The organism is Rhodanobacter sp. FW106-HT46G03, from assembly GCF_058789895.1.
In genome coordinates this window covers 109,147-166,817 of the sequence record NZ_JBYTCC010000002.1, presented here as the reverse complement: position 1 = coordinate 166,817, position 57,671 = coordinate 109,147, and the positions used below count along the sequence as shown (strand labels likewise).

The window sequence follows — 57,671 nt, the reverse complement described above, 5'->3', positions numbered from 1 at the left end:
ACGGAATGAGGACGGCGGCGTGGAGCGCATGTACGTGGTGCCGCTGGGTGAGGATGGTGAGCTGAAAGAGAGCGACCAGCTCTTGTTCCTCAACCGCATCGCTCTGGAGTATCCGATCATCGCCTTGGGGCCATGGAAGGTGCTGGGCAAGATCGAGCCCTTCGGTGAAGGGCGGATCACGTTTGCGGCCACGGACGTGGAGAGTGAGCTGCAGCAACTCGGTGCGTACCGCGAATCGGAGCCGTGTTGTGAGCACTGCAATACGAAGCGCCGTCGGAAGGACACCTTCGTGGTTCGCCACGCGGAGACGGGTGAAACCAGGCAGATCGGCAGTTCCTGCCTGGAGGACTTCACAGGCATCGACCCGTCGAAGGTCCTGTTCCTTGCGCAGATGTATGCCGCTTTCAAGGACATGGACGACGACTACGAGCACTTCCTGGGTGGCGTGGGCGGCGACCATCATGTGCGGCCCGTGGATTACCTGCGCGACGTGTTGTTCGTGAACGAATGGCAAGGCGGCTTCGTGTCCTCGAAGCGCGCCAAGGAAGAGCTGTTGAAGCCGACCTACGTGCTGGCCCGGGATCTGGAAGACACCTTGTACGGTGGTCGCCGGGATGACGCGCTGATCGAGCGTTACCGGAACAGCCGCGAACGCTTGCTGGCCAGCGCGCAGCGCGTCATCGACTGGTGGGCCCATTTCGAGCCGTCGTCGGAATTCGAGCGCACGGCTCAGCAGGTCGTGACGGCCGACTCCATGCCGAGCGAGAACAAATTTCTCGCCATCGCGGCGGCGAGCATCGCGGCGATGGATCGCGCGCTGGCCAAGGCCATGGCGCAGGATGCCCGCGCCGCGCATCCGTCCGAGCACGTGGGCGCGGCTGGGGAGAAACGCCACCAGCCCATGCGCGTGACGGGTCGCTTCGGGTTCGATTCGGCGTTTGGCTACCAGTATTTCGTGAAGTTCGTCGACGCTGATGGCAATGCTTATTCGTGGAAGACGGCGAACCCGCCGAGCGAGTTCAGCGATCCCGAGGCTAAGGCGAAATGGTTCGACGGCACCTTCAAGATCAAGGGCCACGACGAGTACCGCGGCGAAAACGTCACGACCATCACGCACGTGAAGTTCAGTGGCTGGACGGCGGCGCCGTCGCTTGGTGAGGGCGCCGCCGTGGTTGCAGGTGTTCCCGAAGCAGTGGATCGTCGGCTTGTCGTGGACGTCCCGACGATCACGCAGGCCTTCGACGACATGGGGTGGCGGCAGCAGGCCGAACTGCTGCTCCGCGAGGTCGCGCAGCAGCTGCGTGATCCACGCCACGATGTACTGGCGCCGGTTACGCTGCTTGATGCCAACGGCAATATGGTTGGGTCAGTGACTTTCCCGCAGACTTCGCCCGCGCCACCGGCCGACGGTCACTTGCAGATCGTGTTGGAGCCTGGCACACGCGATGCGTGGGTTGATGCCATCGAAGAGTCAGCTCGGTACGTGGCGACTTTCTCGCCGATGAGCGATCCCCGGGTCACGGTTTCACGTGATGGCTATTACCGCAACGTGGGCACCATGCGTTGGGAGTCGCTTCTGGCGTGCGAGTCTCATGACGCCTCGTCCGTGGAAGCCAACTTATATGTGCCTTGAAGTGCAAGGCGTGAGGTACATGAGGACAGGACGATGAATAAGAAGGCGGTTCGCCCGGTGATCGTCGCCGGCAAGATCTACGTTCGAGGTGCGGACGGTTTCCATGCCGCGTCGGCGACGGGTATTCCCGGCTCGTCGGGTTCGACGCACCAGCCCGATGGCTACTACGTGCGCATGCCCGAGGGCGTGCGGCTCCATGACATGGACGGAGCGCCGTTCGTGTTCATCAAGCGCGAACGCAACTCCGGCTTCATCGTGACGTGTCATGAGACCGCCGAGGGGATTCGGTACATGTTCGGCGCGTCTGAGCTGGATCTGCGAAAGCTGGGACTGGACCGCTCGGGGCCCATGGCTCAACGTTTGGAAACGGAACTCGCCGAGCGCATCCTGTGGGAAACCTCGCCAGAGGCGGGACAAACGGTCTACGAGCTGCACCAGAGGATGGTGGCGGCCGAAGCCGAGTACGAGCGTGTCTTGGATCGCGTCTACGGTGCCAAGCGCGAAGCGGAAACCCGTTACTTGAAGCATGCCGACCCTACGCTGGCGACGGCCTCGCAGGCTTTCAGCGAGGCCTGTCTTGCTTGGCAAACGGCCTGCCGATTCAGCCAGACACCGGCGCAGGTCCACGAGGCCCTTTCCGCCGTGCAGCCTTCCTCCGACGAGTCGCAAGCGATGTACCTGGTGGCTCGTTGGAATGTCACCGACACCGCTTCGTTCGCGACGAATGGTCCGCGCGACGAACTTGGCATGACGTTGGAGCGGTTGGCTGCCGACATCGAAGCGCGTGAAGCAGGCCCAACGATGTACGCGCCGATGACGATGGTGGATACCGATGGACAGCCGGTGGGCGCTGCTACCTTCACAACCAGCCCTCCAGCCGAGCCGAGTGATGGCAAGCCGTTGTTGATCGTTCCTGTGAGAGACTTCGTTTACGCGGCCATGGCCGTGGTGGACATCTACAACAAGCTCCAGTCGAGCATCGAAGACGTCCATCTTGATAACGCGGTGGACCATTCGCACATGGCGCACTTCTACTGGCGTGCCCTGCCGGCGTTGGAGCGGCAATGGCACCACACGATGGGTTCGCCCGAAAGCTCCCTGCAGGCGACGCATGACCGCGTGCGGGAGCGGTTGGTGGCGCTGGAACGAAAGAATCCGTATGCGCGCTTCATCCCAGCTTACGAAGGTATCGAGCGCGCCGCTGAATCGCTGGGCTTGCAGGCGCGTCTGCAGGGAGTGGGTGACTCGGCGCGCGTGGGCTATTTCAAGGATGGTCAGTGGACCGGCATCGAGACCGAGATCGCATGGGGAGGGAAAGCGCTGACGACGGTGAACGGGCGGCGCGCGCAAGGCACGGGCTACACGGCAGAAGGGGAGTGGCAGCGCGATCAGCTGGAGTGTGCGCTGAACCGTTTGCCGGAGGCCTTTGAGGCGCCTCCGTCGCGCGATGTGTACGCGGAAGCCGCCGACCTGTACGAGCCGAGTAGCCCCTGATGGCGACGAACCTGGTCATCATCGAGGCGCCGGGCAAGACCAAGAGCCTGGGCAGCTTGCTCTGGCAGGCAGGCATCCGCGATAACGAGGTGCTGGCCACGGTAGGCCACCTTGGCACGAACCCGGATAGCTTCACGCCGTTGGCGATCGACAGGAGCTACCGCGAGACCGCCTACCGGCTGAAGCCTGAGAAGGAAGCGTTGGCGGCGAAGATCGCCCGCGCCGCCAACGCTTCAGTGAACATCTATTTGGCGACGGACGATGACCAGGAGGGCGACGTCATCGCGCGTGATGTGTTGCGCTTCTGCATCGACGAGGGCGACAAGGGGAAGGTCAAGCGCGTGCGCCTGAAGGCGCTTGCGCCCTCGGAGATCCGCGAAGTCTTCCGGAAGGCCGAGCCCTTCGATGATCTTTCCGCGGCACGCGGCGACGCGCGCCGGATCATGGATCGCCTGATCGGCTCCCTGTCGAGCGAAATAGCGGCCGTCGGCCGCGTGCAGGGTTCGCTGCTTCTGCAGCTGGCACAGCAGTCCCCCGTGACGGGCGTCGCCACGTACCTGCTCCCGGCGGCGGACGACAGGGGGGACTTCATCGCTCGGGTGCCGCTCTACAGCGCCGACCCAGCCGTAGAGCCGATACGCTTCGACGACATCGTGGCCGAGGTGGGTCGTTCCGGTTTGGGCGTGATGGCCTCCCAGGCCATGAACTTCGATGACATCGTGCTGGCCACCAGCCTGACCTCCGGCGCAGAGATCCGGGATGTGTCCCGGGCGATGCAGAGCCTGTACGAGAAGGGGCAGATGACCTATCCCCGGTCTCGGGCGCACGCGATCACTCCCGAGGCCTCACGCCGCGTGCTGGCGGTGGCGCGGGCGAATGGCGCCGGATTCAACCCGGCGCTCTTTAAGGCCGTACGGGCGGTCGAGGGGGAACATGCCCACGAAGCGCCCAATCCCCTGATCCTGGACGTCCCGCTCAACGGCAGTCCCCTGGTGATGGATCTGGAGCAGCAGGTCTTGCTGGTGATCGCACGGCACCTGGTCGAGTGCGGGATACCTGCACAGGCCGAAGAGCCGCGCCTGATGGATCTGTCCAAGCTCCCGCCGGAGCTGGCCGCGCTGCCCTGGCACCGGGTTGTGCCGCTGGGCGAGCGGTTATGGGAAGCTCTGCCTGTCGAGGCCGGAGTAGAACGTTGGACGGCGGAGCAGAGCCTGCTCCATTTCATGAGCCGGAACGAACTGGGCAGGCCATCGACAGTTGTTGAGCATGTGGACAAGTTTTTGAGCAGGGGGCTTGTAACTGAAGGCTTTGAATTAACAGAGAAAGGTCAACAATGGAGCCATCATGTGGGCGAGCTTTTTGGGCATCGAAATATCTCGAAAATGATCGAGCATTACATCGACGACAACAAAAAGTCGCCATCATTGATGGTTGAGGATATGATTGAGCTGTGCGGCTTGAGCGCCGTCGGCTCGGCTGTGCAACAACAACAGGGGCTTGAAAATGACGACGAAACCAATGCGCTATCCCCCTATGACCTTGCTTGAGGTCAGCGACCAGGCCGGTGGCCGGAAGGTCGTGATGGTGTGCAAGGACGGTGTGACGTACTGGGATGTGCTGGATGCGGGTGAAGCCACGCCCATCGTGATTCATCCGGCGCTGGAGCCGAAGGAACTCGGCGATCTGGTTACGTACTGCCAGAACAACGGTCTGGTTCCGGCGCGCGACGCGCTGATCGCGTTCTTGCGTGAGCGTGGCGATGCACGTCTGGATTCGGACCCGCTCTTCGTGGTGCGCGCGCTGTGGTTCATCCGCTCTCGCGCCACGGGAGACAACCAGGTGCCCACGGAAGAAGTCATGCAGTGGGCGATTGAGCAGTCACTGCTCCAAGAGCGGAAGCTCGTGCAGAACCATCAGGTCATCGAACGGTACTGCGCAGCGACGCAGCAAGCATAAAGGTCGAAGCCATGGGCAAGATGCTCCTCATTGCGGAAAAACCCAGCGTGGCGAAAGAACTGGCCCACGCGTTGGGCGGGTTCCAGAAGAAGGAACACGGCTGGGAACGTGATGATGCGGTTATCTCGCATGCCCGTGGCCACCTGGTGAGCCTGCAGATGCCGCTGGCCGCCACCAGCGGCAAGAATCTGCAGCAGCTCCCAGTGGCCGGTGAGTTCGTCACCGAACTCATCGACTACGACGGCTCCATCGGCGTCTACCGCAACCTCGAAAAGCTGATGAAGCGTGGTGATATCAGCATGGTGGTCAACGCCTGCGATGCAGGGCGCGAGGGCGAGCTGATCTTTCGCCTGATTGTCGAGCATGCCAAGTGCGCCAAGCCGATGAAGCGCATGTGGATACAGTCCATGACGACGGATGGCCTCAAGGAGGCCTTCCGCGCGATGCGCCCGGCCGCCGAGTTCGACAGCCTCTCCGACGCCGCGCATGCGCGCTCGATCGCCGACTTCCTGGTCGGCATCAACGGGTCACGCGCGATCACCTACATGCGTGATGAGCAGTCCACGGCAGGGCGAGTACAGTCGCCGGTCGGCATGCTGATCTACGACCGCGAGATGGCCATTCGCCATTTCAAGCCGACGGACTACTGGGAGATCCACGCGACCTTCCAGGCCGAGGCGGGGCAGTACCTGGGCAAGTGGTTTGATCCCAGCAAGGCCAAGGCCAGGCCCGACGACGAATCGGTGGAAGCCGAGGATGCGGACAAGACCGAGAAGCAGGATGCCTCGTCGGGCCAGCGCATTTTCGATCGCGCGGTGGCCGAGGCCATCCTCGCGAAGTGCCGAGGCAGGCATCCGTCGTCGGTGACCGACACGGCCAAGCGCGCCAAGCGCGCGGCGCCGGATCTGTACCACCTGACCTCGCTGCAGCAGGACGCCAACCGCCGCTTCAAGTTGTCGGCGAAGAAGACGCTGGAAATTGCGCAGGCGCTCTACGACGAGCACAAGCTCACCACCTACCCGCGTACGGATGCGGACGCGCTGCCGGAGGATTACGCCGACACGGTGCGCGCGCTGATGAAGAACTTCGGCGGCACGCCGTACGCGGCCCACGGCCAGCGCGTGCTCGACAACGGGTGGGTGAATCCTTCGGACAAGGGGATCTTCAACAACGCGAAGATCTCCGACCACTTTGCGATCATCCCGACGGAGAAGAGCCCGGTGGGCGTCACCCTCTCCGACGACGAGCGCAAGGTCTATGACCTGATCGTGCGCCGCTTCATGGCGGCGTTCCATCCGGCCGCCGAATTCGACGTGACCACGCGCGTGAGTGTGGTCGAGGGCGAGAACTTCAAGTCCACGGGTCGTGTGCTGGTGAAGGAAGGCTGGCTGGTCGTGTACGGCCATGGGGTCGACAATTCGACGAAGGAGCCGCCGCTGGTCGCCGTAAAGCACGGCGAGGCGGTGAAGACGGTGGACGTGAAGGCCGTCACCTGCCAGACCTCGCCGCCGTCGCGCTACACCGAAGCGACGCTGCTCAAGGCGATGGAAAACGCCGGCAAGGACATCGACGACAAGGCGATGCGCGAGGCGATGAAGGGTCGCGGTCTAGGCACGCCTGCGACGCGTGCCGATACGATCGAAGGCTTGCTCTCCACGGGCTCGCGCGCCAGGCCGCGGGCGCCGTACGCCACCCGCGAGAAGAACTTCATTGTCCCCACGGACAAGCTGCTGCTGCTGATGGCCTTCATCCGTGAAGAGCAGCTGGAACTGCTGGCGTCGGCCGAAACCACGGGCGAGTGGGAATACAAGCTGGGCCTGGTGCAAAAGGGTGAGTTGTCGAGCAAGGTCTTCCTCGATGGCATCAAGGCCGAGGTGGCCAGCATGCTGGCCAAGATCCGCAGCAAGGCCAGCTCCATGCCTGCCGCGAATCGCACGCTGCTGCAGGCGCCGTGTCCGAAGTGCGGTCAGCCGTTGGCGGTGGGGCCGCGCACGGTCGACTGCCAAGCGGGGTGCGGCTTCAAGCTGTGGCGCGAGGTGTCCCACAAGGTGCTGTCGGATGCCGAGCTGGACACCTTGCTGAAGGAAGGTGCGATCACCAGGGTCGATGGACTGGTCAGCAGGGCGGGCAAGTCCTATTCGGCGGGCCTGACTTTCAACGGCGAGAAGATCGAGATGGTCTTCGAAGAGCGCATCGGAGGTGCCGACCGGCCGCTCGCTTCGGCGCTGCCGTCGCTGGACGCGCCGTGCCCCAAGTGCAAGGGTACGATCCGCATCCACGGCGGTGATCACCCCAAATTCGCGTGTGAGAAGGGCGATTTCACGCTCTGGCGCGTCATCGCACAGCGTGAACTCTCCGAAAGTGAGGCCGTCGCCCTGATCACGCGAGGCTCCATGCCTGCGGTGAGCGGCTTCATTTCTGGCAAGACCGGCAAACCCTTTGCCGCGGGCTTGCGCCTGTCCAGGGACAAGTCGAAAGTCGATTTCGACTTCGGGAAGTGACATGGGATCGGTCGCTGAAGCCTTTGTTCCGGGTGTATGGGCTGCTGACGTGATGCTCGCGGAATCCGACTGGGCCATGCGCGTGTGCGTGGGCTCGTTCGAAAGCGAGCGCCGCGCCGAGCAGGCCGCGAATAGGGCCATGCCCACGCTGGTACACGCGGGCGAGCAGCCAGGCGTGGTGGTGACGGTGGGCGGCCAGCGTCACATGCTGATCGCCGACCAGGTAGAGATCATGGTCCTCACCGCCGAGGCGCGTCAGCGCCTGGACGGTCGAAGGGCGAGCGAGGACGCCAGCGCCCGCCGCGCGCTGGCCGAGAGCGATTATGAGCCCGTATGGGACAACGACAAGGCGCTTGCGCTGTTGTTGGCCACACATGGGGAAGGTTACACGCCGCGCCAGATGGGTGTCGGCGTGCGTTGGATGCCGCTGGATCTGTCGCACGAGGACGAGCTGACAGAGATTGTGGCCACGGGGGAAGAACTGCCGGACTCGCTTCGCGAGGATCTGCTTCTTGAAGCCATTGCGGACGACGCGATAGCGCGGCACCGCATGAAGGATTAGGAGTCATACCGTGGCACGTGTGGATTACCGTCAGCGCCTGACCGACCAGCTGGTCAAGGCGATCGAGGAGCATGGTCAACTGCCCTGGAAACAGGGCTGGGACGGTGCAGCGCTTCGCCCCTTCAACCCCAAGAGCGGGGTGAAGTACAAGGGCGGCAACGTCATGAACCTCCTGCTGGCCCAGCTGGAGCGCGGGTCGAACGATCCGCGTTGGATGACGCTTGCCCAGGCCAACAAGGCGGGCTACGGCATCCGCAAGGGCGCCAAGGCCTCCTATGTCGAATACTGGGACTTCGGCCAGCCGCTGGTGATGCCCAAGCCCGACGATCCGTCCGGCGTGGCGGTGAACGTGGTTCCGGAGCCTGAAGGCGATGGCACGGTCGAGACGCCGGTTTCCCGGCCGCGTCCACGGGTGTTCTACGCACAGGTCTTCAATGGCGAGGATGTGGTGGGCTTGCCCGCGTTCGAGCGCAAGCTCACGTGGGAGCCCAACGAACTGGCCAAGCAGGTGCTGGAGGCGTCCGGCGCCGCCATCGAGCACCTGGCGCTGTCAAAGGGTTCACCGAGCTTGGCAGCGTCTGCGCATTTCACGCCATCGCGCGACATCATCACGCTACCACTACCGGAGCAGTTCAAAAGCGCCGCCGATTACTACGCGACGGCGCTCCATGAATTGGCGCACTGGACGGGCCATGCTTCGCGTCTCGGGCGCGATCTGACGGGAGCATTCGGCAGCGCCGAGTATGCGCAGGAAGAGTTGCGCGCGGAACTCGCGGCGATGTTCCTGTGTGCTGCGCTGGGCGTGGACGGTACCGTGCAGAACCACGCCAGCTACACGGCGTCGTGGCTGACCAAGCTCAAGGGCGACAAGCACGAGATCTTCCGCGCAGCCAAGGATGCGGAGAAGATCGTCGATTACCTCTTCGACCTGGTGCCGGAACTGCGCACACGGATCGATGCGTCGATCACGGCGAGCGTTTTGCCGGACTCGGCCGGGCGCAAGGTATTCGACTCGGGCGTCAGCAAGGAACTGCCCAACTTCATACCGGCCGACGCCAAGCCGGCCGTGGTGGCGGAGACGGCGGCCAAGCCCAAGGGCGTGGGCCGCAACGACCCGCGCTGGGCGCTCTTCGAGAAGGTGTTGCGGGAAGCCGCTGATCGCCAGTCGGTGCGTGGCGAAACGCTGGAGCATGCGCTCACGATGGTGGTGCAGAGCTTCACCGAGGCGATGGACAAAGCCGAAGAGCACGGCTTCGGCGCCGAGGACATGAGCAAGATGCTCGCCGATCGTATCGTGGTGGACATGCTCAACCTCGATCGCCGGAACAGCCAGTGGCTGGATTTCGTCGGCAAGGTGCACAGGGTGGGTGATGCCCACGTGGCACCGGAGGCGATCACGCTGGCCCTGAACGAGATGCATGGCAAGTACGTGGCGCTGCTGGACGAAAGCGCTCGCCAGAACTGGGCGGCGGACACCGCCAAACAGTCGATCGAGCAGTTGGTGTTCGGTGACAGCCTGCGCAAGATCAACCTCGACTACGTGCAGAAGCTCGTGCGCGAGTGCGAGGCGTCGCGCGTGTTCCTGGGCAGCGACGCCGATGACTTCGTGTTGTCGGTAGCCAGCGTCAACGAGGCATTGGGCGAGGACAACCTGCTCCTGCAGCCGTTGGAGGGTGACGAGGACCTGCTGGAAGACGCTGAAATCCCGGGTCCGTGAGCATGCAGTGCGGTGACGACATCATGACGCTCAGCGATCGCTGGGCGTTGATCGAGGTCCTGCTCGAATTGCGCATCAGCGTGGTGGTACACAGCGAGTGGCCGCGTCACGCCATGTTGGCCTGGTGCGCCAAGGAAGAGGCGGGGCAGATGGCTTTTACGGTGGGCACCCGTTGGGCCGAACTGGATGGGTACAGGGCGCCGTTACGCAGTCACCGGCCGTTCGAGGGAAGCATTCCGGTGCCGATCTTGATCAGCGACCTGCCGGTGCTGGCTGAGTCTTTCAGCGAGGGTTATCGCATGATGGTCAGCAGCTGGACCGACGCGCCGCCCGATGAACCGTCGGAACACCTGCTGCTGTCGGTGTTCCAAGCGGCCTCGTACCTGGGCCGTTCGGAACACGAGATCATGATGCTCATGAACGGTGGCGTGCTGGCGTGCCAGTGGTACGGCGGCGAACGCCGGGTGAGCTTCAAGGATCTGGAAATCTACCGTGCCCGCGATCTTCGTGATGAAGCGCTGGCCCTGGAAGCGCTGCTGGCCGTTGCTGAGCTGATCGAGCGGGAATCCGCTATCCGCGCAGCCTGACTTGCGGCGCTGTTTTTGACTATGTACTATAGTCCATAGTTCAATAAATCGGTAGTGGAGTGGTTCATGGCGAAGAAATCGGATGCTTCCGCGACTGCGATGGAGCCAATGCCCACCCTGGAAGCCTTCCGTGAGGCCATTCAGCACGTCCTCGTGAAGGAAGGTGCGCCGGAGTTGGTCGCGAAAGCGCTGCTGGAGTCCGAGGATCGCTACATCCGCAATATGCTCGACTGTTGGGGCGAGAATGGCCGAACATCCAGCTTGGTACTGGATGTGGCGGCGGAAATCGGGGTCCGTGAATCTGGCGACAAGTCGTCGAAGTGGGTTCTCGTCGAAGAGGACATGCTGGTGCTGGAAATCAGCGAGCAGATCGGTGAGTGCCTGGATGGACTCGTCGCGCTTGGCCTACACGGCGATACCCGGCACAAAGTCGCCAAGGTGATGATGGCGCGAGGCATCGAGAGCGTGTTCCCTCTCTTGGTAGCGAAAGGGCCGGTCAGGCTTCGGTGAGCGGCGCCTGGAGCCTCAGCCTGGCTTCCAGGGGAAGGTATCGCGTGGTTGCCAAGGGCGGCCCGCTCGGGCCATCAACGCCGCGAGCGCCCGAGCCGTAAAACGGCCGGAGTTGGCGCAGAGAATGGGGGCGCCGGGTAGCGGGAAGGTCAGCAGCAGGCCCTGATCGGTCCAAGACACCCGGGCATCCGACTGCCACAGGTAGTGCAAGCAGGCCACCGCGTCGTCCTGGTCCAGCATCTGAGTGAAGACCAGGTACGCGAAGTCGTCCAGCAGGATATCGCAGACACCCAATATGGCTTCACGGTGCGGTGAGGCGGCAAGCTGGGGAAGCCACGCCCACAGCGCCTCGCCGAAGTGCCAGACCGCATCAGCCCGCTCCGCGGCCTCAATCGCCTCCCAGAAGGCGTCGTCGAAGGCGTCGTCGGTCTGCGGATGTTCAATCACGGAGAAAGGGTGCCCGCGCGTGTGCAGGCAGATCTACGGCAAGCCGTGTCTTCTGCTTGCGCGTCCAGAAGCACCGCATATTCGGAAGCACCATGGCCGGGTTGCGTTCCGTGGCCAGCGCCGCTACCAGCTGACGATAGTCCTGCAGGAGGCCAAGGACTTCTCCGGGGCCACCCATCGACGCGACGAGGGCATCGAGGGCGTGCTGCGGGGTGGTAGTGGGGTCACCGGAGGCAGTCATGGTGTCGAGCGTCCTTCGCGGTCCGATTGCGGCATGCGCCAGAAGCGTACATGATTCGACGTATAGCCTAAAGTGACTTTTACCAAACCAGGTGCTCCCATGCCCAAGCGTCGCGGGATGTCCACAGAGTTGAGCGAGTTGTTGGCAGCCTGGCGTGAGGCTCATTGGCCTCCGGCGGGCCCGCCGGGAATGAAGCTTATCCGGCCGGGACTCCCGATCTACGAAGGCACGCACGCCCAGTTGACCTCTCTCTCGCACTCGCTGAGCGAGGTCATGCTCAAACTGCAATCCCACATCGAGGACGTCTGCGACGGCCGAGTGCCGCGCTGGATGGCGATTCCCAAGCTGGTGTTTCAGGTCGAGCGCCTGAACCTCGTGCAGGCGCCAGCCAAGGCGTCGAAGCGGGTTTCGGACATGGTGCGACTTCGTGCTACATGCGGTGAATTTCCCCTCGCCGATCAGGCACGCCTGGCCGAGTGGTTCGCTGCGCATCCTGGCCAGGAACTGGTCGCGCATTGGATCTTCAAGGATCTCCGGGCATTCGTGCACGTGCCCGGCCAGCCGGGACGCCGCTTGCGTTTCTATGAGTCTGGGCTGGCGGTAGCGCCGCCGCCGGGCGTGAATCTGGTTGTGCAAGACCACCGTGGTGTGATTCGTGGCGCGCGCAATGATGCCTTTTCTGACCCCTTGGCACAAAGCAGCCGCGGCTGGCGCGTGTTCGTACCTCTGAGGTCAAAGAAACCGCGCCAGTAAGCCGTTTAAGTCAGAAAAAGCCCCGTTTTGGCCACGGCCGAAGCGGGGCTTTTTTATGGTCAGAAGCGTGTCGTTATGGGTATCTAAAACGCGTCTTTATCGGCATTTTGTGCCTGATAGTCAAAAAACATTGACGATGCAAAATGTGTCATGCAAACATATCCATGGTAAAGTGAAGCCGTTTTAGAGACATGCCAACATGACGCACCTTTGTAGGGGTCGAGTGATGAGTGAACGAGGTCAACGGGGTTGGGCACGATGTGGCATGGCCGTGCTGGCCGGATGGTTGGTCGCCACGGGCGCATGGGCCCAACAGGCACGCGGCGGCAATGACGTCCCCGAGGAGCAGGGTGGCTTCGTGGTGATCGAGGATTCGACGACGCCCCCGCCACCGCCGAAGCCGCTCACTCTCCCGGCGACCACGACGCCGTTGGCGGGGGCACAGGGCAATGCGCCCCCCTACAAGCCCGGTTCTGCGGTGTACGAGATTCCCTGGGCCAAGCATGGTTCGGCCTCGACCGGGCCCAAGGCGGCGCCCGCGGCCACGCGCAATGCGGCGGCATCCTCACCGGTGTTGGGCAAGATTGGGCCCAAGCATGAGCCAACGCCTTTGTCGCGGCCGAAGCCTGTTGAATTGCCTCCTCCCACGTGGCAGGCCCGGATTGGCAGCACCTTGCGCGAGTCGATGCAAACGTGGGCAACGCAAGCGGGGTGGACATTGCGCTGGGAAGCTTCGGGTATCGACTACCCCATTGTCGCACCGCTCCATTTCACCGGAACCTACGTCAGCGCCGTCAGTTCGCTCATCTCGGCCTATGCGCATGCGGATCGCCCTTTGTGGGTGTGCCTCTACACACAGCAGCACCTGACACGCGTCACCGACACGTCGTGTCGCGGCGCCGGTGTCGCGCCGTGACGCCCTCTTTCCACAGCGCGCTGGCCTATCGGATGCGCGCCATCGCACTCATCCGGCGTTGCCCGTTATCGGCATGCCTCCCTTATACAGCCCCGGTATCCACCCAGGAGAAGCAGCCGTGACCCTTCGTCAAATTCTCCCGCTCGCTGCGGTGCTTACGACGTTGGCCGGCTGCGGCAGCTTCGACAACATCCGGCACAGTGATCGCCAGACGGATCGCTCCATCGTCGACGCCAACCGCGCCGCCGAAGCGATGCGCGGCGTACAAAACCAACCGGCGAACATGGCGTCCGTGATCTCCGACCAGCAGTACGTCGACACGACGCCCTTGGTGCTCAGTCGGGCTACCCAATTGCAGAGCAAGTGTGACATCACCTATTCGCCAGCCAAGGGCATGACCTTGCTCGAAACCGGGCAACTGATCAGCAAGCTGTGCGGGCTGGAGGTGCGCGTGACTCCGGATGCTATCGGAATGGGCGCCACGGGCGAAGTCGGCGGCGCCAGTCCGTCGCCGAGCGGCCCTCAAAACATCCCGCTGCCACCTGGTGTGAGCCTGCCACCCGGGCCAGGTGGCGTTGTCACAACGCCCTTGGGTGGTAGTCGCAACCTTGCCGATCAGTTGGTCGATATTCGCTACGCCGGCCCGTTGCCTGGCTTCCTCGATGCACTCACCGCCCGTTTCGGGCTGTCGTGGCGCGTTGATCGCGGCGCCGTGGTGGTCTACCGCACCGAGACGAAGGTCTTCCACATCTACAACATGCCCAAAGCGTTGGACATGAGTAGCGTCTTTTCTTCGGGCACCACGACTAGCGCCGGTGTTAGTGGTGGAGCAGGTGGCAGCACCGGCGGCAGCTCGGGCGGCTCCGGCGGTGTAGGCGGCAGCACCGGGAGCATGCAGACCACATCGGTTGGGCTCAAGACCGATCCCGTGAAAGACCTGGAGGCCGCGGTGAAGGCGATGACGACGGCCGGTAGCGGCCAGTCGTTCTACAGCGTGTCGAACGGCACGCTCATCGTGACCGACACGCCGGAAGTGCTCGATCGTGTGGGCACCTACATTGACTCTCTGAACAAGACCTACTCCAAGCAGGTTTTGGTGAACGTGCAGCTCCTGTCGGTCACGGTCAACAACACCGACAGCTACGGCCTGGACTGGACGGCCGTCTATAAGGACATGTCGAAGAACTTCGGCTTCACACTCGCGAACTCTTATACCGCCGCCAACGGAGCGGTGAGCGGCGCGATCAACATTCTTTCGGGTAGCTCGCACTGGAGTGGTAGCCAAGCTCTCATCAGTGCGCTTGCTTCGCAGGGCAAAGTACGAGTGCTTACCGAGCCCAGCGTCGTGGCTCGCAACCTGACGCCAGCACCGATCCAAGTGGCACACCAGACCGGCTTTATCGCCCAGTCATCGAACACGATCACCGGTGGCAACGGTGGGTTCTCCCAGTCGTCGTTGACGCCGGGCACGGTCACGACCGGCTTCAATATGTGGGCGATGCCCATGGTTTACCCGGACAACAAGACCTTGGAGTTGTCTTTGTCGGTGAATCTCTCCGAGCTGGTGAACATCCTTCGCAAAGAGTCGGGTGACTCGGCCATCGAAGTACCTGAGATCGACAACAAGATGTTCTCTCCCGATGTGACGCTGCGCTCAGGGGACACCGCGGTGATCGCAAGCTTCAAGCAGGAGTCCATGGACAACGAACGGCGTGGCACGGGCTCGCCGCGCAACTGGTTGTTTGGTGGTGGCATCACGGGGACGCGAAAGACGACGTATATCGTCATCGTCGTCACGCCAGTCGTGCTCGCCAGCAAGCTGCCGGCCGCGGCATTGAGCATGGACTGATGGCGACCGTAACGTACAAACAGGAGGAAATCACGATCCTTGCCGTCAACGGCAAGAGCTTCGTGAGTGGACTTCTGTGGAAGCCCTTGCGCAGTGCGCGCAAGTACATGGCCGAAGCTCGCGACATTGGTAAGCGAGAAGGCATGGAGATGGTGGCGATCCGGCGCGGCAAGGTGCTGCAAGCCGGCTTTGCGCCCAAGCACAAGGGTCGCAAAAGGCAGGACAGTAAGCAGGCCAACATGCGCAGCATGTACAGCCTGGCGGCGGCACTGGCCGGATCGCTTGGCGAAGACTGGATTGCGGCTTTCTCACTCGGCGACGGCAACTTTGCCTTTATTGCCGTACACAAGGGCGGCATCCTGCCCGGCCGCGACATGGTGGGTGATCAGGAACAGGTCGAGTCGCTGCTGCGCGAGACTTACTCCGACATCAAAGGCACCAACGTCGAGCCGGTCGTCATCGCACCGAGTGCGTGGGGTTTCGGCGGTGAAGAGAAGACCCTCGAAGCCCTCCTCACACCCAAGGCGCTGAAACCGGAACACCGGCTCAAGCCGCTGACGCTCGGCCTCACGACTTCCGAGATCGCTGCCATCGCGACGCTGGTCGGCCTGGTCGTCGTCGTGGGCGTGGGCGGTGCGTGGTGGTGGAAGCAACAACGCGAGAAAGAGGCCGAGCAACAGCGGCTCGCACAGCAACAGAACATGCAAGCTGCACAGGCAGCGGCGCGAAGCAACGCGGTTGCCGCGTTGGTGAGGCCGTGGCAGGGCACGCCCCTCGCCGACGACTTCCTCACCGCCTGCGCGGCGGTCTGGAGCCATGTCGAGCTGGATATAGGCGGTTGGACGTTCGACAACGGGCGATGCCTGCTGGGCCAGGGGAGCACACGCACGCAAGATGTCGTTTTCGCCACGTATCACCGCAACGGCTCTACGAGCGTGGCGATCTTCGAAGCCGCTGCTGCGGCGCTGGGCGCCAAAGCCAGTATCTTCGATGCCGGCGAAACCGGGACGGTGACACTACGGCTGCAGGTGCCTTCATCGCCCCAGAATATCGGCGAAAAGGACCTGCCGACGATAGATGCTCAGCTGCAGGCGCTGGTGACGCGTATCCAGTCGGTTCCTTCGGGCATCGCGTCCTACACGGTCCAGCCCAAACCATGGGTCAAACCCGCGAACCAGCCCGATGCCGTCGGGCCGGACTGGACGACCAACACGCTTGACATCAAGACCACGCTTGCACCTCAGCAGTTGCTCGAAGGCATGCCCAGCAGCGGGATGCGCTTCTACGAAATCGCGGTCTCGATCGACAAGAACGCGAACCTCCATTGGCACCTCTCAGGGGAAATGTATGGCCGGTAAGTGCTCCACGGTTCTGTTGGCAGCAGGTGCTGCGCTTCTGGCGTCGCTATGCGCCGCCGCTGGCGTGCATGCGCAATCCACCACGGTGGGCGAGCTATCAACGATCAACAGTACGAATATCCTCAAGACCGCCCAGCTCGCCGGTGCTCAGCTTGATACAAAGCTGCAAAAGGAGCACGCGGATGCAGGCGCGTCGTCTTCAACCAGCCCAAGCGGATTGACCTCTGCCTCCTCATCGGTGACCAGTCGCCGCGCAACCCAGGATGACCCCACGCCGGTTGTGAAGGGGGTCTTCGGCGCCAATGGCGCACTCTACGCGACATTCCTCTATGCGGACGGCTCCACGGTCGACGCCAAGCAGGGTGGGTCGATCCCCGGCGGCTACACCGTGGCCAGCCTGGACGCTGAACACGTCGCGCTGCGCCGAGGCGGCAAGACGATCGACGTTGGCTTCTCGTCGTCGGCGCCCATGGTGCGCACCGAGGCACAGCCCAACCCTTATGCGGGTGGCGTGATGAGCATGCCCATGATGCCGCCGATGCCGGCGGCGCCATCGCCTTCGCTGCAGCAGTGAGGTTGCACCGGCCGTGAACGCCTTGATCCGCCCATCGGACGCAGAGCACCCGCCCCATGCGCTTACCGCGCAAGGCGAGCAGTACGAGGTTTCGCCCGAACTGCGGGAAATGCTGTGCTACCTGGACACAGGCGAGCTGCTCATCGTGCAAGGCTGCGCGATGGACCCCCACGTCCTCGCTTTTCGTGACGACCTGCGGCGCAAGGGGCTCACCCCTCAAGCTCGGGGTTGCTCGCTTGCGGAAGTGCGTGAGCACTATGCACGGAGCCCTTCAGTCATTAGCCGGGTCACCAGCGTTGCCGACGGACGGCGAGAGAGTGCGACCCAGCACAAAGTGATGGAGGTGTTCACTGGCGCCGTCCGCGAGAATGCAAGCGATGTGCATTTCTTCGACGATGAGGATGTTTGCCGCATCCGCATCCGTGTGAATGGACTATTGGAGGATTTCACGCCGCTGCCCGCCGTACCGGCGCACATCGGCCTGGAAATGCGTGCCGCCATCTACCAAGGCATGTGCGACGTCGCCGATTCGACGTTCAAGCCGCACCAGCCGCAGGACGCCCGCCTCAAGGAGTCGATCGTCCGCTCGATCAATCTTTACGGCGCTCGCGTAGCGACCCGGCCGCTGGATAAGGGCCAGATGATGGTCTGCCGCCTTCTGCACCGGAAGGCCGGAGAACAGTGGACGTTGGAGAGGCTGGGCTACCTGCCTGAGCAGGCGGCATTGATCTCGGCGATGACCGAAAACAAGCACGGCATCCACATTTTCTCGGGCGCGACGGGTTCGGGTAAGAGCACCTCGTTAGAGGTGTTGATTACCCGCCTGATCCGCCATTTCCAGCATCAGATCCACGTCCTGACACTGGAGAACCCGCCCGAGTACAAGATTGCTGGTGCACGGCAGACGCCGGTGATCGGCGACGACTGGGCGGGCGGCATCAAGAATGCGATGCGCCTTGACCCGGACGTCATCATGGTCGGTGAAATGCGCGACTTTACATCTGCACAGGCCGGTTTCCAGGCGGCACTGACCGGTCACGGCGTTTGGACGACGCTGCACGCGAACGATCCATTCGCGATCCTGCAGCGCCTCGATGACCTCGAACTCGACCCCGGCTTGTACGCCGATGCCTCGCTCGTCCGCGGGCTGATCTACCAATCGCTCGTGCCGATTCTGTGCGATCACTGCAAGGTGCCGTTTCGCGAAAAAGCCGCGAAGCTTCCAGCTCCGCTGGTTGAGCGTGTGCGCCACTACTGCGAGGGCGGCGATACCGTCTATGCCATCAACGAGTCGGGCTGCGAGCACTGCCGTAAGGGCCTCAAGGGGCGCAGCGTTGTCGCCGAGGTGGTCAGCCCGACACAGGACTTGCTGGACGCTTTTCGGGCCAAGGGCAAAGCCGCCGCGCGAGCGGCCTGGTTGGCTAACCAGCATGGCATCACACGGGCCGCTCACGTCACAAAGCTGATCCGTGATGGCCTGGTCGATCCCGTGCATGGCGAGTCGATGGTGTGCCGCCTCGACTACGACGACATCCTCTTGAGCACCCACGCATGAGTATTGCCGATAGCTTCAACCGCATGTCGGTGTCCAGCCGCACCCGAGCCGAGATCTACAACGTGCTCGGCTCGCTGCTGGACAACGGTGCCTTGCTTTCCGATTCGCTCGACAAGCTCTACGCGATCTACAGCGACGAAGGGCGCAAGCCGACCCGCGCGACCGCCGCGATGCTCTACGAAGTAAAGGGCATGGTCGCCGATGGCAAGACCTTCGCACAAGCGATCGAGCCGTGGGTTTCCGGCGAGGAGGCTGCCTTGATTGCCGCGGGTGAGCGCACGGGCAACCTTCGCGCTGCGTTCAATGATGCGCTTTACCTCATCAGCATTCGCAAGCGCATCTGGGGCGCCGTTGCCGGCGGCGTCGTCTATCCGGTCATCCTTGCCATCGCTTTGATCGTTATGCTCAAGATCATCGCCTACAAGGTGATTCCGGCACTGGCCAAAACCAGCCCAGCCGAAACGTGGGAAGGGGCGGGGCACCTCACTTACCTCATGTCCTATTTTGTCCAGCACTATGGGCTGACTTCGCTGGTCGTGCTCTTGGTGCTCTTGGTCGTGGTCATCGTTAGCCTGCCGACCAAGACCGGCACGATGCGGTACTACCTCGACAAGGTGCCGCCGTGGTCGATCTACCGGCGCATCAATGGCGGCCTGTTCATGCTGGCCCTGGCGGTGCTGATCCGCTCGGGCGTGAAGCAAGCCGAAGCCTTGGAACTTCTGATCAGCAATGCAAACCGCTACATGCGCGAGCGGCTCGAAGCGGTGATTTACGGCACCACCAAGGGCTTGTTCCTCGGTCAGGCGCTGCTGGAATCCGAGTTCGACTTTCCTGACCGGCGAACCATTCTTCTGCTGACCATTCTCGACAAACTGGACGGCTTCGACTCGGCCCTGCGGCGCTTTGCCGACGACGAGTTGACCAGGGTGCAGCAGCAAGTCGAAGCCTCCATGAAAACGTTCTACGTGGTGATGCTGGCGATCATGGGTTTGATCACGGCCGTCATCACGCTGGGAAGTTTCGCGATCCAAGACTCGATCGGAAACATGTAGTCACTACCATCAACAGGAGACACCATGAGCAAGACGTATTCGTTTGGTCTGCGCAAGTCGCAGAAGGGTGCGACGATCATCGAGATCGTCGTGTTTATCTCCATTGGCCTGATCATTCTCGGCGTCGCAGCCGCGCTGATTGCCAAAGGCATGGGTTCCAGCGATGTCGGCACCGATACCGAGAGCGTGAACCAACTGTTGGTCAACGCGAAGGACGTGCGCGACGTGTCAGGGTACGGCGCAGCGGGCACCGACCTCGTTCCGTCCATGACCGCCGCGAAAGGCATCCCTTCGAACATGACCATCACGGCCGGCAAACCGTACAACCAGTGGAACGGCCTCATCACGATCGTGAGCACGGGTCTGGGCTTCACCCTGACCTCACCGAACATTCCGATGGATGCCTGCATCAAGGAGGCGACCAAGCTCAGCCGACCGGGCACGGTGTCCACCTCGATCAACGGCGGCGCCGCCATCGTGGGCCAGATCACCAACGTCCAAGCCACCGCGCAATGCACCAGCGCGACAGCGAACACGCTGGCCTTCACCTCCGCGAACTGATCTCCATGACCCAGGCAGCCACCCGCCTTCGCGATGTTCCCTTTGTGGATCTCTACATCGGGCCGGACTACGCCGACCTGAAAGGCATGCCGGGCGCGCAAGCGCCTCGCGTGCCGCTTCCAGGCGAACTCGCGGAGGAGGTGGCCGAGCTGCGTGCGGTCTGCATGCAGCAGTTTGAGGACACGCAGGAGCCGGAGTTTTCGCATGTTCACGATGATGTGCTGTACCGCGTCACCGTGATGAACAACTTGCATGCCCAGGCTGTGCTGTTCATGCGCCGCATGGCGGCGGAGATCCGCGATTTCGAACGCCTGGGGCTTTCCAAGGCGTTCGTGAAGTGGATCATGGAGCCACAGCGACCGGGCCTCATCCTCGTGGCTGGCGATCTTGGCGGCGGCAAGACTACAACGGCCGCTTCGCTCCTGGCTGCTCGTCTGCGGCTTCATGGTGGACTGGCGCTGGCGATCGAAGATCCCCCGGAAACCAAGCTTGACGGGCTGCACGGGGAGGGTCGGTGTATCCAGATTCCCGCATCCCGACGCTTCGGCAACTACCGTGAACAACTCCGCCGCGCAATGCGCACCGGCGTGGGCACGCTCCTGATTGGCGAGATTCGCGATCAGGACACGGCCACCGAAGCGATCAAGCACAGCAACAACGGCTTGTGTGTGATTTCGACGGTGCACGCCGCCAACCTGCCGGACGCGATCTCTCGCACGCTCTCCTACGCGGAGGGTGCGGAGCTGACGCAGCCGCGCGACCTGCTCGCTGCAGGGCTTGCCGCTGTCATCTACCAGCAACTCGAAAGGGTACCGTCCGGCAATGCCATGGTCGTACGCGCGAGCTTCAAGACCCTCGCGGTCAGTACCCAGGATGCCACGAGCATCCGCAGCAAGATCCGCGAGGAGCGTTTGTACCAGATCACCCAAGACATCGAGAGCCAGGCGGGGAGGGCGGCGTGGGCATGACCAAGTTCAAGAGCCAGCAGCGAGGCATGACGCTGATTGAGGTCATCGTTGCCATATCCATCGGCCTGATCTTGATGGCCTTGGTCGCGTCCGGCTTCTCTATGTACCAGACCTACCAGACGAACTCGATCACCGCCGAGTGGCTGAAGACCTGGCAGGCCGGTGCGCAACAGTGGATCAACGACAACTCGGCCTCACTGGTGGCGACCGCGTCCGCCACGCCGTCGACCAGGCCCATCGCCACCGGACCCGCACCCAACGTCGTGACCAGCAACAGCGGAATCAGCGGCGCAACGATCTGCGATGACAGTTCGTTGAGGAAGCTCACGAAGCCGAGCACGATGATGGTCTTGGAAACGGTTGACCTCATCGGTCGTCTTCAGCGAACCGGATGCGGTTCCGTACGTCCCCATCTTCCGGGTTAGAAGCAGTCCGTGGCTTATCGGGTCGGCCGTCATGCATGGTTGGAGTCCGCAAGGGTGAGCGTTAGCGGCTCACCGGACTGCTGTGGCCGTCGCACCGTCCATCCCAACCGTTCGCAAAGACGACTGATCAAGCTCAACCCAAAGCCATTGTCGGACCGCCGTTGGTCAATCCTCGCGTTCGTCATCTCACCAACCTGCGGCCATGGGCTCAGCTCGATGCCCGTGGATGCGATGACTATGGACACCACGGCCCCGTCCGAGAGCTCGCCCGCTCGGCGTAGCAATTGCCCAAACACCAACGTCACAGCACGTTGGGGCGCCAACACGGTGATGCTTGCATCGCCGTGCAGTTGCACGGGTGTCGATGGAGGCATCGTCTGTGCGTCGACGAGGCGCTGCCATGTGGCACGCACAGGAATGGGTTCGGCAACGATCGCCACCTCCGTCTCGTGACGGGCCAGGTAAAGCAGCGTATCGAGCAGATCCGTCAATTCGGCGGTACGTCGACGCACGCGCTGGATGGCGCGCTGACCGGAAGGACCTACCGTGGCGTCTTCTGCGAGCAGATCGACGCTGGCCTGGATCACCGACAGCGGTGAACGCAATTCATGGCTGGTGTCGGCGGTAAACTCCCGTTCGCGCGTCAGGAACGCATCCAGGCGTGCCTGGTAGTGCTCGAAGGCGACCGCCAGCGCACCGACCTCGTCATTGGCGAAGTGGGTGCGAAGGCGATCGTCGCGGCGGGGCGGCGCCGATGCTTCGACCCATTGCGCCAGTCGCTGAACCGGTGCAATCAACCGCCCGGCCAAGAGCAGGCCCAGCGCGCCGGAGACCAGCGTACCTATGAGGATGACACCGGCCATCAACCAACGCAGAAACGTTTCGCGCTGGGCGATGTCGCTCAGATCGATGACGAAGTACAACCGCTGGGTGCCGTCGTCGGAGACGGCGACATACGTCTCCCGATCCCCTTCGCGATCCAGTATGTGTGTCCCCGGTGGCAGGGCGGCCATTTCCGCGGGCACATCATGGCGGTCGCTCGCCCGACTCACATACGCATAGATCCGCTGGGAGGCTGGCAGGGGTGTACTTGGTTGAGTGTGGAGGTGCGCGATGAGGTTGCTGGTTTCGACCTGCAGCAACTCCGTCATCAGGATGCGTTCGAAGTCGGCCATGGAGGTCAACGCCACAGCGGCGAACAAGCTCGACAGCACCACCCCGAAGGCGAGGAACGCCAAGACAATCCGGGTGCGGAGCGTGAATCTAAGGCGCATCGTCATCCGCCAAACGGTAGCCGATCCCGTGCACGCTATGCAGCAGCGGCTTGTCGAACGGCTTGTCGATGGCCTGGCGCAGGGCATGCAGGTGTGTGCGCATGGCATTGGCGTCGCCCACTGCCTCGCCCCATAGTGCCCGGGCCAGGTCGGCGTGGCTGACCACGAGCGGCGAACGACGCATCAAAACCTCCAGCAAGCGCAGGCCTGCACGGGATACCGAGACGGAAACACCTTGGCGCCTGACCCGAAAACGGGCGGCATCGTATTCGAGATCGGCGACCCGCAAGGGCGCGCCAAGGGGGGGCTGCACGCGCCGATGCAGAGCATGCAGCCGCGCCACCAGTTCCTTCATGGCGAACGGTTTGACCAGATAATCGTCCGCACCCTCGGCGAAACCGCGCAGCTTGTCGTCCAGCGTCTCGCGAGCGGTCAGCATCAACACCGGCACATCGTGCTGGGCGGCGCGAAGCTGGCGGCAGACCTCCAGACCATCCAGCCGCGGTAGCCCCAGATCCAGCACGATCAGATCGTGCGTGCCCGTCAACGCCAAGCGCAGCCCGGTCATACCGTCGAAAGCATGATCCACCGCGAAGCCATGCAGCTCCAGGTAATCCCACAGAGTGGTTGCCAAGTCACGGTTATCTTCGACAAGCAGCACACGCAACATGGCCGCTAAGCCTCCGCGGGGTGGGTGTCGCCCGGCGTATCGCGCTGGAAACGACCGTAACGCAGGGCCAGCGTGGGCAGCACCAGCAGATTGAGCGCGGTGCTGGTGACCAATCCGCCGAGAATGACCAGCGCCATCGGCCCCTCGATCTCGCGACCCGGAGCGCCACTGCCGATCGCCAGCGGCAACAGCCCCAAGGCCGTGACCAGCGCGGTCATCAAGATGGGCGACAGGCGTTCTTGCGCACCGCGCAGGGCAGCCTCCGGTCCCCATGTCATGCCTTCGACATTGACCAGATGATCGTAGTGCGACAAGAGCATGATCGAGTTGCGCAGGGTAATGCCAAACAAGGTGACGAAACCCACCATCGAGCCGATGGAAAGGCCGCCGCCGGTGGCGAACACCGCCAGTACCCCACCGACCAGCGCGAACGGCAGATTGACCAGCACCAGCAACAAACTGCGCGTGCTGCCGAGCACCATGAACAACAACAAGATGATGGCAACACCGGCGATCAGCGAATTGATCAGCAGATCATGCGTGGACTGGCTCTGCGCCGCAGCCGCACCGCCAAACTCCACGTAGCTGCCGGGCGGCAGCGCGACCTTGGCGGCAATCTGCTGTTGGGCGGCGGCGACAAAAGCCGAGACGTTGCCCCCGCTCACGTTGGCGGTCACGGTCTGCACGCGCCGGGCACCATCATGCAAGACGACGTAGCGCCCCGCATCCTCATAGACGTCGGCCAGTTCTTTCAGTGGGACATACGTGCCGGCGGCGTTGCGAATCGGCAAGGCACCCACTTCGGCCACCTTGCCACGTTGTTGGGGCGCGAGGATGACCGAGACATTGAACACGCGGTTCCCGTCGTAGACCTGGCCGACCTGATCGCCTTGGTAGGCGGTGCGGATGGCGTCGAGCACCGTCACCGCATCGAATCCCCAATGCGCCAGCGCTTGCTTGCGCAAGCGTACGACCAACTGCGGCGTACCCGGCGGTGACTGCACTTGGACATCCGCCGCGCCGGGCAGCTGCGCCAGAATCTTCGCGACGTCCGCCGCCTTGGCGTCGAGCGTGTCCAGATCGTTGCCGTAGATATTGACCGCCACGGCGGCGGTAAAGCCCGACAGGGTTTCTTCGACACGCTCGGTCAGGAAGGTCTTGACCGCGAAGTTGACGCCGGGAAATGGTGCCAGCGCCTTGCGAATATCCGAGACAGCCGCTTCTGCCGCATCACCGCTGAGAGGTTTGAGATCGACGTTGAACTCGCTGTATTGCGTGCCCCACGTGTCGTCGGCCTTTTCGGCACGCCCGGCATTTTGCGACACCGAACGGACGAAGGGCAGCTTCAGCAGTGCGGCGGTCACATGGTTGCCGATGCGTATCGACTCCTGCAGCGAGGTCCCCGGCACCGCCGACATGTGCACGATGAAATGGCCTTCGCGCAATTCCGGCAGAAAGCTGCCTCCGAAGAACGGCAGCGCCGCCACCGCCATCAACGTCACCACTACGACCACCGTCATGACCACGCGATAGCTGGTCTCCACACGCAACAGCATGCCGCGATAACGATCCTTGGTCCAACGCACCAACGGCGCTTCGCTTTCCGGCAAGGGGCGGTTGGCCAGCAGCAAGTAGCACAAGGCGGGGGTGACCGTCATGGCGACCAGGAGCGAGGCCAGCGTCGCCAATACATAGGCAATGCCCAAGGGCGCGAACAGGCGCCCTGCGATGCCTGACATGGTCAGCACGGGAATGAACACCAACGCGATCGCCAGCGTCGCGTAGACCACCGCGCTGCGCACTTCCAGCGAAGCGTCCAGCAGCACCGTGAAGACGGCGCGGGGTACCTCGGCATGCCGATTCTCGCGCAGCCGGCGGTAGATGTTCTCCACCACGATCACCGCATCGTCCACCAGCAAACCGATGGCGATGGCCAGGCCGCCCAAGGTCATGGTGTTGAGGCTGAAGCCGAAATATTCCAATACCGTCACGGCGGCGAGCAACGACAACGGGATCGCCACCAGCGAGATCGCGGCCGTACGCAGGTTGTACAGGAACAGCATCAGCACGATCACGACGAGCACGCCGCCGATCATCAGCGAAGATTTGATGTTGCCTGTCGCCGTCGTGATGAAGTTGGCGGGACGAAATAGATCGGCATGCAAGGTGATGCCCTGCGCGGTCAGGCCCGGCTTCATACTGGCCAGCGCTTTTTCGACGCTCTGAGTGACCTCAAGTGTATTGGCACCGTACTGCTCGGAAATCACCAACTGGACGGCCGGATGGCCCATGATCGAGGACGCCCCGATGGGCGGCTCCGGGGCAACGACCACCTGCGCGACGTCACCCAAGGTGACATTTCCACCCGCCTGATGCCGCACGATGGTACCGGCGATTTCCTGCACGGTGAGCGCTTGCCCGGCGCTCTGCAGGACGATGCGCTGATTGGATGTGTCGATGAACCCGGCACCACGCACACCCGTGGCCCGACGCGCCGCCGTCAGGACGTCGTCGACCGCGAGATTGTATTTGAGCAATTGCTCCGGGTGGATCTGGACCTGGTATTCCTTGGTATCGCCCCCGAACACCGCAACCTTTGCGACGCCCGGTACCGCCAGCAACGCCGGTTTCAGCGTCCAGTCGGAGAGCGTGCGCAGCTCCATCAGCGATCGCTTGTCGGAAGTCAGGCCGATATCCAGCACCACACTGGTGGAGGAGGTCAGCGGCGACATCACCGGCACCTGCACGCCTTGCGGCAACTGGGTGGCAAGCGCACCGAGACGCTCCCCGAGATTCTGCCGATCCCGATAGATGTCGCTGCCCGGATTGAAGGTGATGGTGATCACCGACAAGCCCTGGATCGATTGCGATCGCAGCGCCTGCAGCCCCGGCAGGCCGTTGATCGCGTTCTCGATCGGTTGGGTCGCCAACACCTCCACCTGTTCGGGCGCCAACCCTGGCGCTTCGGTCTGAATCGACACCTGCGGCGGGGCGAATTCCGGAAACACGTCGTATTTGCTACGCGACAGTGTGAGCGTGCCATAGACAATCAGGATGCCCGCCAGCACCAGCACCACACCACGAAACCGCAACGAGAAGCGGACGATCGCCGCCAGCAGCCCCGGCGCGTCCTGCCTCATTGCTTGTCTCCGTCTTCACCTACGGCAATGCGTGACCGCTGCTCTTCCGAGAGCAACAATTGCGCGCCCGTTGCCACAATCGGTTCGCCCCGAGCAAACCCCTGGGCCACGAACCAGCCGCCGTCCACCGGGTTGTCGACCGGTAACGCATGGCGCACGAAACGGTCAGGCTGGTTGCGGCTATAAATCCACGATCGACCCTGCCACCACACAACCGCCGAGCCGGGAATCATCGTGCCTTGTAACGACGTGCCCGAGGGCAGATACGCGGTGACCGCCATGCCCGGCAAGAGACCTTCGGCCGACACGGCATAGAAGAAACTGGCCCCCTGCAGACGGGGATCGGTGCGTGGCGCGGGCGAGATCAAGGTGGCGGCGTGAAAGTCACCATTGACGCTCTGCACGCGCGCTTGGGCAGGGGGCTGGGCGAGTGCGGTGGTCGCCGGCAACACCACCTGGACCAGGACTTGCTGGCGAGTGACCAGACGCGTGAACAGCGGCATATTCGCATCCGCCGCCTTGGCCAAGACGTCGCCCCATTGCTGGCTTGCGGTCTGCTGCGCGGCGGTCAGCGCGGCTTGCGCCGCCCGCCAAGCGGCTTGGTCGGCATGCCATACCGCGGCGGCCGCCTGCAAGACCTTGTCGGAAATATTGCGTTCGTCGCGATGCAACGATTGCAGTCGCTGGTATTCGGCGTGGGAAGCCTGCAGCGCCGCCTCGGCCTTGTCCACCTGGGTTTGGGCGGCGACGTTGGCGTTGCGCAACGCGATCAGATCCGCTACATCCAGCACCGTTCCGAACGTTTGCAGCATCGGACGATGGGCCATGGCCTGTTGCGCGACCACGACGATCCCGCTCTGCTTCTGATCCGCCGTATCCAGCGTGACCGCCGTTTGATCCTGCACCTGCGACACGCGCGACGGCGCCTTCACCGGAGCCTCGCGCTGGGCCTCCGTGGCGCGCTCCTTCTGGCCAGCCAGGAATCCCCAGACCGCCAGAGCCAGCACGATGGCGCCCAGGATGGCCGCGAGAATGGATTTCTTGTTCATGGCTGGGAATCCTGCATGCGGGGCGCGTTTTCAAGGGTGTGAATGTCGGTCGCAAGTGCACCCAAGGGGTGCCGCATGGCATCTTCGAGCGCGCCCAGCGATTGCTGGGCCTGCAGGAGGGTATCGAGACGGGCCAGTTCGGCCGCGGCCAATTCCACCTGGGCGCCGATCAGACTCAACCGATCCGTTTCGCCCGCCTGATACAGCGCCTCGGCTGAGCGCGCCGCTTTGCGTTGGGCCGCCAGCAAGGTATCGGCGGTACCAAGTTTGCCGACAACCTGGCGATAGCCGGCCAGCGCTTGGTCGACTTCGCCGATCGCCTGCGCTTGCACGGCAAGAAAATTGGCGGCCGCCTGCTGGCGATGCGCCTGGGCTTCGGCGATCGGCCCCTGATTGTGGTTGAACAACGGCAGCACCAGCGATAGCCCCAACGACCACTTGGCCTGTGCGGCATCCCACAGAAAACCCGGACCGAGCGTGATGTCGGGATATTGCTTGGCCACTTCGCCTTGCAACGCGGCCTGACTGGCTTCGTAGTCGGCCAGCGCAGCGCGGACATCGGGGCGATCCCGCAGCGCTTGACGTTGCACGTCATGCGACGGCAACGCGCTCAGGGGTGGCATATGCTCGAACGTCGTCATCGACAGCGTGACGCCATGGAGCGCACTCACCGGCAGACCCAACGCCGACGCCAACTGCACCCGGTTTTCAGCAAGACGCTTCTGCGCTTCCTGCAGATTCAAGCTGAGCTGGTTGAGCGTGATGTGCGCCTGGATGAGCTCCGGCTGCGACGCTTCCCCCGTTGCAGTCCGCCGTTCGATCAACCTGACCAGCTCCGCTTGTCGCTCCTGTTGTCGACGCAGCAAGGGCACGGTGGGATACACGCCAAGCAAGCTGCTGCGCACGCGACGGCGGACTTGCCACGCGGTCTCCGCGATATTCAAGCGTGCCGCTTCGGCCAGTTGCTGCGCCTGTCGAATCCGGTCGCCGCGTTTGCCTGCCGTCTCGATCGGTACATTGATTGTTGGGCCCACCGTCCAGGGCGACACGCCAGCAGGGGCATCGACGTTGTATTGATTGGTGAAATCCAACGTCGGATTCGGACGGGCGCCGGCCGTGATCACTGCTGCCTCGGCGGCGCGCCATTTGGCGCGTGCCACATCGAGATCCGGCTGATAGTACAGAGCCACCCAAGTGAGGGAGCGCAGATCCCACGAGGATGGCCCCGTGGTCGGGTGGTACGCGGAGTCGTTTCGCTGCAGAAACGCCTGCAGACTCGGATCGTGCAACGAGCGGTGCTCGAACGCAGTGACGGTGGCGGCCGGTTCAATCGGCCGTGGCCGATAGCTTGCGCAGGCTGTCAAACCGAGTGCCAGGCCGACGACCACGATGCGTGTAACGTGCTTGTTCATGAATCTTCCGCGCAGGAGATCAATCGGTTCTTCACGGGAACGTGCCTGGTGCGACATACGCCTTCGGGCAACTGCCATCACGCATCATCGGTGTCCCCCTCATGGCATCGCCCGTGGGGGTGGTGCCGTTTCGTGTCGGCTGATAATGACACCGGTCGCTTCGCGGCCCAGCTCACGAAACGGCAGCCCCTCGCTCCGCAGTTGTCCCACCAGGTTGTCCGCGACCAGGGCGATCGCATCATTGCTGGAGCGCCAGCGCTGTTCGAACGTGGCGAGGTCGGCGATGTAGCCGTCCGGCCGCGACGCCAAGCCGGGCGTCAGATCATCGGAATTTTGGTCGACCACGGTGATGGGGCGCCCAAGGTAAAACGGCAACCCTCGTAAATACGCATTCACCGTGAATACCTCGGTGTGCGGCCCGAGCTCGGGCTGGATGAGACGAGCGACGGGTGCGGCGGAGCGCATGTCGACGAAGGGCTGCGATGCCACCAGCGAAAGCTGCCATCCGATCAGGGTGGCCAAGGCAAGCCCATGAATGGCGGTGCGGCGACGGTCACGATGCAAGGCCCACGTACCCACCATCGCGGCGACCGCCATCAGCAACAAGGCCAACGACACCCCGCTCAACACGTCCTCCAATACCTGTTTCGGAATCGCCGTGCGTGCAGCGAGCATGACCACGATGGCTATCGCAGCGCTGAGGGTCGCCAGAGTGGCGATCAACCAAAAACGGCGCGCCAGGGCCTGCAGCGGCAGAACCGTGGCCGCGCGTCCCAGCAACAGCGCCAAGGCAGGAAACACCGGCAGAATGTAGAACGGTAGCTGGGAATGCGAGGCCGAAAAGAACACGAAGACCACGCTCACCCAGACCAACAGGAAGCGTTGTGCGGGTTGGCTGGCACCGATAGCACGCCACCCGGTCCTGTTCCATGGCAACAGCAACGTCCAGGGAAACATGCCGAGGATCACGACGGGGAGAAAGAACCCAAAGACCTTGGAGCGACCGTCGGCCGAGGTCAAGAACCGCGTGAAATGCTCCCGGATGAAGAAATAGTCGAAGAAATCCGGATGCAGGCGGCATATCAAAATGAACCACGGCGCGCACAGCACCAGCAGCACCAGTACACCGGGCACGAGGGACACGCGCCGCAGTACCCCCCAGTCACGCTGCCACAGCATGAAGATGCCCAGGATCATGCCGGGAAACACCACGCCGATCAGTCCTTTGGAAAGCACCGCCAGGGCCAGCGCTGCCCACATCAGCAGGTTCAGTCGTGTGCGCAGATGCCGCGCGGTCGGATCGAACTGCGCCACCAGAAAACACGCCATGCCCACCGCGAGAAACGCCGTGACCCCCATATCCAGCGTGTTGATATGCGCGGCGAAAGCGAACAGTAACGAACTTCCGAGTATGGCGGCCGCGTAACCGCCTGCTTCACGACCGAATAGCCGCGCACCGGCCCAGCCGATCGCCACGATCGCCAGCAATCCGGTGAGCGCGCACCACAGGCGTGCGCTCCACGGATGCGCCCCGAAGAGCGCATAGGCGGTCGCGCTGGCCCAGTAATGCAAGGGCGGCTTATCGAAGAAGTTGAAACCATCCAGGCGGGGCGTGATCCAGTCGCCGCGGGTCAACATCTCGTAGGCGACTTCTGCATACCGCCCTTCATCCGGTTCGCCAAGCGAGCGGCCTGCCAGTCCGTAAAACCAGGCCGCGAGCCACCCGATCCCCAGCAACAAGGCGGCCCCGCTGAATCGCGCGTACCAGGCACCCGCGGTGCGAGCGTCATTTTGAACCGTGTGCTTGACGCTCATCGAGGATCCTTGATGGGGAGCGATGCGGCGACCACCGATGGCGGTGTGTCGGTGCCGCGTGGCGAGGGCATCGCCAGCACCTGACACGCCGCCTCGATCAGATAGATCGGCCGCTGTTTGACTTCCGCGTATACACGGCCGAGATATTCGCCGAGCACGCCCAATGCCAGCAGTTGCAGACCGCCCAGCACCAGAACCACCACCATCAGTGAGGGATAACCCTTGACCGGATCACCCCACAGCACCGCCTTGATAAAGACCCCTGCGCCATAGCTGAAGGCGCACACCGACGTCGCAACACCCACGGCCGTGGCCAGTCGCAGCGGCAGAATGGAAAACGACGTGATGCCTTCCACCGCCAGATTGAACAGCCGCCAGTAGTTCCATTTGGTGCGACCTGCTTGGCGAGGGCTGCGCTGGTACATCACCGCCGTATGGGGATAGCCGATCCAGCCGAACAGGCCCTTCATGAAACGTTGGCGCTCACGCAACTGGCGCAGCGCGGCCACCGCACGCGCCGACATCAGGCGGAAATCACCAGTATCGTGCGGCACGTTGAACGCCGCCATGCGCGCCATCAAACGGTAGAAGAGATGTGCCGTCGCTCGCTTGAACCAGCTCTCGCCTTCACGGTGTTCGCGAGTGGCGTAAACCACGTCGTAGCCAGCGCGCCAGCGCGCCAGCAGTTCAGGAATAAGTTCGGGCGGATCTTGCAGATCGGCATCAATGATGACGATGGCATCGGCCTCATCCGTCACGGCGTCGAGACCCGCGGTCAGTGCGGCTTCCTTGCCGAAGTTGCGGCTCAAGCGCAGCGCGCCGATGCGCGGGTCTTGGCCCATCAGCCGGTTGAGTACGAGCCATGTGCCATCGCGACTTCCGTCATCGACATAGATCACCCGCGCATCGAGCGCCATCCCATCGAGCACGCCGACAAGACGCGCATGAAACAGGGGGAGCACTTCCGCTTCGTTGTACGCGGGCACCACAACGGTGAGACGGACGGATGGGGCCACGAATATCCCTGCGCGCTATGACATCGTCGGCACAGTAATGAGCAACCCGCGCGTCCCCACTCAACGACTTCTCAATTATTCGTTAAGCGTGCTCTGGACAATTGAATCTGAAACGACCGGCCAGCGGGTCGTGTGGACGACGACGATTGACTGATCGCCTGGCACATTCACACCGGGTATCGTCACCACCTCGTTCTTGACTCTATGCTGGCACTGACGAAGCAGCGATAACGAAGCTCCTGGTCGCTGCAAAAGAACAAACTCTCCGGGCAATTTGAATGACGTCGGCCTCTGATTCTCACCGTCTGAACATCCTCACTTCTGAAGAGGTTGAAGACCTGTATGGACTGCCCAAATTTACCGACGACGACCGGAACCTTTACTTCGACCTAAGCCCAGCGGAAAAGGCCGCTGTCGACGCACGCACTCCTGCCGTCGGCCTGTATTTGGCATTGGAGTTGGGCTACTTCAAGGCCAAGCGACAGTTCTTCACCTTCGAGCAGGGCGCCGTGGCCAATGACCTGTGCTACCTGCTCGGGCAGTATTTTCCGGGCCAGACCGTCGAATCGATCAAGGCGCCATCCAGGCCCACGCGCGGTGCCATCCAGCAAACCGTTCTCGACCTATTTGGGTACCGCGTGTGCGACAACGTCGCCAAGACGGAGCTGGAGCAAAAAGCCCAGCGAATCGCAACACTGTCGACCCAACCGCTGTACATCCGGCGTGAGTCACTGCAGCACCTGAGCAACGAACGGATCGTGGCGCTGCAGTACACGACGATGCAGGACATGGTGGGACGGGTGGTGACGCACGAACGCCATCGCGTCACCCGCCTACTCGAACAGGCGATGACCCCAGCGGTCGAGCGAAGTCTCGACGACTTGCTGCGGGCCGACGAACAGATGTATCGGATCAGTGCGCTCAAGCGTGAACCGAAGGACTTCAGCTACAAGGAGCTCAAGCGCGAAGTCGAACGGCGAAAATTCTTCCAGCCGCTGCACGAGTTCGCCCAGAGCTTTCTCGTCGCGGCCGGCTTGTCCAACGAGAGCGGCAAGTACTATGCGTCGCTGGTCAAGTTCTACACGGTCTACAAACTGCAGCGCATGCCCAAGGGCACGACGCGCCTGTACCTGCTCTGTTTCGCTTTCCATCGCTTCCGACAGATCAACGACAACCTCATCGAGGCGTTCATTCATCTGGTCGACCAGTATGAAAAGCAGTCCAAACACGCCGCCGAGGCGGCGATGCAGCAGACGCTGGTGGACGCCAGCGAACACTTGCAGGCGGCGGGCGAGGTGCTTCGCCTGTTCATCGACAAGTCCATCGCCGTCGACAGCCCGTTCGCCACGGTCAAGAAGAAAGCCTTTGAACTGCTAAAGCCGGAGCGCTTCGCTGCAGTGGCCGACTACCTGCGCAACGTCGCTTTCGACAAGACCGCGTTCCAGTGGTCCTACTACACGACGCTGTCGCACCGGTTCAAGCGCAACCTTCGACACATGTTCTGCGAACTGGACTTTGCCGGCCGGGTGGAGGATGCGCCGCTGCTGGATGCGGTAATGTTCCTGCAGGAACTGTTGCGTGCCGGCAAATCGCCGCGACAGACCCCGCCGGCGCTGTTTCCCACAGCGATGATCCCGAAGGGTCTGCAGCGCCACCTCTTTACCGAGGGTGACGGAGCAGGCGATGCGAAGGATCAGGGCAAGCGATTGGAAGTCGATCGCTATGAATTCCTCGTCTATCGACTGTTACGGAACGCCCTGGAAGCCGGAGACCTGTTCGTCAAGGACAGTAATGAGTTCCGTCGCTTCGAAGATGACCTGATCAGCGACACGCGCTGGGAGCAGCGCGAGACCGTTCTACAGGAGGTTGGCGCACCGCTTCTCATGACCCCCATCGAGGACACGCTGAGCACGTTCCGTGAAGCGATAGAAACTCGATTCGCGCAAGTGAACCAGCGCATTACCGACTCCGCCAACAAACACATCAAAGTCACCGGCCGTGCCGAGAGACGACGGTGGAAGCTGATCTACCCGACGGCGGAGGAACCCGTCAGCGGGTCGTTCTATAGCCAGTTGCCCGGCACCGGCATAGCTGACCTGTTGAGATTCGTCACAGGAGCGACGGGCTTCCTGGGGGCCTTTACCCATGTGCTCGACCGCTACGTCAAGCATGCCCCCGATGCCCGTGAAATCCTCGCCTGCGTGGTCGCGCTGGGCACCAACATGGGCCTGTGGAAAATGGCGGAGGTTTCTGGCCTGAGCTTTTCGTCGTTGCAGGGCACCGCGCGCAACTACCTGCGGCTCGAAACGCTACGGGCCGCCAACGATGCCATCACCAATGCCATCGCGACCTTGCCGGCGTTCCACCTGTATGACATCCGCGACGAAATGCATTCCAGCAGCGACGGGCAGCGCATCGAAACCCAGATCGACACCATCAATTCCCGATACTCGCCGAAGTATTTCGGGTTGCAGAAGGGCGTGAGCGCCTATACGTTGGTGGCCAATCACGTGCCGATCAACGCCCGCATCATTGGTACGCACGAGCACGAAAGTCACTATGTGTTCGACCTGTTGTACAACAACACATCCGACATCAAGCCGGAGCGGCATTCAACCGATACGCACGGTACCAACCAGGTCAACTTCTGGATCTTACGCACCTTCGGGTATGGCTTCGCACCGCGCTACCGCGATCTGCACAAAAAGATGCAAACTCTGGTCGCCTTCGAGAATCCTAGTCACTACGTCGACATGCTCATCAAGCCGGCTCGCAAAGTCTACGACGAGCTGATCGTGAAGGAATGGCCCAACATCCAACGCATCATGGCCTCACTGGCACAAAAGGATGTCACTCAGGCCACCATCGTCCGCAAGCTGAGCAGCTATGCTCGCCAGAACCAGACGAAGAAGGCCCTGTGGGAGCTCGACAACGTCTGCCGCACGCTATACATCCTCGATTTCATCGATGACGTGGATTTGCGGCAAAGCGTGCAAAAAGCACTGAACCGAGGGGAGGCGTATCACCGGTTCCGCAAGGCGGTTGCCTACGTCAACGGCGGCAAGTTCCGAGTTCACACCGAAGCCGAGCAGCAGATCTGGAACGAATGCTCGCGCCTGATTGCCAACGCGATCATCTTCTACAACACGGCCCTGCTGTCCAAGGTGTATGCACAGAAGGTGGCCGCTGGCGACCAGGAGGCTATCGCCTTCTTGCGGGGAATATCACCAGTGGCCTGGCAGCACATCAACCTGTTTGGCACATTCGAATTCGACGAAAAGACAGACAAGGTCGATATCGATGCGCTTGCCGCCAGATTCGCCGATCCAGATTACTGGAACAAAGCGTTGAGGGAGATACCGGAAGTACCTCTCGGCTGATTTTACATTTTTGGGGGTTGGGCAAAATTAGCCAAATTGTTGTCGATGGCCCAGCACAGGCAGGCACCGGTGATCGCCAAGGCACCCCAGGGAATGTCGGTGTTCGTCTGACGCTGCCAGGAAAGCAGCACGCTGCCGGCAATGATCGCCAGCATGCCGAGGAATACCCGGCGATCCACATTTTCGCGGAACACCACCCACGCAATGACCGCGGTCAGCACCCCTTCCAGATTGAGCAGCAACGAAGCGGTCGAAGCGGGTGTGCGTGTGAGCCCTACCATGAGAAGGATCGGGCCGAGTACACCGCCCGCCAGCACGGCGCCCGCCAGCCACGGGACATCGCGCCGGATCAACGGCGCTTCGGTCGGCGCCTGGTGGCGTACCTTGCGCAGCAGTATCCACAACGACAGCCCGATGCCTGAACCGGCGTACAGCAATCCCGCCAGCAGCAAAGGCGGAATCGTGCCGATAAGCAACTTGGCCAATGGCGTGCTCAGTCCGAAGAGAACGGCGGCGGCCAGTGCCTGCAGGATGCTTCGTGTTTGATCGGAGTTGGGTTGTTTCATGGTCCCATGATATGGACGATGGTCGATAGATTGGGAAGAGGCGGTGCGCCATATTTGGCAAGCCAACCCCGAGGTGCAGGCCGCGCGGGCGGATATGGACGCGGCCCAGACCCGTGCGCCTTGTCCAAACGGGGGGCCGTCCAGTTGCGGAACCACCCAATGTCCGCTCCAGTGCATGTTCCACACGACCGCGAGATAGCGTGTCTCGTCGATGGGTACCGGATGCAAAATTCCATCATGCAAGCCTCCTGGGCGTCAGGAGGTTGTCTGGCCCATCGGATGATGAGCGTTGCGGCGGATCCGGCACCGTCAGATCGAGCCAGTCCAACGCGATGGTGGCGACTTCAGCGGCAAGCATGGTCCGGGTGTCGATGGCTGTATGGCCCTGTCCGCATGGACCGTATTTTTTCGAGCACGTGGCCTTGAACAGGCCGAGAGTCGGCGTGCCGCTGGCGACGGCCAGGTGCATCACGCCGCAATCCGCGCTGATGAAACCATCCATGTTCGCGATCACCGCGGCAAGGTGGCGCAGGTTGCGCGTGTAGTAACAAGGGAAATCTCCACCAAGCTGGCTTTGGCCATGTTCAGCCACCAGATCCACGATGCGAAGATCCGGTTGTCGGGCCAGCAGCGTGTGGATGAACTGCATCCACCAATCTGTGTCGTAACGTTTGTCGTCCGTGGCGTTGGCGAATATGCCGACGACAGCTGGGCCGACGACAGCTGACGTGCCATGCGATCGCTCCGTTTCGCCGAGGATTGCTGCCAGCGTCTGCCGGGCTTGCGTCATTTCAGCGTCCGATATCCGCAGATTGAGCGACGGAAAAGCTTGCCGGACCGCTCCCGCATACGCAGCGCGCAGCAGGAATACGCTGCGATGCGCCTGATGTTCTGGGCAAGGCATGGCGCGCAATGCCGCATGCCTGCTTCCATGCTCGTCCGGATATCCCAGCTTGAAACGTGCCCTGACGATGGCCAACAGCAAACGGCCGGACTGCGAGCCATAGCTGGCATCGATGGCCAGATCGTAGGTGTTGCCTCGTAGTTGTCGGAGCAAACGGGCGGTCGACCACAGATGCCGCGCGATTTTTCGCGGTAGCGAATAGATCGCACGAACCTGGAAGCGGTTGGCGAATAGGCTCTCCGCCGCACAGCCGCCGTTGACCATGTCGATCTCGGCACCGGGATACAGCGTCTCGATTTCCGTCAGCAGGGGACTGAGCAGAATGGTGTTGCCCAGGCGGTGATTGGGGCGGCAGACGAGCACGCGATGGATGCCGCGAACCGGTAGTTGGTCAGGTTCGCACAACTGTGCTTCGATGGATTTCAACAGACGCTGAAAGCAGAACGCAACGAGACAGCGCCGTAGGTGATTTCTGCGTTCGCCTGCGGCGGGTCCCGGCGGACCGTTGTTAGGCAATTGCGTCAAGTACGCCCACACCTCTGGAAATGCAGGGTGATGGCAGGCTATTTGCTGTGATCGCGGTACACGTCAATCCGCGTCGTTGTTGTCGAGCGAGTTTTCCAGCACCTTGCCGGTCTTCGCGTCGACACCAACCTCATGCGTGTTCTTGCCCGCCTTGATGTCGAACGAGTAGCGCAGTCCACTGCCGCCGGCCTCCTGCTCCAGTTCGCCGCTGACGATCCTACCGGGGAAGGTCTTCAACGCGATCCTGCGCGCCTGCATCATGCTGATTTTCGCTTGCGTGGCCGGCTGGGAAGGCGTCTGGGCCTGCGCGACCGTCACAAAGCCACACAGGGCGACCGGGAGGACGAGGATGATCGATTTGCGCATGTTTTTCTCCGGCGTGGATGATGAGGAACGCCGCGCGCGACGAGCATGCGGCGAGCTGTACCTGCACCCTACGTCGCCACACTTAGTCCGCCCTTATCGGCCGGCCATGACCACGGCTTTCAATCCAGCCCGCCAGATCTGCCACGAAAGGTGAAGGTGGACAACGCCTTCTCGACGAGCCACCAGCCTGCCGCCACCGGCAGGTCCTGGCTTGCGAACAGACAGCGTCGGGAACGCCTGCGCCGAGTCGGAGTACCCGAGGAAGCATGATGCTTAGGCGATCGCCTGACGCTGGCGTTGTAGCCGAAGAGCTTCCAACACTTTGGATGCCTCTCACCTTGAGGGTGTCCCTGCGCGGGTCATGCGCCGCATCCGCCAACCGATGCGGTTCCGTGTCAAGGTGGGGCGTCGAACGTATCATCTGGCTTGCGGATGACTTCACCGAACCCCCACCCAATCATGCGAATACTCGTTGCCGAAGATGAGGTCAAAGCCCGGCGCTACCTGGCTCGGGGCTTGGGAGAACAAGGCTACTCGGTCGAACTCGCCGAGGATGGCAACGTGGCGTTGACGTTGCTGCGTGAGCACGCCTTTGACGCGGCGGTGCTGGATGTAATGCTGCCGGGCCGCGATGGCTGGAGCATCGTGCAGACCATGCGTAGCGAGGCGATCCGTACCCCGGTGCTGTTTCTCACCGCGCGCGATCACGTGGAAGACCGCGTGCGCGGCTTCGAGATCGGCGCCAACGACTACTTGGTGAAACCCTTCGCTTTCGCCGAGCTGCTGGCGCGGCTGCGCAATCTGTTGCGCCAGGGCGAGCCGACGGGTGAAGCGGCGATGCTGCGCGTGGGACCGCTGCTGATCGACTCGCTGCGCCACCAAGTCACCCGAGACAGCCGGACACTTCAGCTCACGCCGAAGGAGTATGCCCTGCTGCTGCTACTGGTGCGGCACCGTGGACGAGTGCTGTCGCGCACGTTGATCGCCGAAAGTGTGTGGGGCATTTGCTTTGAATCACAAACGAACGTGGTCGACGTGGTGATCCGGCGTTTGCGCAGCAAGTTGGATGCGCCATTTGCTGCGCCGCTGCTGCACACCGTGCGCGGTGTCGGCTACATGCTGGACAGCCATGAGCATTGAACTGCCGTGGCGGCGGCGCTCGATCGGCGCGCGGCTGAGCTTGCTCTACACCCTCGTGGCGCTGACCGCCGTCGTCCTATTCGCCGGCATCACCGACTGGCGCCTGTCGACCAACTTTAGCGCCGAGCATCTGCGTTTCATGCAGGCCAAGGTGGCCGAGTTGCAGATGGACCTGAACGACGCCGAGGGCAAGCCGCAGGTGCTGCTGGGCGAGATCGCGAAGGAAACCGAGGGCACGCGCTTGCGTCAGTACGAGGCGCGCGTGCTCATCGGTGGGCACGTGCTAGGCGAGACGCCGGAGATGCGGCGCGAGCTGCCCGTTACGGTGTTCCCTCCCGCCACCGACGGCCTGCCGGCGGGGCCGCTGCAACCGCATCACGCGGACCAGTATATCTACATGCTGGCGACAGTGCGATTGACCCGCGTCAACGGCGACACACCACCGGAACTGCAGCTGGCATTGGACGTGACCCGCGACGCAGCGCTGCAGAACAGCCTGCGTCGCGCGCTGGCATTGGCGTTTCTGCTGCTGGTGCCGCTGCTGGCGTTCGCCGGGCGCTGGGTGGCGGCGCAGGGGTTGGCACCGCTCACGCGTATCGCCGGTGCCGCGCGCGCGATCACGCCAGTTGACCTCTCGGCCCGATTGCCACTGACACCGCCGTGGCCGGACGAGCTGCACGACTTGGTGCTGGTGTTCAACGCGATGCTGGCACGGATCGAGGAGGCGTTTTCACGACTGTCGCGCTTTTCGGTTGATCTGGCGCACGAGTTGCGCACGCCTCTGGCCAACCTCAGTGGCGAACTGGAGGTGTGCCTGATGCGCCCGCGCGACGCGGCAGATTATCGCACGGCGCTGGAGTCGGGCCTGGAAGAATGCCGGCGGCTCAATGGGCTGATCGAGAACCTGCTGTTCATGGCGCGCGCCGAGCACGCCGAGCAAGCCCTGCGCTGCGAGTGTTTCGATATAGCGCAAGCCTTTGCCTGGGTGACTGCCCAGCATGCCCCAAGCGCGACCGCTCGCGACATCCGCATTCGTCTGGACGGCGCCGCTACAACAGTGGCCGATCCGCTGTTGCTGCGGCAGGCGCTGGCGAATCTTCTGGGCAATGCCATACGCCATTCGCACGACGGTGGCGAGGTGCGGATCACGTTGCAGGAAGTGGCTTCCGGTGTCGACATCCGCGTGCAGGACGACGGCGAAGGCATCGAGGCGGCGCACCTGACGCACCTGTTCGATCGCTTTTACCAGGTGGACGCGGCGCGGCGTCGCGGCGTCGGCCAAGGCACCGGACTAGGGCTATCCATCGTGAAAACAATCGTCGAACTGCATGGCGGCACAGTGCGCGTGGAGAGTGTGCGCGGCCGCGGTACCAGCGTGACCATGCATGTGCCGTCGGCCCTGCAGATCCAGCCCGGCACATCAACTGGCACGCCATCGCCGACATCCGCGCACCTATGAAGCCAAACTTGGCCCATGTCGCGCATCGCGCGTTCAAGATCGGCATCGTCATCAAAGGGCTGGATGGCCTGTTGGAACTGGTGGGCGGCAGTGCGCTGCTGCTGACCGGTCGACCGGCGATTCATCACGCCGTGGCGCTGCTCACGCGGCAGGAGCTGATCGAGGATCCGCACGATGTCGTCGCCAATTACCTGCAGCACATGGCGCAGCAGCTCTCGCTGAGCACGCGGCATTTTGCGGGAATCTATCTGCTCGCGCATGGACTGGTGAAGATCGTGATGGTGGTGGGGTTGCTGCGTGGGCTGCGCTGGTCATACCCGATGGCGGTCGTGCTGATGACGACCTTCATGGGCTATCAGGGCTACCGGCAGCTCCATCAGCCTTCGTTGCTGCTTGGCCTACTCACCGTCATCGACGTCATCGTGACGTGCCTGATCGTGCGCGAGTGGCGGCATCTACCCGCCAAGACTCCGCCCATCGAATGACAGAAATGACATCCAACCGAGCGCGGTTCATCACGAACGTCCAACTAGGGGGTCTAAGCCGGAATCCTCAAAATTTCCGAAAAATATCGTAACATACTGTTTATAATAATAATTGCATACATCCTGGACACGGAGCGGTTACGTTGAAGCAGGTGACACTGTCCTTGATGCAAGCTGGGGAACCACCGGAATTTCCGTCAGCCCAGTTCCACCCCGGCCACGAGCGCATCCAAGTCGATCACCTTGCCGTTGCTCTGGAAGGTGTAATGGCCGTTGAGCAGGATGTGCCGCCAAGCTGCCGGCGACATCTGGGTGATCAATGCCAGCGCCTTGATGTTGCCGCTCTCCTCGTACTTCGTCAGCAACCGCGAGAGGATGGCCGAGTTGTAGTAGATGATCGCGTTGGCGATCAGCCGAGCGCACTGGTTGCTGATTTCGATTTCGATATCAGTGTGCCCGGTCAATTCCTTCTTGCCCCCAACCTGGGCGATGGTCGAGCGCAGCTGGTGGTACGACTCGATGCGATTCTGCGAGCGATGGACGCTTCGTTCGAGTTTCGGGTCACGTAGGTAGCGCAGCGTATAGATGCTGCGAATGAGCTTGTCGAACTCGAAGATCGCGCGCCGCGTCGGGTTCGACTCGGTGTAGGTGCACAGCTTGCGGATCAACGTGCCTTGCGTCATCTCCTTCAGGGCCAGCGTGGCGACGATCCGGTCGATGTTCGCCTTCTCGCTGACGATGAGTTGTCGATCAATTTGTCCGACTGGTCGGATCAGGCACTTTTCGTACAGCGCAGGATCGTCGGCGCAATACAGATTGTTCAACTGGTCATCGAGGTCGGTGAAGCGCGGCTCGAAGCGCAACCCAAACCAGCGCAGGATGGCGAAGTTGGCCTTGTTGACGCTGTGCATGTCGCCAGTAATCGCCGTCGGCATGATGTCCGACGTGTTGCGATACCAGATGTCGAACACGTGGTGCGCTTCATAGTCGTGCGCACCAATGAGATAGCCATTGAGCGGGGCGTGGTTGCACAACAGCGTATAGGCGACGACGCCTTTGCCGCGCCCGAAGTATTTGCGCGAGTACCGGGCTTTCACGGTGGGCCGCTCGACGCCGAACTTCTGGCCATCGACGGCGCCGTACAGCGTATCGAGGTCAAACGAGTAATGCGGGAAGATCGGCAACGCGGCGATGGCGTTGCTAATGAGGTCATTGGCTGCGTGCAGCGTCGCCTGTCGTAGGTACTGCTGGTAGGTGCTTTCCAGGACGTGGTACGGGATGTCGCTGGTGCGCGCCATGACCTGATTGCCATGGTTCATGGCCTGGGCGATGATGACGGCCATCAGGCTGTCAGCATCCGCAGTCTTCTTCGCGTAGCGGGGTTGCAGCGGCGTGAGCGCCGACAGGAACTGGCACTGGCCCTCGACGAAACGGAACACGTCGGCGACATCGCAGTACGGCAGCTGCTCGTAGAACGACTGTTCGCTCACTTTCGGGGTTTCACTCTTGGGCTTGCGCCAGATCAGCGTCTGCGTGCTCTTGTCGTATTCCAGATGCTTCAGCTTGCCCTGTTTCAGCTCGCGATTGAACGCCAGCCATTGCGTACGCAACTCGGTCGCCTGGGCCGCGAGCTGATCATCGATCGGCTGCCGCAGGAAAGGGATATCCATCTGCGCGAGTGCATCTGGCTTCTCGCTCAATGAAACCAGTTCGTCGGAGAAATGGCGGTGTTGCAGGCTGTCATCGATGTAGATCTCACCCGACTGGAAACGTTTTCTGATCTGGCGGTACAACCAGAATTCGTAGCGGTCGGCGTGCAAGCCGTTCGGTTGGCCATCGTCATCGAAGGTGAGCAGGTATGGGCGAAGCCGTTCCGGAAGCGTGGCTGCCGGACATTCGGCAACCGGCCGTTGCGACAGACGTTGCTGCTTGGCGAACACGTCCCTGGCCCAAGTCAGCGCCGCAAGCCATGGGTTGCTCGGGTCAGTGCTGGCAAAGTCGAGTGCGATGTACAGCGGTCGCAAGTGACGACGCATGCGTTCAGCCAGACTGTCCACCACCTTCCAATGCAGCGTCAGCCTGTTCGCAGGTTTGACGCTCATGCGTTGACCGATGAGCTGAAGCGAATCCTTCGGCAGGATCTTGTAGGCCTGTTTCCGCACGTTACCGAACGGCGTCGTGTCGACCAAGGTATCGTCGACGTAGAGCAACAGTAGTCGTCCGACGCGCGGTGTCTCCTGTTGCCGCTGAAGCTGCTCGGCGACGAACGATTGCTTGGCACCGGCGCGGCTCTCGTCTTCCAGGCGTTTCATGTGGTAGGCCATGGCGTCGACAAGATTGTCAGTGAGCTGCCTGTAGCGCAGCCATGCGTAGCACAGCAGGTAGAGATGGGTCTGATCCGGCTTGAGGCTGCGCAAGTCGTGGACAGTGTAGAAGTTTGCCAAACTGGCGTAATAGAGAAAGTTCTGCTGCGAGATGCCCAGCGTGGGCAGCAGTGCCTTGGCGACCCTGTGCAACGGCTCCAGCGTGGCGCGCTTTTCGCGCTCGCGGATCATCTGACGCCAGCCGAAATCCTTGGCGTCCTGCTTGAGCGCCGCCAGTTGAGACAAGGTGTCGTCGCGCACCAAGAGCTGGGCCAGTGCAGCCTTGGCCGATTCGTCCAGAACTTCCGCCAATAGCCGGCCCAAACGCAGGCGTTCAGTGGACAGGGCTTCGCTGACCAGCTCTTGCAAGGTGCCGTAGCCGGGCCGGATGATCTTGTGTTCGTTGAGCCAGATGATCAGCTCGGCGGCGACGAAGCTGGGTGTCACGTCACGCTGGACGATTTGTGCGGCCTGCTGCGCAAGCGGCGGCAAGAAGTTCCCTGCCCATGGCTGGTAGCCAAACAGCTTGGCGATCTGCGCGCGCTGAGCGTAGTGCTCATGCTTGGTGATAGATTCGCTCTTGAATCGCTTGCTATGAAAGTAGCGGCTGAGCACGAAGGCGCAATCATCTTCGACCTCGCCCCAGTCGAAACGGAAGAAGGCGTGCTTGGCCTTGAAGTAGCCGATCTGTAAGGCGCAATAAGCCTTCGCATGCATGCCGGTCCGGCTGCTGGCGAGCGCGAGTTCGGGTTCGGTCAAGGCCAGGTATTCCAGCCGCTGCGCATCGTCGAATTCCGGCAGGCCGTACAGGGCCTCCTGCTCGGCGTCCGACAAGATGACCAGCCGCTTATTTTGCTCAGACGTTCGGCGATTCACTCGTGGTGGATCCCATCATCGACGACGAGCATGCTATCGGAAATACCCGCAATCACACGATTACGGTGATGTCGTTGAGACCGCTGAACTGATCCGAGATCAGGTTGTACCAGGTCACGCCGCGCTCCCGACCGAAGTACTTCGGGTTGGCAGCGGCATGGACGATAGCTGTCGCGCTGTTCCTCGGTGACATAGCTGACAGGCATCGGGGGTTTCCTTCCTCAGAAAGTCGATTCGAGTAGGCCATCACTGAACCAAATCAGTGTCGAATCTCAGCAAGATTGGACCGGCATGGCGCGCACGCGGCGTGCTCGGATTTCGGTTTGAAACGTGCGGCGGCGAGCGGGCGTTTGGTTACCGCTACTTCGGCGATGTCAGCATTGACGTCGAAGTGGCGGCGGTACTGAGCCGAGCATCCATGATGCGTAGTGCTGTTTTCCCGCGCAGATTCTTGAGCGGGAAATAGGCTAGGTGCGACATGGGATCGACAGCCACTACATGCGCATTCGGACCGAGCATGCCTTCGCCGATCTTGGTCACCATACCGTCCTGTGTTTTGAAAACGGAAACCATGCCTGCTTCGCCCGCGACGTACACCCAGCCAAGCTGGGGGTCGATGGCCAGCACGTCGGGATCGTCGCCCACCGCGAACGTGGCGACCACGCGGTGGCTGGCGAGGTTCAACACCAGCAGCCTGGCGTTGTCCTCGCAAGCGATGAAAGCCAGCCGCTGCGCAGGCATGATCAGCAGACCGTGGTTGCCCTCGGCGCCGGGCAGATCGATACGGGCGATCACCTGATCGGCCGCCGGATCGATCTCGACCAGCTGCCGGCGCGTCTGCACGTTGGCGAAGATGTGCCCGGACACGGGGTCGTACTGGCTGTTGCCGACTTGGCCACCGAGCGGAATGGTCGCTACACGCGTGTTCGTGCGCACGTCGATCACGGTGTCGGTACCGCCCGCTTCGTCCGAAACATAAAGTTTGTGCACCTCGGGCGCATACGCCATGCCGTCCGGATAGACCCCGGCCGGCGCGCGCGCTACCACCTTCAGCGTGTTCTCGTCGATGGCGACCAGTTGGTCGGTGCCGGTGGCGGTGGCGTAGACGCGGTCGAGCGCCGGAACCACCAGCACGCCATGCACGTGGCTGATGCCGGCGATCCGCGCCACCACCTTCCGTGCCTGCGTGTCGAACACGATCACCGCGCTGTCGCCCAGGTGCGCGATGAACAGCAAGTGCCGCCCCGGGTCGAGGCTTGCGTAGTCCATCCGCGTGGTACCGCCGCCGAGCGGCACGTCGGTGATCCGGGTCAGCGGCAGCGGCTGGGTGGTATCGGGCGCCGCGGCGCAGGCCGAGGTCACGCCCAGCAGCACCATCATGCAGACAAGGCGACGCAGCAAGATCAACGTGTTCATAGACACTCCATAGGTCGAATTTGAAACCGTCTTCGTGGGAAAGTACGGCGCCCGGAATGTCATACGGGATTGCGCCGGTCGTTCGCGCAATGACCAGTACTTGATCCGCAGCCACAAACAGGAATTCCGGTGTGCTGTCGATGAACCGGGTAACCAGCCAAGGGCAAGCGATGCGATCAATCTTCGGGCGTTCCCGCATGATCCATTGCATGACCACTTCCTCTCAAGAATGAGATTTCAGTTCTTGTAGCGAATATAACATCAGCATATTGTAAGCTACATGAACTTATCTACATCAGGGCTGATGCTGGTAAGCAGCTTGCTTGGCCAGACTCAAGCCGCCCGCATGTGGCTGTGGCGCGCTCAAGGCAGCGGGGCTGGCGCGCTGCGGGATGGCATATACGTTTTGCCCAGACCGGTCCTGCCTGCTCCGTGTTTGATGAGCAGACGGCTGAGGTCATCGCGGCCGAAGGCACCGCAAAGGTCATGATGACGATCGGGCGTGAGGGCCGCATGCGCGGCATGAAGATCGGTGACGCGATGGGGCTGGCCACGTGGGCCGCGTTTGGGGCAAGGGCAGCGCTGTGAATCTTGCGCAGGGCTTCCGCTCCGCGTTGGATGCCCAGCCGCCGTCAAGCAACCCTGAGCGAACTGCTTTTGCCATGGCATGTCTGGGATGGCGTCCCGACGGAAGCTCGCGGCAGTGATGTCGAGAACCTCTTCGTACAAGCGCAGGCGCTGCACCAGACTCTCGCCGGAGCGTACATACTTGACACCAGGGACGACCAATGTTGCCGCGCCGCGGCGCCTCAGACTCGCGCAAGCCCCCGGGGTATGGGCAAAAATCAGCAGGCTGAGTTTTGGCGGTTGCACCAGGCAGATCACCGCCATGCCATGTTTGATCCTGAGACTTGCCGCAGGCCTTATATTGACTGGTGTGCATGCTGCGCATGCGACTACGAGCATGCAGCTCGCGGACAACGCGCGTGCACCGATCCCGCTGCAGGTGTCCACGCCGCCGCATCCTTGGCGCGCGCGTCTGCTGTGGGTGTTCGACATGATGGACACCGCCAGCGGCGGTCGCGCGCACGGCTGGAAGGCACCCGCACTGATTGAGCTGCGCCTGACTCAGCATCAACGCTTGCAGGCTGGGATTGACAGCCGCTGGCATGTCGATCTGATCCGCATCCTTGGCAGCAATCCTTCGAGCGATGCTGGCGATGTGCAGGTACTGGACAACCTTTCCGCGCATCACACGTGGCGCGTGTATCGCGCCTTCTGGCAGTTGGGCAATGCGCGCCGGCACTGGGCGCTGCGCCTGGGCTGGCAGGGTTACGATGAGAGCTTTGGCCTGGTGCCGGACGGCGGAGATCTGCTGAACTCCTCGTTCGGGCAGATGCCCACCGGCTCGCAGGCGGGCATGCCGATCTGGCCGCAGACCGCACTTGGCATCAGCGCGCGATGGCATCCGGGTGCGCTCTACGTGCTGACGGGCCTGTGGAGCGGTGTGCCCCGTGACCCGGGGCTGCCGCAGGGCTGGAATCTGCCGCGACGCGGCGATGGCAGTCTTCGCGCGCTGGAGTTGGGCCTGCAGCGCCACGACCGCTACAAGCTCGCAGTGGGCGGCTGGACGCTGCAGCGCGCATATACAGCCACGCAGGCGCATCACGGCATTTACGCGCTGGCCGATGCGCGTCTGCTGGCATTGGGCACGCGTGGACACCTGGTTGGATTTCTGCAATGGGGCCAGACGCAGCCATGGCACAGCGCCGTGGGCCGCTATGTCGGCGCTGGGTTGCGCTGGATCTCGCCCATGCACGGACGGGTGAGCGTCGGCATCGCGCGTGCGGCGCTGAGCCCGGCGTTCCGCGCGCGCCACCGCGGCAGCGCGCGCGCCGAAACCGCCTATGAGCTGACTTGGCGCTATCGCCTCAATCCCCACCTCGCGCTGCAGCCAGATCTGCAATATATCGTGCATCCGGCGCTGGCGCCGCAGGCAACGCACGCGCTGGAGATCGGCCTGCGGATCGATGGCAGCTTTTGAGAGACCTCTGGTAGTCGACGGCTGAGCTACCTCCGATCCACTGCCTCCCCGGAGCCGGTGGAATTCCCTCGCTCCTCCAGGTCGAGATCCGACCGCATGCGTTGCGGCCGCATCAGCGCTCAGTGACTACGGCGTCGGCGCCATGATGCGCAGGACGCTACGACCGTCCACATTCTGCAACGTGAAATAGACGCGGTGCGATGAGCGGATCGACGGCGACGAAGTGCGGTAGGCGAGATCACTGCGGCCGAGCAGACGCAGCTGCCAATCCTCGAGACGGAACACCGCGACCACACCACTTTCGCTGGCGACATAGAGCCTTTGCAAGCCGGGGTCGAAGGCGAGCACCTCGACCGCAGCACTGATAGGCGCGCTGGCGCCAGAGCAGGCCGCGGCACTGCGTGCGGCGCATGCTGCGCTGCTGCTGCGTGCACCGACCTGCACTTTGGATGATCGCCCACGTTTGGTCACCAGCGAGCCGGCGTTGCAGCAACATGCAGTCGAGCTGCTGCGCGTGGCCGCAAGCTGCGGTTTTGTTTTCGCGCACAAAGGCATGAGATGTGAGACGTGACCCTCGATTTTTCTCGTTTTCTGAGACTGTCCCGCACTCATCGTGCTGGACGCTTCAGTCACTGTGGCAAGCGAACGCGGCGAAACGTCGCCAACAGCGCCAGGTCGTAGCCGATTTTCAGCGCCCCGCAAGCCAACAACGGCAGGGCCAGCCAGCCCGCGCCGAGTATGGCACCTGCCAGGGTCGGGCCGAGTGCAGCGGCCAAGCTGCGCGGCACGGCGGTGAAGCTGGCGGCCGCCGTGCGCTCCGGCGGCGTCACCAGCGCCATGACATAGGCGCTGCGCGTGGGCACGTCCATTTGCGATAGCGCGGCACGCGCCAGCAGAAGTCCCAGCGCCAGCGATGCGCTTGGGGCGAGCGCCGCCAGCATCAGGAAAACGCTAGACGGAATATGCGTGAACACCATGGTGTTGAGCAGGCCGATGCGCCGCGCCACATGCGGTGCGGCCAGCAGCGAGGCCGCTGCCAGCAGCCCGGCGCCGGAAAAGAACAGGCCCACCGCGCCCGGTGACAAGTCAAAGCGCTGGAACAGCCAGAGTGCCAGCAGGGCGTTCACGACCAGACCACCGGCGAAGGCGTCGATGGAAAACAGCGCGGCAAGCTTGACCACCTGGCGGCGCGAAGGGCCGAGCGGCGCGGGTGGCGGCTGCGCGGTTTGATGCGCATGGGGTAAGCGCAGGTCGAGCAGCCACACACCAAAACCGGCCACCGCATACAGCACGAACATGCCGCGCAGCGCCAGCAGCATATCGATGCCGGCATGCGCCGCAAGCCAGTCGGGCAGGCCCGCAGCCAGTGCACCGATGGCGGCGGCCAAGGCACCGGCCACGCTGTAGCGGGCGAACAGCGCAGTGCGCGCTTCGCCCTGCGCGGCATGTGCCAGGCGCGCATGCTCCAGCGGCAGGAACACGCTGACGTCGCCCGAGCTGGGGTTGAGGGTACCGACGAAGGCCACCAGCAACAGCGGCCAGAATGCCGACAACCCAGCGAAAGCCAGCCCGGTAGCCGCCATCAGCAGCGCTGCGGTGAGCAGCAAGCGGCGGGAATCGACGCGGTGACCCCAGGCGCCGACCGCCAGCGTGGCCAACGCCGAGCCCAGCAGCGCCGCGGTGCTGAGCAGGCCGACTTGCCAGGTTGGCAGGCCAAGCGCCAGCAGATACGCGGGCAGCAGCACCGCGACATAGCCGTCCACCAGGGCGCGCAACGCGCGTCCAAACAGCAGCAAGCGGGCTTGCGGCGCGGTGCCATCGGGTAGCAGTCGCATCGACAGCACTCAGCGTGGCAAATGTGGAGCGAACGCGTGGCCGTCGCACCATGCGTCCAGCGCGTCGTACAGCACCATGCCGGGACCGAGCATGAAATGGTCGTTGCTGCAGTTGAGCGACAGGCCGCGCGAGATGGCCAGCAGCCGGGCGGCCTCGGGTGCGTCCTCGGGACGACCGCAATCTGCCGTGCACACGATGCGCGCCATCGTGTGCTGCGCTGCTTGCGTCAGTGCGTACTTGGCGAGGAAGGCATCGAAACCGCACAGTTCGCTGTGATGCCCCAGTTCCACGCCCGGCGCATCGAAGGGAGTCGCGCCGCTGGGCTGCGCCACGGCCAGCACTTCGTCTGCCGGCACGTAGAGAAACTCGGGGCTTGGATCGATGAAACGCGTCACCAGCCAGGGACAGGCGATGCGGTCGATCTTGGGATGCTCGCGGGTGATCCATTGCATGGTGATTTCCTCAAAATCGGGCTTTGAACGAAGCCGGTGATGGCGCTGGTCAGCAAGCCGCTCATGCTGCGCAGACGCCTTCTCGACGTAAGCCTTGCCGCATCAGGCCAAAGTCGCGGCGCATCGGCGACTTTGGCCTGGAACAACCTAGGGCGTCGGCGCCATGATGCGCAGTACGCCGCGACCGCCCACATTCTGCAACGGAAAATAGACGCGGTGAGTGAGCGGATCGACGGCGACGGAGTGCGCTTCATAGGCGAGATAACTGCGACCGAGCGGACGCAGCTGCCTGCCCTCGAGGCGGAATACCGCAACCACACCGCTTTCACTGGCGACATAGAGCCTTTGCAAGCCGGGGTCAAAGGCGAGCACGTCGGGGTCGCGCCCGGTCTGGTGCATGGACACAACGCGCATGTCGTTCATGTCAACGAGCAGCAGCCTGGCATTGCCGTCGCAGGCAACAAACGCGAGACGCGCCGGTGGGTCGAGCAGCAGACCGTGGTCGTCGTCGCAGGTCGCTGGGAGACGATAACGCTGCACGATGGCGTTGTTGCGCGGATCGATCGCCACGATCTCGTCACGCGTCTGCACATCGACGAACACCCGCTGACTGACAGGGTCGTAGCGGGAGTTGCCGACCTCGCCACCCATGGCGATGGTCGCAACCCGCCGGTTGCTGCGCGTGTCGACGACCGTCTCGGTCTGGCCCGCCTCGTCGGAGATGAACAGCTCATGCACGTCCGGCGCATAGGTCATGCCGTCGGGGTAAACGCCAGCGGGCGCATGGGCGACGACGCGGAATGTTCGCTCGGAGATGACGTCGAGCCGGTTGCGGTCGGTCGCCGTCGCAAACACCTCGCCCAGTGCCGGCACCGCCAGCACCCCATGCACGCCGGGGACGTTCGCCACGTTCGCGACCACGCGCTCGCTGCGCAGATCGACTGCGGTGACGATGCCCGACCCGAGATGTGCGATGAACAGCAGTCGCCGCTGCGGGTCGATCGTCGCGTAGTCGAAACGGTCGGGCTTGCCGGCCAGTGGAACGTCCGGGTGCACCATCTTTAGCGGCACGGCGGGCGTACCTGCGGTGGCGACGCCTGCATTCAAGGCGAACGCAAGCGCCAGCACGCCGAGCCGCCGCGCAACGAATTGAACGGCGGTGTTTTTCATTTGGTCGGCAGCACCACCAACTCACCGCTCATCCACGGCTTGTGGAACTCGCAGTGAAACGGGAATACGCCAGCCTTGTCGGCGGTGAAAGAGACCGTTTCCGTGGAAAGGGGCGGCAGCGACTGGTTGATGCCGTAACCGGGGATGGTGAGGGTGTGCCCATCATCGCCGCCGCCTTCGAGGTTGCGGATATGGAGCACGACATGGTCACCTTGATTGACGACGATTGTGCCGGGCGTGAAACCATAGACCTCACCAAATTTGGCGACGACCCGCTTTTGTGCGGGATTGTCTTTGGACGCCCAGGCGACCGTCTGCATGTTGAAGGTGCGGGTGGTGGCCGAAAAAGCCGGTGCGGCCCCGAGCAACCCTGCGGTAAAGACGATACCGGCGGCGATGAAACTAAGCTTGCGCATGGTTTTACTCCTAAAGATGACACGTTGGATCAACGTAACAGCAGCCACACGATGCGGCCGCTGCCTCTTGCTTGCTCTGTAACGCACAAATTCCTGTTCGATATTCGAAAACTCTTCGATCCGCGGCTGCGCCATGTCAGCCGAAATGCCGCCCGTAGAGCACCAGCCCGGCGAGTAGTCCGAGGCCGACCAGCAGCGGCTCCGGCCAGCGCGGCCGCCACAGCAGTGCGGCAAATGCGGCTGTCGCCAGGATCGCGGTCGCCGCATCGACGATGGCGGAATCGGCGATCAGCAGGCCGGTGCCGAACAGGGCGCCGACGACCGCGGTGGTGATGCCGTGCAGGAAGCCTTGCACGCGCCGGCTGCCGCGCACCCGCTTGAGCAGGGGCACCGCCAGCGCGGTGAACAGTAGCGCTGGCGCGAAAATGCCGACGGTGGCCGCGATGGCGCCGGGGAGTCCGCGGACCAGATAGCCGACGAAGGTGGCCGTGATCACCACCGGCCCCGGCGTGACCATGCCGATGGCGACGGCATCGAGAAACTGCTGATTGCTGAGCCAGTGGTATTGATCGACCACGTAGGCCTTGAGGAAGGGTGCGATCACCAGCCCGCTACCGAACACCATCAGCCCGGTCTTGAAGAAAAAGACGAACAAGCCGGCTGTCGTCGCCGCACCGGCGAACACGCCGCCGATCGCCAGCGCGCCGATGCCGTTGAGGCGCGGCCCCGCGGACGCCACTGGCGGCGGTGGTGCGGCCGCTGCAGGCGGCGCGAACAGCCAGCATCCGATCAAGCCGGCACCGAGGAACAAGCTGATCAACTCGGCGCGGAAGATCAGTGTCACCGTCGCGGCGATCGTCGCGAACAGCCACGACGGCGCACTGCGCTTGAGGGTCTTGCGGCCGAGGTTCCAGCACGCCTTGAGGATTAGCGCCACGATCACCGGCGCCACGCCGTAGAACACGGCGCGCAGCTGCCAGGCATGCTGGAAACGCCCATACAGCGCAGCGATCGCAACGACGATCAGAAACGGGGCCAGCGCGAAGGCGATCGCCACCAGCAGCGCACCCGACAGCCCCCCGCGCACATAACCGCAATACACCCCCAGCTGATAGGCCAGCGGGCCGGGGCAGGCGGTGGCCAGCGCCAGACCGTCAGCGTATTCGTGCTCGCTCAGCCAGGCCCGCTTCTCGACCAGATCACGGTGCATGGTGTTGGCCAGCGCCACCGGGCCGCCGAAGCCGCCCGCGCCCAGGCGCAGGAAATACCATGCCAGATCCAGGCGCGTGGGCAGAACCGGCGAAACATTATCGTCAGGCGGCGTGGGGTTCATGGTCTACCGCTCCGCGACCGTCGCGCGGGCGGCGTACAGATAATCGAGCGTCTGCCGATCGCGGCCACCAACTCGACGTCGTCGTGGGGCTGCGCGCGCACCGGCCAGGATGCCATAGGGAATAGCAACGGTCGCTCGCGCGACGGCCAGTCTTGATCCGCCGCCACAAACCGGAATTGCGGTGTGGTGTCCAAGAACCGGCCAATCGGCCAAGGGCAAGCGATGCCGTCAATCTTCGGGCGTTCCCGCGTGATCCGTTGCATGGCCGTCATTTCCAAAGGATGAGATTATATTTGTAGTGAACGTAACGTATGCGTATTATATGCTACATGAATTCTTCCATGTCATGGCTCATGCTGGTGAGCAGCTTGCCCGGCCAGACCCAAACCGCCCGCATGCGGGTCTGGCGCGCGCTCAAGGCCGCCGGGGCCGGTGCGTTGCGGGATGGCGTGTATGTCCTGCCGCAGACCGATACCTCCCGCGCCGTGCTCGACGAGCAGGCCGCCGAGGTCATCGCGGCCGAGGGTGACGCCCACATCATTTTCTTTGCCAGTCGAGACGAAGCCCAGCAGCAGGCGCTGGTGGCGCTGTTCGATCGCAGCGACGAGTACCGTGCGTTGTTCGGCCAACTCGATGCGCTGCAGGGGCGGCTGGCCACGCTGGATGAGGTTCAAGCCCGGCGGGAGCTCGCCATGCTCCGCCGCGACCTCGCCGCGTTGGTGGCGATCGACTTCTTTCCCGGGCCATCGCGGCAGCAGGTGGAGCATGCGCTGGCCGATGCGGAGAGTGCGCTGAATGCACGCTACTCGCCCGATGAGCCGCACGCCCGGCGCGGCGCCGTGCCGCGCTGCGATCCGACGCAATACCGGGGGCGCCTGTGGGCGACGCGCGAGCAGCTGTGGATCGATCGGGTAGCGTCGGCATGGCTGATCCGCCGGTTCATCGACCGGAAGGCGAAATTCGTCTGGATCAAGACCGCCAGGAGTTGCCCGAAGGACGCGGTGGGTTTCGACTTCGATGGCGCGGCGTTCACCCATCGTGGCGCACGGGTGACCTTCGAGGTGTTGCTGGCCAGTTTCGGGCTGGGTGACGACCGCGGTCTGGCGCGCCTGGGCGCGCTGGTGCATTACCTCGACGTGGGCGGCGTGTCGGTGCCGGAGGCGGCGGGGTTCGCCGCGATCATGGCCGGGGCCCGGGCCACCCAGCCGGACGACGACGCACTGCTGAAAACCATCGCGCCGGTGCTCGACAGCTTGTATGCCGCCTACGCGCAAGACCCCGATCCCGCGCCCAAGCAGGCGCGGAAATAGTTCCATTCCCTGAATCGGAGTATCGCCATGCACCTTCGTCGCCTTCATCTCGCCCGTCATCACGGCCTGCGCCGCCTGGTCTCCTCGCTGAGCGTAGCCTTGCTGATCGCCTTCACCGTGCAGACCGCACATGCCACGGCACTTGATGCAAAACGCATCGGCGCCGCCAGCGGAGCGACCGCCACCACCACGCCGGATGGCGTGGTGCATCTGGGCTGGAGCCGAACGGACGTCAAGGTGACGGTCGATGGCGTGCCCTTGCCACCAGCTGCCGGCCTCGGTTCCTGGGCCGCGTTTTCACCCATGCCGCACGGCCAGGCCATGGTGATGGGCGACACCGTGGTGTTCCAGGACGAAGTGGATGCCGCGATGGACGCGGCCTTCGCCCACGGCCTGGCGGTCACAGCCCTGCATAACCACTTCTTCTACGACACGCCCAGTGTGTTTTTCATGCACCTTGGCGGCGAAGGCAATCCCGAAACCCTCGCCGCCGGCGTCAAAGCCGTCTGGGCGGCCATTCGCGCCGTGCGCAGCGCGCATCCGCAGCCGGCGACGGGATTTGGTGGTGTCGCGCCGGTGTTCGGCCGTATTGACGCCGATGCCGTGGGCAAGATCGTGGGTCAGCCGGCTACCGACATGCAGGGCGTGGTCAAGGTGACGATCGGGCGCGAGGGCCGCATGCACGGCATGAAGATCGGCGGCTCGATGGGGCTGACCACCTGGGCCGCGTTCAGCGGAAGCGACCAGGCTGCCGTGATGGACGGTGACTTCATCATGAAAACCGCGGAAGTGCAGCCGGTGCTGCATGCGCTGCGCAAGGCCGGTATCCATATCGTTGCCCTGCACAACCACATGATGGGCGGCAACCCCGGATTTTTCTTCACCCACTTCTGGGGCAAAGGCACGGTGCGGTCGCTCGCCGGCGGGTTCCGCGCAGCGCTTGATGCACAAGCCGCCGTCGACCAACGATAGCGCACATGCTTCGCCTGTCGCGCAAGTCGTCGTGGTGGGCGGCGCTGGGGGTGATTCTCGCGATCCCGGAGGCGCTGGCTCACTCACAAGGACTGACCGCCGGGCCTCCTTCCGGGGCGCCCGAGGCGGGTGTGCGGATGGTGGCCGAGGGCAGCATCACCTTGGATGGTCGACTGGATGAGCCGGGATGGGCGCATGCCCCGGCGATCGACCTGATTCAGCAGGACCCGCATCCGGGTGCGCCCACGCCTTTCCGGACCGAGATCCGCCTGCTCGCCGACGGTAAGCATTTGTACCTGGGGGTGACCTGCGTTGATCCGGATCCGGGCCGGCTGTCGCTCCACTCGCTGGCGCGCGACAGCGACCAGACGCACGACGATCACCTCACCATTGTGCTTGACCCGTTCGACAGCCAGCGTCTCGGCTATGTGTTTCAGGTGAACGCGGGCGGCGACCGCACCGACGGCCTGATTTCGCCCGCGTCATCCCTGCCGAACTACGACTGGGACGGCATCTGGAATGCCAAGGTGCGGCGCACGGCCGACGGCTGGGTCGCCGAAATCGAGATCGACACTCAGAGCCTGCAATTTCCGCATGGCGTGGACCGGTGGCGGATGAATGTGCAGCGCTACGTGCCACGCGAGCAGCTGAGTTTGCAGTGGGCGGGCATTACGCTCGATGCGAATATTTTCGACCTTTCCCGCATGGGCACGCTCACCGGGGTCGCGACCTTGCAGCAGGGGCACGGCCTGGACGTCCAGCCCTATGTGCTGCTGCGTCAGGACAGCCTTCGTGGCAACACCGCGGCACAGGTGGGCGGCGATTTGCAATACAACGTCACCCCGAGCCTTGCCGCCATCCTGACGGTCAATCCGGATTTTGCCGAGGCCGAAGCGGATACCCGGCAGGTCAACCTGACGCCCTATTCGCTGTTTTACCCTGAGAAGCGGCGCTTCTTTTCCGAAGGCTCGAATCTGTTCGCCTTCGGCGCGGGGCTTGCTGACAACGACACGTTCCTGCCGTTCTATTCGCGGCGGGTGGGCTTGGTGAATGGTCAGCCCGTGCGCGTGGACGGCGGCATCAAGCTGCTGGGAACCGCGGGTCCATGGTCCATCGGCATGCTCAATGTCGAAACGGGGCGCTCCAGTGTCAGTGGCCCCACCAACCTGTTCGCCGGACGGCTGATGTACGACGTCAACCAGCACCTGCGACTCGGCACCCTGCTGACACGTGGCGATCCCACCGGGCAGTCCCGCAACCAGTTCGCCGGGGTGGATGCCATCTGGCACACCGCGAGCTTCCGCGGCGACAAGAACCTGACCCTGTCCGGCTGGGCCGCGCGGTCCAGCGATCCGTTGCCGGGTGATCATTCGGGTTGGGGGCTTCACGCGGAGTATCCGAATGATCTATGGAGCGGCTTTGCCAGCTTCAACGTGTTTGGCGATGCGCTGGATCCGGCGCTGGGTTTCCTGCCACGCCCCGGTACGCGCCAGTACGACGTTTATCTGGACTACCGTCCGCGTCCCACCAGCCCTGCGCTGAACTGGGTGCGGCAGTTCTTCTATCAACTCGAAGTCCTGCAGGTGGACGATCTGCATGGTGTCACGCAGACCCGGCGCATCTTCACGGCACCGTTCAATGTTGACGCACAATCAGGCGAGCACTACGAGTTCGACTGGATTCCAGAATACGAAGCGCTGACCGCGCCTTTCGAGATCGCGCCCGGCGTTACGTTGCCGGTCGGCCGCTATCACTTCGAGCGCTATCACTTTGAAGCGCAATCGTCGGCGGCGCGACCGTGGCGCATCGGCAGCATGGTCGAGATCGGCGGTTTCTACAGCGGCCGCCTGACCCAGTACATGCCGTTCATAAGCTGGAACGCCTGGCAAGGCGAGCTCGCGCTCAAGTTTAGCAACGAGACGGATTTCGGCTACCTGCCGCAGGGCCATTTCATCCGGCGCCTGTACGTGCTCCAGGCCGCTTACAGCTTCAACCCCGACCTCGTCGTCTCCACGCTCGCGCAGTACGACTCCAGCGCCGGCCACATCGGCGTCAATGCAAGGCTGCAATGGACCATTGCGCCGGGGCGGGATTTTTTCTTGGTTGTCAATCACGGTATCGAGGCGCCCGTGACCGACCCGAACGCGCGCAGCTTGCCGGTCGCCAACGTCGTGACCGCCAAGCTGCGTTGGGATTTTCGCGAATGAACTTGACAGGAGCCAGTCCATGACCACGATTACCATGCCCGCTCTGGCGGGAAAGCATGTTCTGAAACCCCTGCCGTTTGCACCGACCGCGCTCAAAAGGCTGTCAGAAAAACTGATTGTTTCCCATTACGAAAACAATTACGGCGGTGCGGTACGCAACCTCAATAACCTTGAGAAGCAGTTGGCGCAGGTCACCAAAGACACCCCCGCTTTTGTGGTCGGCGGGCTGCGTCAACACGAGTTGATGTATCGCAACTCGATGACGTTGCACGAAGCGTACTTTGGCAACCTGGGTGGCGATGGTCGCGCTGCTGGCGATATCGCTTCGGCCATCGCGGCCGCTTACGGCAGCATGGATGCTTGGGAAACACACTTTCGCCTTACCGGCGCCAGCCTTGGTGGTGGTAGTGGCTGGG

General features: G+C 62.9%; 48 protein-coding genes and 2 pseudogenes (2 of these 50 only partly in view). 28 read left to right on the top strand and 22 right to left on the bottom strand.

Annotation, left to right across the window (positions count from 1 at the left end; genetic code table 11):
- The 9 genes from AC3WP6_RS16905 to AC3WP6_RS16865 form a co-directional block, all read left to right on the top strand.
- A protein-coding gene (locus tag AC3WP6_RS16905) for a hypothetical protein (protein ID WP_492628846.1) crosses the window boundary here: on the top strand, positions 1-1,633 show its 3' portion. It extends 170 nt beyond the left edge of the window; the window shows 1,633 of its 1,803 coding nt (coding positions 171-1,803); its start codon lies beyond the left edge, outside the window; its stop codon occupies positions 1,631-1,633.
- Positions 1,634-1,666: 33 nt separating this feature from the next.
- Positions 1,667-3,127: a hypothetical protein gene (locus AC3WP6_RS16900; RefSeq protein WP_492628845.1), complete on the top strand. Its 1,461-nt coding sequence runs from the start codon at positions 1,667-1,669 to the stop codon at positions 3,125-3,127.
- Positions 3,127-4,674, top strand: coding sequence for a toprim domain-containing protein (locus AC3WP6_RS16895; protein ID WP_492628844.1), 1,548 nt, complete (start codon positions 3,127-3,129; stop codon positions 4,672-4,674). Before AC3WP6_RS16900 ends, AC3WP6_RS16895 begins: the two co-directional genes overlap by 1 nt.
- Entirely contained in the window at positions 4,661-5,083 is a 423-nt protein-coding gene (locus AC3WP6_RS16890) for a hypothetical protein (protein WP_492628843.1), read from the top strand. The genes AC3WP6_RS16895 and AC3WP6_RS16890 overlap by 14 nt, the downstream gene beginning before the upstream one ends.
- 11 nt (positions 5,084-5,094) lie before the next feature.
- Positions 5,095-7,584 carry a DNA topoisomerase gene (locus AC3WP6_RS16885; protein ID WP_492628842.1) on the top strand — a complete coding sequence of 830 codons (2,490 nt, stop codon included), beginning with the start codon at positions 5,095-5,097 and terminating at the stop codon, positions 7,582-7,584.
- Position 7,585: 1 nt separating this feature from the next.
- On the top strand, positions 7,586-8,146 hold the full coding sequence (locus AC3WP6_RS16880; protein ID WP_492628841.1) for a hypothetical protein: 561 nt from the start codon (positions 7,586-7,588) through the stop codon (positions 8,144-8,146).
- 10 nt (positions 8,147-8,156) lie between these two features.
- Positions 8,157-9,863, top strand: a complete 1,707-nt coding sequence (locus AC3WP6_RS16875) for an ArdC family protein (protein WP_492628840.1) — start codon at positions 8,157-8,159, stop codon at positions 9,861-9,863.
- Positions 9,864-9,886: 23 nt separating this feature from the next.
- Positions 9,887-10,450, top strand: a complete 564-nt coding sequence (locus tag AC3WP6_RS16870) for a hypothetical protein (RefSeq protein WP_492628839.1) — start codon at positions 9,887-9,889, stop codon at positions 10,448-10,450.
- 66 nt (positions 10,451-10,516) lie between these two features.
- Positions 10,517-10,960: a hypothetical protein gene (locus tag AC3WP6_RS16865; RefSeq protein WP_492628838.1), complete on the top strand. Its 444-nt coding sequence runs from the start codon at positions 10,517-10,519 to the stop codon at positions 10,958-10,960.
- Between the two features lie 15 nt (positions 10,961-10,975).
- Here AC3WP6_RS16865 and AC3WP6_RS16860 read toward each other — a convergent pair whose 3' ends face one another.
- A complete protein-coding gene (locus AC3WP6_RS16860) occupies positions 10,976-11,407 on the bottom strand; it encodes a hypothetical protein (RefSeq protein WP_492628837.1) in 432 nt (143 codons plus the stop codon).
- Between the two features lie 340 nt (positions 11,408-11,747).
- Between AC3WP6_RS16860 and AC3WP6_RS16855 the strand changes: the two genes are divergently transcribed.
- The 10 genes from AC3WP6_RS16855 (at position 11,748) to AC3WP6_RS16810 (ending at position 21,659) form a co-directional block, all read left to right on the top strand.
- The gene (locus AC3WP6_RS16855) at positions 11,748-12,401 is read left to right on the top strand and encodes a hypothetical protein (protein WP_492628836.1); all 654 of its coding nucleotides are present in this window, start codon (positions 11,748-11,750) and stop codon (positions 12,399-12,401) included.
- Between the two features lie 265 nt (positions 12,402-12,666).
- Positions 12,667-13,317: a toxin co-regulated pilus biosynthesis Q family protein gene (locus AC3WP6_RS16850; protein ID WP_492628835.1), complete on the top strand. Its 651-nt coding sequence runs from the start codon at positions 12,667-12,669 to the stop codon at positions 13,315-13,317.
- A 118-nt stretch (positions 13,318-13,435) separates the two neighbouring features.
- Entirely contained in the window at positions 13,436-15,166 is a 1,731-nt protein-coding gene (gene pilN / locus AC3WP6_RS16845) for a PilN family type IVB pilus formation outer membrane protein (RefSeq protein WP_492628834.1), read from the top strand.
- A complete protein-coding gene (gene pilO2 / locus AC3WP6_RS16840; RefSeq protein WP_492628833.1) occupies positions 15,166-16,524 on the top strand; it encodes a type 4b pilus protein PilO2 in 1,359 nt (452 codons plus the stop codon). Before pilN ends, pilO2 begins: the two co-directional genes overlap by 1 nt.
- Entirely contained in the window at positions 16,514-17,098 is a 585-nt protein-coding gene (pilP, locus tag AC3WP6_RS16835; RefSeq protein WP_492628832.1) for a type IV pilus biogenesis protein PilP, read from the top strand. The genes pilO2 and pilP overlap by 11 nt, the downstream gene beginning before the upstream one ends.
- A 13-nt stretch (positions 17,099-17,111) precedes the next feature.
- Entirely contained in the window at positions 17,112-18,653 is a 1,542-nt protein-coding gene (locus AC3WP6_RS16830; protein WP_492628831.1) for a GspE/PulE family protein, read from the top strand.
- A gap of 23 nt (positions 18,654-18,676) precedes the next feature.
- Positions 18,677-19,705 carry a type II secretion system F family protein gene (locus AC3WP6_RS16825; RefSeq protein WP_492628830.1) on the top strand — a complete coding sequence of 343 codons (1,029 nt, stop codon included), beginning with the start codon at positions 18,677-18,679 and terminating at the stop codon, positions 19,703-19,705.
- Positions 19,706-19,729: 24 nt separating this feature from the next.
- A complete protein-coding gene (locus tag AC3WP6_RS16820; protein WP_492628829.1) occupies positions 19,730-20,266 on the top strand; it encodes a type 4 pilus major pilin in 537 nt (178 codons plus the stop codon).
- A gap of 5 nt (positions 20,267-20,271) precedes the next feature.
- Positions 20,272-21,234 (top strand): ATPase, T2SS/T4P/T4SS family, encoded by a 963-nt coding sequence (locus AC3WP6_RS16815; RefSeq protein WP_492628828.1) that lies wholly within the window; start codon positions 20,272-20,274, stop codon positions 21,232-21,234.
- Complete coding sequence (locus AC3WP6_RS16810) at positions 21,231-21,659, top strand: PulJ/GspJ family protein (RefSeq protein ID WP_492628827.1); 429 nt, start codon at positions 21,231-21,233, stop codon at positions 21,657-21,659. The genes AC3WP6_RS16815 and AC3WP6_RS16810 overlap by 4 nt, the downstream gene beginning before the upstream one ends.
- A gap of 29 nt (positions 21,660-21,688) precedes the next feature.
- Here the strand turns inward: AC3WP6_RS16810 and AC3WP6_RS16805 are convergent, their stop codons facing one another.
- The 7 genes from AC3WP6_RS16805 to AC3WP6_RS16775 all read right to left on the bottom strand — a co-directional run bounded on the left by AC3WP6_RS16805 (position 21,689) and on the right by AC3WP6_RS16775 (position 32,035).
- Positions 21,689-22,897 carry a sensor histidine kinase gene (locus tag AC3WP6_RS16805; protein WP_492628826.1) on the bottom strand — a complete coding sequence of 403 codons (1,209 nt, stop codon included), beginning with the start codon at positions 22,895-22,897 and terminating at the stop codon, positions 21,689-21,691.
- Positions 22,898-22,922: 25 nt separating this feature from the next.
- A complete protein-coding gene (locus AC3WP6_RS16800) occupies positions 22,923-23,603 on the bottom strand; it encodes a response regulator transcription factor (protein ID WP_015447889.1) in 681 nt (226 codons plus the stop codon).
- A gap of 5 nt (positions 23,604-23,608) precedes the next feature.
- A complete protein-coding gene (locus AC3WP6_RS16795; protein WP_015447888.1) occupies positions 23,609-26,743 on the bottom strand; it encodes an efflux RND transporter permease subunit in 3,135 nt (1,044 codons plus the stop codon).
- Positions 26,740-27,792, bottom strand: a complete 1,053-nt coding sequence (locus AC3WP6_RS16790; protein ID WP_015447887.1) for an RND family efflux transporter — start codon at positions 27,790-27,792, stop codon at positions 26,740-26,742. The genes AC3WP6_RS16795 and AC3WP6_RS16790 overlap by 4 nt, the downstream gene beginning before the upstream one ends.
- Positions 27,789-29,204 (bottom strand): TolC family protein, encoded by a 1,416-nt coding sequence (locus AC3WP6_RS16785; protein ID WP_015447886.1) that lies wholly within the window; start codon positions 29,202-29,204, stop codon positions 27,789-27,791. The genes AC3WP6_RS16790 and AC3WP6_RS16785 overlap by 4 nt, the downstream gene beginning before the upstream one ends.
- Before the next feature lie 99 nt (positions 29,205-29,303).
- Positions 29,304-31,019 (bottom strand): glycosyltransferase family 39 protein, encoded by a 1,716-nt coding sequence (locus AC3WP6_RS16780; RefSeq protein ID WP_015447885.1) that lies wholly within the window; start codon positions 31,017-31,019, stop codon positions 29,304-29,306.
- On the bottom strand, positions 31,016-32,035 hold the full coding sequence (locus AC3WP6_RS16775; RefSeq protein WP_015447884.1) for a glycosyltransferase family 2 protein: 1,020 nt from the start codon (positions 32,033-32,035) through the stop codon (positions 31,016-31,018). Before AC3WP6_RS16775 ends, AC3WP6_RS16780 begins: the two co-directional genes overlap by 4 nt.
- 278 nt (positions 32,036-32,313) lie before the next feature.
- On the opposite strand from AC3WP6_RS16775, the gene AC3WP6_RS16770 reads away from it, so the two are divergent.
- Positions 32,314-35,415: a Tn3 family transposase gene (locus AC3WP6_RS16770; RefSeq protein WP_492628825.1), complete on the top strand. Its 3,102-nt coding sequence runs from the start codon at positions 32,314-32,316 to the stop codon at positions 35,413-35,415.
- A gap of 2 nt (positions 35,416-35,417) precedes the next feature.
- On the opposite strand, the gene AC3WP6_RS16765 is transcribed toward AC3WP6_RS16770, so the two are convergent.
- The 3 genes from AC3WP6_RS16765 to AC3WP6_RS16755 form a co-directional block, all read right to left on the bottom strand.
- Positions 35,418-35,981 (bottom strand): DMT family transporter, encoded by a 564-nt coding sequence (locus tag AC3WP6_RS16765; protein ID WP_492628824.1) that lies wholly within the window; start codon positions 35,979-35,981, stop codon positions 35,418-35,420.
- Positions 35,982-36,216: 235 nt separating this feature from the next.
- Positions 36,217-37,311: a glycosyltransferase family 9 protein gene (locus AC3WP6_RS16760; protein WP_369488099.1), complete on the bottom strand. Its 1,095-nt coding sequence runs from the start codon at positions 37,309-37,311 to the stop codon at positions 36,217-36,219.
- A 162-nt stretch (positions 37,312-37,473) separates the two neighbouring features.
- Positions 37,474-37,776, bottom strand: coding sequence for a PepSY domain-containing protein (locus AC3WP6_RS16755; RefSeq protein ID WP_369488098.1), 303 nt, complete (start codon positions 37,774-37,776; stop codon positions 37,474-37,476).
- 459 nt (positions 37,777-38,235) lie between these two features.
- Between AC3WP6_RS16755 and AC3WP6_RS16750 the strand changes: the two genes are divergently transcribed.
- Genes AC3WP6_RS16750 through AC3WP6_RS16740 form a run of 3 tightly spaced genes read left to right on the top strand, consistent with a single transcriptional unit; the run spans position 38,236 to position 40,860 of the window.
- On the top strand, positions 38,236-38,916 hold the full coding sequence (locus AC3WP6_RS16750) for a heavy metal response regulator transcription factor (protein ID WP_369488097.1): 681 nt from the start codon (positions 38,236-38,238) through the stop codon (positions 38,914-38,916).
- Entirely contained in the window at positions 38,906-40,375 is a 1,470-nt protein-coding gene (locus AC3WP6_RS16745; protein WP_369488096.1) for a heavy metal sensor histidine kinase, read from the top strand. Before AC3WP6_RS16750 ends, AC3WP6_RS16745 begins: the two co-directional genes overlap by 11 nt.
- Positions 40,372-40,860, top strand: coding sequence for a DUF2127 domain-containing protein (locus AC3WP6_RS16740; RefSeq protein ID WP_369504037.1), 489 nt, complete (start codon positions 40,372-40,374; stop codon positions 40,858-40,860). Before AC3WP6_RS16745 ends, AC3WP6_RS16740 begins: the two co-directional genes overlap by 4 nt.
- Positions 40,861-41,057: 197 nt before the next feature.
- Here the strand turns inward: AC3WP6_RS16740 and AC3WP6_RS16735 are convergent, their stop codons facing one another.
- From AC3WP6_RS16735 to AC3WP6_RS16720, 4 genes and pseudogenes are all read right to left on the bottom strand, one after another.
- The gene (locus tag AC3WP6_RS16735) at positions 41,058-44,099 is read right to left on the bottom strand and encodes a Tn3 family transposase (protein WP_369501232.1); all 3,042 of its coding nucleotides are present in this window, start codon (positions 44,097-44,099) and stop codon (positions 41,058-41,060) included.
- Positions 44,100-44,160: 61 nt separating this feature from the next.
- Positions 44,161-44,262 (bottom strand): annotated as a pseudogene (locus AC3WP6_RS16730) (Tn3 family transposase); the annotation flags it as partial.
- Between the two features lie 197 nt (positions 44,263-44,459).
- Complete coding sequence (locus AC3WP6_RS16725; RefSeq protein ID WP_492628879.1) at positions 44,460-45,476, bottom strand: hypothetical protein; 1,017 nt, start codon at positions 45,474-45,476, stop codon at positions 44,460-44,462.
- A gap of 127 nt (positions 45,477-45,603) precedes the next feature.
- A pseudogene (locus AC3WP6_RS16720) lies at positions 45,604-45,714 on the bottom strand (chromate resistance protein ChrB domain-containing protein); the annotation flags it as partial.
- A 765-nt stretch (positions 45,715-46,479) separates the two neighbouring features.
- Between AC3WP6_RS16720 and AC3WP6_RS16715 the strand changes: the two are divergent.
- Complete coding sequence (locus AC3WP6_RS16715) at positions 46,480-47,559, top strand: carbohydrate porin (RefSeq protein WP_369501234.1); 1,080 nt, start codon at positions 46,480-46,482, stop codon at positions 47,557-47,559.
- A 126-nt stretch (positions 47,560-47,685) separates the two neighbouring features.
- Here the strand turns inward: AC3WP6_RS16715 and AC3WP6_RS16710 are convergent, their stop codons facing one another.
- From AC3WP6_RS16710 to AC3WP6_RS16680, 7 genes are all read right to left on the bottom strand, one after another.
- The gene (locus tag AC3WP6_RS16710; protein WP_369501235.1) at positions 47,686-48,171 is read right to left on the bottom strand and encodes a hypothetical protein; all 486 of its coding nucleotides are present in this window, start codon (positions 48,169-48,171) and stop codon (positions 47,686-47,688) included.
- Between the two features lie 17 nt (positions 48,172-48,188).
- A complete protein-coding gene (locus AC3WP6_RS16705; RefSeq protein WP_037099809.1) occupies positions 48,189-49,394 on the bottom strand; it encodes an MFS transporter in 1,206 nt (401 codons plus the stop codon).
- A gap of 9 nt (positions 49,395-49,403) precedes the next feature.
- On the bottom strand, positions 49,404-49,847 hold the full coding sequence (locus tag AC3WP6_RS16700; protein WP_369501236.1) for a chromate resistance protein ChrB domain-containing protein: 444 nt from the start codon (positions 49,845-49,847) through the stop codon (positions 49,404-49,406).
- Positions 49,848-49,994: 147 nt separating this feature from the next.
- Positions 49,995-51,017: a YncE family protein gene (locus AC3WP6_RS16695; RefSeq protein WP_369501237.1), complete on the bottom strand. Its 1,023-nt coding sequence runs from the start codon at positions 51,015-51,017 to the stop codon at positions 49,995-49,997.
- Entirely contained in the window at positions 51,014-51,433 is a 420-nt protein-coding gene (locus AC3WP6_RS16690; RefSeq protein WP_008211467.1) for a cupredoxin domain-containing protein, read from the bottom strand. The genes AC3WP6_RS16695 and AC3WP6_RS16690 overlap by 4 nt, the downstream gene beginning before the upstream one ends.
- Positions 51,434-51,569: 136 nt before the next feature.
- Positions 51,570-52,766, bottom strand: a complete 1,197-nt coding sequence (gene chrA / locus AC3WP6_RS16685) for a chromate efflux transporter (protein WP_008211465.1) — start codon at positions 52,764-52,766, stop codon at positions 51,570-51,572.
- Positions 52,763-53,029 (bottom strand): chromate resistance protein ChrB domain-containing protein, encoded by a 267-nt coding sequence (locus tag AC3WP6_RS16680; RefSeq protein ID WP_081491758.1) that lies wholly within the window; start codon positions 53,027-53,029, stop codon positions 52,763-52,765. Before AC3WP6_RS16680 ends, chrA begins: the two co-directional genes overlap by 4 nt.
- A 78-nt stretch (positions 53,030-53,107) precedes the next feature.
- Here AC3WP6_RS16680 and AC3WP6_RS16675 point away from each other — a divergent pair, with 78 nt between their 5' ends.
- The 4 genes in view from AC3WP6_RS16675 to AC3WP6_RS16660 are tightly spaced (at most 27 nt apart) and all read left to right on the top strand, a layout consistent with a single transcriptional unit that may run on beyond the window.
- Positions 53,108-54,076, top strand: coding sequence for a chromate resistance protein ChrB domain-containing protein (locus AC3WP6_RS16675; RefSeq protein WP_008211463.1), 969 nt, complete (start codon positions 53,108-53,110; stop codon positions 54,074-54,076).
- Between the two features lie 27 nt (positions 54,077-54,103).
- Positions 54,104-55,048, top strand: a complete 945-nt coding sequence (locus AC3WP6_RS16670) for an LppY/LpqO family protein (RefSeq protein WP_008211462.1) — start codon at positions 54,104-54,106, stop codon at positions 55,046-55,048.
- 5 nt (positions 55,049-55,053) lie between these two features.
- Positions 55,054-57,255, top strand: coding sequence for a carbohydrate binding family 9 domain-containing protein (locus AC3WP6_RS16665; protein ID WP_369501241.1), 2,202 nt, complete (start codon positions 55,054-55,056; stop codon positions 57,253-57,255).
- A gap of 19 nt (positions 57,256-57,274) precedes the next feature.
- Positions 57,275-57,671: the 5' portion of a superoxide dismutase gene (locus tag AC3WP6_RS16660; protein WP_008211455.1), read on the top strand. The gene runs 254 nt beyond the window's last position; only the first 397 of its 651 coding nucleotides appear in the window; its start codon is at positions 57,275-57,277; its stop codon lies off the right edge, out of view.

Excerpts from the sequence above, each read along its gene's own strand:
- AC3WP6_RS16900 (WP_492628845.1), top strand. The coding sequence starts at position 1,667 with ATGAATAAGAAGGCGGTTCGCCCGGTGATCGTCGCCGGCAAGATCTAC.
- AC3WP6_RS16895 (WP_492628844.1), top strand. The coding sequence starts at position 3,127 with ATGGCGACGAACCTGGTCATCATCGAGGCGCCGGGCAAGACCAAGAGC.
- AC3WP6_RS16890 (WP_492628843.1), top strand. The coding sequence starts at position 4,661 with ATGACCTTGCTTGAGGTCAGCGACCAGGCCGGTGGCCGGAAGGTCGTG.
- AC3WP6_RS16885 (WP_492628842.1), top strand. The coding sequence starts at position 5,095 with ATGGGCAAGATGCTCCTCATTGCGGAAAAACCCAGCGTGGCGAAAGAA.
- AC3WP6_RS16880 (WP_492628841.1), top strand. The coding sequence starts at position 7,586 with ATGGGATCGGTCGCTGAAGCCTTTGTTCCGGGTGTATGGGCTGCTGAC.
- AC3WP6_RS16870 (WP_492628839.1), top strand. The coding sequence starts at position 9,887 with ATGACGCTCAGCGATCGCTGGGCGTTGATCGAGGTCCTGCTCGAATTG.
- AC3WP6_RS16865 (WP_492628838.1), top strand. The coding sequence starts at position 10,517 with ATGGCGAAGAAATCGGATGCTTCCGCGACTGCGATGGAGCCAATGCCC.
- AC3WP6_RS16855 (WP_492628836.1), top strand. The coding sequence starts at position 11,748 with ATGCCCAAGCGTCGCGGGATGTCCACAGAGTTGAGCGAGTTGTTGGCA.
- AC3WP6_RS16850 (WP_492628835.1), top strand. The coding sequence starts at position 12,667 with ATGGCCGTGCTGGCCGGATGGTTGGTCGCCACGGGCGCATGGGCCCAA.
- pilO2 (WP_492628833.1), top strand. The coding sequence starts at position 15,166 with ATGGCGACCGTAACGTACAAACAGGAGGAAATCACGATCCTTGCCGTC.
- pilP (WP_492628832.1), top strand. The coding sequence starts at position 16,514 with ATGGCCGGTAAGTGCTCCACGGTTCTGTTGGCAGCAGGTGCTGCGCTT.
- AC3WP6_RS16825 (WP_492628830.1), top strand. The coding sequence starts at position 18,677 with ATGTCGGTGTCCAGCCGCACCCGAGCCGAGATCTACAACGTGCTCGGC.
- AC3WP6_RS16820 (WP_492628829.1), top strand. The coding sequence starts at position 19,730 with ATGAGCAAGACGTATTCGTTTGGTCTGCGCAAGTCGCAGAAGGGTGCG.
- AC3WP6_RS16815 (WP_492628828.1), top strand. The coding sequence starts at position 20,272 with ATGACCCAGGCAGCCACCCGCCTTCGCGATGTTCCCTTTGTGGATCTC.
- AC3WP6_RS16810 (WP_492628827.1), top strand. The coding sequence starts at position 21,231 with ATGACCAAGTTCAAGAGCCAGCAGCGAGGCATGACGCTGATTGAGGTC.
- AC3WP6_RS16800 (WP_015447889.1), bottom strand. The coding sequence starts at position 23,603 with ATGTTGCGTGTGCTGCTTGTCGAAGATAACCGTGACTTGGCAACCACT.
- AC3WP6_RS16795 (WP_015447888.1), bottom strand. The coding sequence starts at position 26,743 with ATGAGGCAGGACGCGCCGGGGCTGCTGGCGGCGATCGTCCGCTTCTCG.
- AC3WP6_RS16790 (WP_015447887.1), bottom strand. The coding sequence starts at position 27,792 with ATGAACAAGAAATCCATTCTCGCGGCCATCCTGGGCGCCATCGTGCTG.
- AC3WP6_RS16785 (WP_015447886.1), bottom strand. The coding sequence starts at position 29,204 with ATGAACAAGCACGTTACACGCATCGTGGTCGTCGGCCTGGCACTCGGT.
- AC3WP6_RS16780 (WP_015447885.1), bottom strand. The coding sequence starts at position 31,019 with ATGAGCGTCAAGCACACGGTTCAAAATGACGCTCGCACCGCGGGTGCC.
- AC3WP6_RS16770 (WP_492628825.1), top strand. The coding sequence starts at position 32,314 with ATGACGTCGGCCTCTGATTCTCACCGTCTGAACATCCTCACTTCTGAA.
- AC3WP6_RS16765 (WP_492628824.1), bottom strand. The coding sequence starts at position 35,981 with ATGAAACAACCCAACTCCGATCAAACACGAAGCATCCTGCAGGCACTG.
- AC3WP6_RS16755 (WP_369488098.1), bottom strand. The coding sequence starts at position 37,776 with ATGCGCAAATCGATCATCCTCGTCCTCCCGGTCGCCCTGTGTGGCTTT.
- AC3WP6_RS16750 (WP_369488097.1), top strand. The coding sequence starts at position 38,236 with ATGCGAATACTCGTTGCCGAAGATGAGGTCAAAGCCCGGCGCTACCTG.
- AC3WP6_RS16745 (WP_369488096.1), top strand. The coding sequence starts at position 38,906 with ATGAGCATTGAACTGCCGTGGCGGCGGCGCTCGATCGGCGCGCGGCTG.
- AC3WP6_RS16740 (WP_369504037.1), top strand. The coding sequence starts at position 40,372 with ATGAAGCCAAACTTGGCCCATGTCGCGCATCGCGCGTTCAAGATCGGC.
- AC3WP6_RS16725 (WP_492628879.1), bottom strand. The coding sequence starts at position 45,476 with ATGGTGCTGCTGGGCGTGACCTCGGCCTGCGCCGCGGCGCCCGATACC.
- AC3WP6_RS16715 (WP_369501234.1), top strand. The coding sequence starts at position 46,480 with ATGCAGCTCGCGGACAACGCGCGTGCACCGATCCCGCTGCAGGTGTCC.
- AC3WP6_RS16710 (WP_369501235.1), bottom strand. The coding sequence starts at position 48,171 with ATGAGTGCGGGACAGTCTCAGAAAACGAGAAAAATCGAGGGTCACGTC.
- AC3WP6_RS16705 (WP_037099809.1), bottom strand. The coding sequence starts at position 49,394 with ATGCGACTGCTACCCGATGGCACCGCGCCGCAAGCCCGCTTGCTGCTG.
- AC3WP6_RS16700 (WP_369501236.1), bottom strand. The coding sequence starts at position 49,847 with ATGCAATGGATCACCCGCGAGCATCCCAAGATCGACCGCATCGCCTGT.
- AC3WP6_RS16695 (WP_369501237.1), bottom strand. The coding sequence starts at position 51,017 with ATGAAAAACACCGCCGTTCAATTCGTTGCGCGGCGGCTCGGCGTGCTG.
- AC3WP6_RS16690 (WP_008211467.1), bottom strand. The coding sequence starts at position 51,433 with ATGCGCAAGCTTAGTTTCATCGCCGCCGGTATCGTCTTTACCGCAGGG.
- chrA (WP_008211465.1), bottom strand. The coding sequence starts at position 52,766 with ATGAACCCCACGCCGCCTGACGATAATGTTTCGCCGGTTCTGCCCACG.
- AC3WP6_RS16680 (WP_081491758.1), bottom strand. The coding sequence starts at position 53,029 with ATGCAACGGATCACGCGGGAACGCCCGAAGATTGACGGCATCGCTTGC.
- AC3WP6_RS16675 (WP_008211463.1), top strand. The coding sequence starts at position 53,108 with ATGTCATGGCTCATGCTGGTGAGCAGCTTGCCCGGCCAGACCCAAACC.
- AC3WP6_RS16670 (WP_008211462.1), top strand. The coding sequence starts at position 54,104 with ATGCACCTTCGTCGCCTTCATCTCGCCCGTCATCACGGCCTGCGCCGC.
- AC3WP6_RS16665 (WP_369501241.1), top strand. The coding sequence starts at position 55,054 with ATGCTTCGCCTGTCGCGCAAGTCGTCGTGGTGGGCGGCGCTGGGGGTG.